This is a genomic window from Ruegeria sp. Ofav3-42, from assembly GCF_022347725.1.
Lineage (GTDB): Bacteria > Pseudomonadota > Alphaproteobacteria > Rhodobacterales > Rhodobacteraceae > Ruegeria.
In genome coordinates this window covers 173015-230685 of record NZ_JAKRGB010000005.1, presented here as the reverse complement: position 1 = coordinate 230685, position 57671 = coordinate 173015, and the positions used below count along the sequence as shown (strand labels likewise).

The 57671-nt window shown below is 56.6% G+C and carries 53 protein-coding genes, 1 pseudogene and 1 riboswitch (2 of these 55 running past the window's edge); of the genes and pseudogenes, 33 read left to right on the top strand and 21 right to left on the bottom strand.

The window, feature by feature from the left end:
• From MHN28_RS10095 to MHN28_RS10065, 7 genes are all read right to left on the bottom strand, one after another.
• On the bottom strand, positions 1–556 hold the 5' portion of the coding sequence (locus MHN28_RS10095; RefSeq protein WP_239338607.1) for a LacI family DNA-binding transcriptional regulator. Its footprint begins 491 nt before the window's first position; 556 of the gene's 1047 nt are visible here — the first part of the coding sequence; its start codon is at positions 554–556; the stop codon falls past the left edge of the window.
• A complete protein-coding gene (locus MHN28_RS10090) occupies positions 556–1308 on the bottom strand; it encodes a sugar phosphate isomerase/epimerase (protein WP_239338604.1) in 753 nt (250 codons plus the stop codon). The genes MHN28_RS10095 and MHN28_RS10090 overlap by 1 nt, the downstream gene beginning before the upstream one ends.
• Positions 1309–1391: 83 nt before the next feature.
• Positions 1392–2474 carry an ABC transporter ATP-binding protein gene (locus MHN28_RS10085; protein WP_239338602.1) on the bottom strand — a complete coding sequence of 361 codons (1083 nt, stop codon included), beginning with the start codon at positions 2472–2474 and terminating at the stop codon, positions 1392–1394.
• Between the two features lie 3 nt (positions 2475–2477).
• Positions 2478–4133, bottom strand: coding sequence for an alpha-amylase family glycosyl hydrolase (locus MHN28_RS10080; protein WP_239338600.1), 1656 nt, complete (start codon positions 4131–4133; stop codon positions 2478–2480).
• 9 nt (positions 4134–4142) lie between these two features.
• Positions 4143–5291, bottom strand: coding sequence for a carbohydrate ABC transporter permease (locus tag MHN28_RS10075; RefSeq protein ID WP_239338598.1), 1149 nt, complete (start codon positions 5289–5291; stop codon positions 4143–4145).
• Positions 5292–5295: 4 nt separating this feature from the next.
• Positions 5296–6303, bottom strand: coding sequence for a carbohydrate ABC transporter permease (locus tag MHN28_RS10070; RefSeq protein WP_239338596.1), 1008 nt, complete (start codon positions 6301–6303; stop codon positions 5296–5298).
• 66 nt (positions 6304–6369) lie between these two features.
• A complete protein-coding gene (locus MHN28_RS10065; protein ID WP_239338594.1) occupies positions 6370–7638 on the bottom strand; it encodes an ABC transporter substrate-binding protein in 1269 nt (422 codons plus the stop codon).
• A gap of 218 nt (positions 7639–7856) precedes the next feature.
• Here MHN28_RS10065 and MHN28_RS10060 point away from each other — a divergent pair, with 218 nt between their 5' ends.
• The 5 genes and pseudogenes from MHN28_RS10060 to MHN28_RS10040 all read left to right on the top strand — a co-directional run bounded on the left by MHN28_RS10060 (position 7857) and on the right by MHN28_RS10040 (position 12862).
• On the top strand, positions 7857–8888 hold the full coding sequence (locus MHN28_RS10060) for a LacI family DNA-binding transcriptional regulator (RefSeq protein WP_239338592.1): 1032 nt from the start codon (positions 7857–7859) through the stop codon (positions 8886–8888).
• A 2-nt stretch (positions 8889–8890) separates the two neighbouring features.
• Positions 8891–10192: pseudogene (locus MHN28_RS10055) on the top strand (GH1 family beta-glucosidase); the annotation flags it as partial.
• A gap of 21 nt (positions 10193–10213) precedes the next feature.
• The gene (locus tag MHN28_RS10050; protein WP_370645682.1) at positions 10214–11215 is read left to right on the top strand and encodes an ROK family protein; all 1002 of its coding nucleotides are present in this window, start codon (positions 10214–10216) and stop codon (positions 11213–11215) included.
• A 37-nt stretch (positions 11216–11252) separates the two neighbouring features.
• Positions 11253–12179 carry a carbohydrate kinase gene (locus tag MHN28_RS10045; RefSeq protein ID WP_239338590.1) on the top strand — a complete coding sequence of 309 codons (927 nt, stop codon included), beginning with the start codon at positions 11253–11255 and terminating at the stop codon, positions 12177–12179.
• A gap of 17 nt (positions 12180–12196) precedes the next feature.
• On the top strand, positions 12197–12862 hold the full coding sequence (locus MHN28_RS10040) for a D-lyxose/D-mannose family sugar isomerase (protein WP_239338588.1): 666 nt from the start codon (positions 12197–12199) through the stop codon (positions 12860–12862).
• A gap of 7 nt (positions 12863–12869) precedes the next feature.
• Here MHN28_RS10040 and MHN28_RS10035 read toward each other — a convergent pair whose 3' ends face one another.
• Entirely contained in the window at positions 12870–13883 is a 1014-nt protein-coding gene (locus MHN28_RS10035; RefSeq protein WP_239338586.1) for a LacI family DNA-binding transcriptional regulator, read from the bottom strand.
• A 218-nt stretch (positions 13884–14101) separates the two neighbouring features.
• Between MHN28_RS10035 and MHN28_RS10030 the strand changes: the two genes are divergently transcribed.
• From MHN28_RS10030 to MHN28_RS10000, 7 genes are all read left to right on the top strand, one after another.
• Positions 14102–15406: an extracellular solute-binding protein gene (locus MHN28_RS10030; RefSeq protein ID WP_239338584.1), complete on the top strand. Its 1305-nt coding sequence runs from the start codon at positions 14102–14104 to the stop codon at positions 15404–15406.
• 72 nt (positions 15407–15478) lie between these two features.
• A complete protein-coding gene (locus MHN28_RS10025; RefSeq protein WP_239338582.1) occupies positions 15479–16360 on the top strand; it encodes an ABC transporter permease subunit in 882 nt (293 codons plus the stop codon).
• A gap of 11 nt (positions 16361–16371) precedes the next feature.
• Positions 16372–17265 carry a sn-glycerol-3-phosphate ABC transporter permease UgpE gene (ugpE, locus tag MHN28_RS10020; protein ID WP_239338580.1) on the top strand — a complete coding sequence of 298 codons (894 nt, stop codon included), beginning with the start codon at positions 16372–16374 and terminating at the stop codon, positions 17263–17265.
• 11 nt (positions 17266–17276) lie between these two features.
• Positions 17277–18323, top strand: a complete 1047-nt coding sequence (locus tag MHN28_RS10015; protein ID WP_239338578.1) for an ABC transporter ATP-binding protein — start codon at positions 17277–17279, stop codon at positions 18321–18323.
• 47 nt (positions 18324–18370) lie between these two features.
• Positions 18371–19321, top strand: a complete 951-nt coding sequence (locus MHN28_RS10010; protein WP_239338576.1) for an endonuclease/exonuclease/phosphatase family protein — start codon at positions 18371–18373, stop codon at positions 19319–19321.
• Between the two features lie 114 nt (positions 19322–19435).
• Entirely contained in the window at positions 19436–19711 is a 276-nt protein-coding gene (locus MHN28_RS10005) for a hypothetical protein (protein ID WP_239338574.1), read from the top strand.
• 10 nt (positions 19712–19721) lie between these two features.
• Positions 19722–20195 (top strand): phage holin family protein, encoded by a 474-nt coding sequence (locus tag MHN28_RS10000; RefSeq protein ID WP_239338572.1) that lies wholly within the window; start codon positions 19722–19724, stop codon positions 20193–20195.
• 3 nt (positions 20196–20198) lie between these two features.
• Here MHN28_RS10000 and MHN28_RS09995 read toward each other — a convergent pair whose 3' ends face one another.
• Entirely contained in the window at positions 20199–21368 is a 1170-nt protein-coding gene (locus MHN28_RS09995) for an acetate/propionate family kinase (protein ID WP_239338570.1), read from the bottom strand.
• Positions 21361–22755, bottom strand: a complete 1395-nt coding sequence (locus MHN28_RS09990) for a bifunctional enoyl-CoA hydratase/phosphate acetyltransferase (protein WP_239338567.1) — start codon at positions 22753–22755, stop codon at positions 21361–21363. The genes MHN28_RS09995 and MHN28_RS09990 overlap by 8 nt, the downstream gene beginning before the upstream one ends.
• Positions 22756–23044: 289 nt before the next feature.
• Positions 23045–23253: riboswitch (cobalamin riboswitch) on the top strand.
• A gap of 276 nt (positions 23254–23529) precedes the next feature.
• Between MHN28_RS09990 and MHN28_RS09985 the strand changes: the two genes are divergently transcribed.
• The 12 genes from MHN28_RS09985 to MHN28_RS09930 all read left to right on the top strand — a co-directional run bounded on the left by MHN28_RS09985 (position 23530) and on the right by MHN28_RS09930 (position 34644).
• Positions 23530–24315 carry an ABC transporter ATP-binding protein gene (locus MHN28_RS09985; protein ID WP_239338563.1) on the top strand — a complete coding sequence of 262 codons (786 nt, stop codon included), beginning with the start codon at positions 23530–23532 and terminating at the stop codon, positions 24313–24315.
• Positions 24316–24326: 11 nt separating this feature from the next.
• Positions 24327–25277 (top strand): ABC transporter substrate-binding protein, encoded by a 951-nt coding sequence (locus tag MHN28_RS09980; protein ID WP_239338560.1) that lies wholly within the window; start codon positions 24327–24329, stop codon positions 25275–25277.
• A gap of 1 nt (position 25278) precedes the next feature.
• Positions 25279–26292: an iron ABC transporter permease gene (locus tag MHN28_RS09975; RefSeq protein ID WP_239338558.1), complete on the top strand. Its 1014-nt coding sequence runs from the start codon at positions 25279–25281 to the stop codon at positions 26290–26292.
• A 171-nt stretch (positions 26293–26463) separates the two neighbouring features.
• Complete coding sequence (locus MHN28_RS09970) at positions 26464–26970, top strand: ferredoxin-type protein NapF (RefSeq protein ID WP_239338557.1); 507 nt, start codon at positions 26464–26466, stop codon at positions 26968–26970.
• Complete coding sequence (locus MHN28_RS09965; protein WP_239338556.1) at positions 26967–27260, top strand: chaperone NapD; 294 nt, start codon at positions 26967–26969, stop codon at positions 27258–27260. The genes MHN28_RS09970 and MHN28_RS09965 overlap by 4 nt, the downstream gene beginning before the upstream one ends.
• The gene (gene napA, locus MHN28_RS09960) at positions 27257–29749 is read left to right on the top strand and encodes a nitrate reductase catalytic subunit NapA (protein WP_239338555.1); all 2493 of its coding nucleotides are present in this window, start codon (positions 27257–27259) and stop codon (positions 29747–29749) included. The genes MHN28_RS09965 and napA overlap by 4 nt, the downstream gene beginning before the upstream one ends.
• A gap of 27 nt (positions 29750–29776) precedes the next feature.
• On the top strand, positions 29777–30595 hold the full coding sequence (napG, locus tag MHN28_RS09955; RefSeq protein WP_239338554.1) for a ferredoxin-type protein NapG: 819 nt from the start codon (positions 29777–29779) through the stop codon (positions 30593–30595).
• The gene (napH, locus tag MHN28_RS09950; protein WP_239338553.1) at positions 30592–31509 is read left to right on the top strand and encodes a quinol dehydrogenase ferredoxin subunit NapH; all 918 of its coding nucleotides are present in this window, start codon (positions 30592–30594) and stop codon (positions 31507–31509) included. Before napG ends, napH begins: the two co-directional genes overlap by 4 nt.
• A gap of 12 nt (positions 31510–31521) precedes the next feature.
• On the top strand, positions 31522–31959 hold the full coding sequence (locus MHN28_RS09945; RefSeq protein ID WP_239338552.1) for a nitrate reductase cytochrome c-type subunit: 438 nt from the start codon (positions 31522–31524) through the stop codon (positions 31957–31959).
• Between the two features lie 29 nt (positions 31960–31988).
• Positions 31989–32690: a NapC/NirT family cytochrome c gene (locus tag MHN28_RS09940; RefSeq protein WP_239338551.1), complete on the top strand. Its 702-nt coding sequence runs from the start codon at positions 31989–31991 to the stop codon at positions 32688–32690.
• A gap of 14 nt (positions 32691–32704) precedes the next feature.
• Positions 32705–32962 (top strand): hypothetical protein, encoded by a 258-nt coding sequence (locus tag MHN28_RS09935; RefSeq protein ID WP_239338550.1) that lies wholly within the window; start codon positions 32705–32707, stop codon positions 32960–32962.
• 1337 nt (positions 32963–34299) lie between these two features.
• Complete coding sequence (locus MHN28_RS09930; RefSeq protein ID WP_239338548.1) at positions 34300–34644, top strand: hypothetical protein; 345 nt, start codon at positions 34300–34302, stop codon at positions 34642–34644.
• A 41-nt stretch (positions 34645–34685) separates the two neighbouring features.
• Here MHN28_RS09930 and MHN28_RS09925 read toward each other — a convergent pair whose 3' ends face one another.
• The gene (locus MHN28_RS09925) at positions 34686–36101 is read right to left on the bottom strand and encodes an RtcB family protein (protein WP_239338545.1); all 1416 of its coding nucleotides are present in this window, start codon (positions 36099–36101) and stop codon (positions 34686–34688) included.
• A gap of 567 nt (positions 36102–36668) precedes the next feature.
• Positions 36669–38225: an RNA-binding protein gene (locus MHN28_RS09920; protein WP_239338542.1), complete on the bottom strand. Its 1557-nt coding sequence runs from the start codon at positions 38223–38225 to the stop codon at positions 36669–36671.
• A 172-nt stretch (positions 38226–38397) separates the two neighbouring features.
• Between MHN28_RS09920 and rtcR the strand changes: the two genes are divergently transcribed.
• Positions 38398–39978, top strand: coding sequence for an RNA repair transcriptional activator RtcR (gene rtcR / locus MHN28_RS09915; RefSeq protein ID WP_239338539.1), 1581 nt, complete (start codon positions 38398–38400; stop codon positions 39976–39978).
• A gap of 3 nt (positions 39979–39981) precedes the next feature.
• On the opposite strand, the gene MHN28_RS09910 is transcribed toward rtcR, so the two are convergent.
• The 7 genes from MHN28_RS09910 to MHN28_RS09880 form a co-directional block, all read right to left on the bottom strand.
• Positions 39982–41742, bottom strand: a complete 1761-nt coding sequence (locus MHN28_RS09910) for a SulP family inorganic anion transporter (RefSeq protein WP_239338537.1) — start codon at positions 41740–41742, stop codon at positions 39982–39984.
• Complete coding sequence (locus tag MHN28_RS09905) at positions 41739–43424, bottom strand: bifunctional protein tyrosine phosphatase family protein/NAD(P)/FAD-dependent oxidoreductase (protein ID WP_239338535.1); 1686 nt, start codon at positions 43422–43424, stop codon at positions 41739–41741. Before MHN28_RS09905 ends, MHN28_RS09910 begins: the two co-directional genes overlap by 4 nt.
• A gap of 17 nt (positions 43425–43441) precedes the next feature.
• Entirely contained in the window at positions 43442–44326 is an 885-nt protein-coding gene (locus MHN28_RS09900; protein WP_239338533.1) for an MBL fold metallo-hydrolase, read from the bottom strand.
• 25 nt (positions 44327–44351) lie between these two features.
• Positions 44352–44789 carry a DUF6691 family protein gene (locus tag MHN28_RS09895; RefSeq protein WP_239338531.1) on the bottom strand — a complete coding sequence of 146 codons (438 nt, stop codon included), beginning with the start codon at positions 44787–44789 and terminating at the stop codon, positions 44352–44354.
• 3 nt (positions 44790–44792) lie between these two features.
• Positions 44793–45227 carry a YeeE/YedE family protein gene (locus MHN28_RS09890; protein WP_239338529.1) on the bottom strand — a complete coding sequence of 145 codons (435 nt, stop codon included), beginning with the start codon at positions 45225–45227 and terminating at the stop codon, positions 44793–44795.
• On the bottom strand, positions 45224–45436 hold the full coding sequence (locus MHN28_RS09885; protein ID WP_239338527.1) for a DUF2892 domain-containing protein: 213 nt from the start codon (positions 45434–45436) through the stop codon (positions 45224–45226). The genes MHN28_RS09890 and MHN28_RS09885 overlap by 4 nt, the downstream gene beginning before the upstream one ends.
• Before the next feature lie 95 nt (positions 45437–45531).
• Positions 45532–46206 carry a Crp/Fnr family transcriptional regulator gene (locus tag MHN28_RS09880; RefSeq protein ID WP_239338525.1) on the bottom strand — a complete coding sequence of 225 codons (675 nt, stop codon included), beginning with the start codon at positions 46204–46206 and terminating at the stop codon, positions 45532–45534.
• Positions 46207–46425: 219 nt separating this feature from the next.
• On the opposite strand from MHN28_RS09880, the gene MHN28_RS09875 reads away from it, so the two are divergent.
• Positions 46426–48801 carry a fatty acid cis/trans isomerase gene (locus MHN28_RS09875; protein ID WP_239338523.1) on the top strand — a complete coding sequence of 792 codons (2376 nt, stop codon included), beginning with the start codon at positions 46426–46428 and terminating at the stop codon, positions 48799–48801.
• An 84-nt stretch (positions 48802–48885) separates the two neighbouring features.
• Positions 48886–49899, top strand: coding sequence for an NADP-dependent oxidoreductase (locus tag MHN28_RS09870; protein ID WP_239338520.1), 1014 nt, complete (start codon positions 48886–48888; stop codon positions 49897–49899).
• 94 nt (positions 49900–49993) lie between these two features.
• Here the strand turns inward: MHN28_RS09870 and MHN28_RS09865 are convergent, their stop codons facing one another.
• On the bottom strand, positions 49994–50500 hold the full coding sequence (locus tag MHN28_RS09865; RefSeq protein WP_239338518.1) for a hypothetical protein: 507 nt from the start codon (positions 50498–50500) through the stop codon (positions 49994–49996).
• 167 nt (positions 50501–50667) lie between these two features.
• Positions 50668–51288, bottom strand: coding sequence for a TetR/AcrR family transcriptional regulator (locus MHN28_RS09860; RefSeq protein ID WP_239338516.1), 621 nt, complete (start codon positions 51286–51288; stop codon positions 50668–50670).
• 772 nt (positions 51289–52060) lie between these two features.
• Here MHN28_RS09860 and MHN28_RS09855 point away from each other — a divergent pair.
• The 6 genes from MHN28_RS09855 to MHN28_RS09830 all read left to right on the top strand — a co-directional run.
• Positions 52061–53125 (top strand): hypothetical protein, encoded by a 1065-nt coding sequence (locus tag MHN28_RS09855; protein ID WP_239338514.1) that lies wholly within the window; start codon positions 52061–52063, stop codon positions 53123–53125.
• A gap of 210 nt (positions 53126–53335) precedes the next feature.
• Complete coding sequence (locus MHN28_RS09850; protein ID WP_239338512.1) at positions 53336–54754, top strand: MFS transporter; 1419 nt, start codon at positions 53336–53338, stop codon at positions 54752–54754.
• A gap of 182 nt (positions 54755–54936) precedes the next feature.
• Positions 54937–55209, top strand: a complete 273-nt coding sequence (locus tag MHN28_RS09845; RefSeq protein WP_239338510.1) for a hypothetical protein — start codon at positions 54937–54939, stop codon at positions 55207–55209.
• Between the two features lie 18 nt (positions 55210–55227).
• Positions 55228–55659 carry a DUF2141 domain-containing protein gene (locus MHN28_RS09840; protein WP_239338508.1) on the top strand — a complete coding sequence of 144 codons (432 nt, stop codon included), beginning with the start codon at positions 55228–55230 and terminating at the stop codon, positions 55657–55659.
• Between the two features lie 164 nt (positions 55660–55823).
• A complete protein-coding gene (locus MHN28_RS09835) occupies positions 55824–57596 on the top strand; it encodes a DUF1800 family protein (RefSeq protein ID WP_239338506.1) in 1773 nt (590 codons plus the stop codon).
• A 4-nt stretch (positions 57597–57600) separates the two neighbouring features.
• Positions 57601–57671, top strand: the beginning of a protein-coding gene (locus MHN28_RS09830) for a DUF1501 domain-containing protein (protein WP_239338505.1). The gene runs 1312 nt beyond the window's last position; the window shows 71 of its 1383 coding nt (coding positions 1–71); the start codon lies at positions 57601–57603; its stop codon lies off the right edge, out of view.

The window sequence follows — 57671 nt, the reverse complement described above, 5'->3', positions numbered from 1 at the left end:
GATGCCCCAATCGCAGCAACCGTTCAGTCGCATCGTAAGCGGCTGCCTGGCTGTCGATATCTACATAGGCATGAGGGGTTTCGCCGTCGCTCATACCCATTGTGACAAACGGAAACCCGTTTTGCTGAAGAAACGCGATGCGGGGATCGTGATGCAGTGTTCCCGAAAAAATGACACCATCAGCAAGTCCGTGATGAACGATCTTCTTTAATGCCTCCATCGCGTCTTCCAAGTCGGCCACATTGAAAACGCTCAGCTCATACTGAGAGCCTTTCAGAGCAGTTGAAATCCCCGCCAGAATTCGGGTGAATTCCACACCTTCCCACTCTTCTTCCGCATCGGCGGACACACTGACCAGAACCGCAACGCGATAGGATTTATTGGTGCGCAGTTTCAGTCCGTCCATGTTCACGCGATAGCCAAGTCGGGCGGCTGCGGCTTGAATTTCCTTTCGCGTTTCCTCCCTGACTGACTCTGACCCTCGCAACGCGTTCGACACTGTCCCAACCGAATAACCGGTTTCTTTGGAGATCGATTTGATCGTCGCACGGGCCATTACCCTGCCCCTGCCAGCAAATGATGCGACAAAAATTTGTGCCCGGTTCGCAAAGTCCTGAGTGCATTCGGCGTTTCGTCATGTTCGACAAACAGATCGGAGCAATTGCTGGCGGCCAAAACATCCAGAACCGAAGCCCAGTTGACCACCCCGTGACCCAAGTTGCGCCAACGTTCATCGCCCTGCCCGCCTGACGGGTCGACGTCCTTGGCATGAACTGAAACGATCTTGTCGGAATACCTGCGCAGCAACTCCACCGGGTTTGGATCAGTAAGAACCAGCCATCCCAGATCGGGCTGCCAGTGCAGGTTCTGATGCGACAGGATGATGTCCAACGGTGTTTCGCCAGTTCGCCCCAACAGGTCAAAATCATGGTTGTGATAGGCTAGGCGAACCCCATGATGCGACAACCCGGCGGCCCATTCGGACAGTTGCCGCGCCATCCTGACCCAGCCTTCAGATGTGTTGGGTCTTTCTTCGGGCGCCAACCAGGGCATGACGGCCACAGGGCAACCCAACAGCTGTAGAAGGTCCACTATTTCTTCAAAGCGGGTTTCGAATTCGATCCAATCAAAATGTGCGGACCGAACTGTAAGTCCCGCCTGCTGAGCCAGCTGCGCGACCTTCATTGGTGAGCTGCCGTGGAACCCGATGGTTTCAATATCGGTAAACCCGCAGTCACCAACCAATGCAAGCTGGGTCTCTAAATCCCCAGCTTTCCGCACGGTGTAAAGCTGCGCCGAAACTCGCATAGACGGGTGCCATAGCCAATTGAAACGTTTCAAACAGCTTGAAACGGCAAAGATGCACTTGTCAAGCTTGGCTTAGGCCGGGGTTATTGCCGCATGGAAATCCCCTGATGAAACAGGTGAACCTTATCCGGCTCTGCTGATACGGAAACCGTTTGCCCCCGCATATTCTTCTGAACGCCCGGCAATTTGGCGATTGTGGCGTCCTCGCCGTCTTTCGCCGCGAAATATAACAGTGTGACCTCACCCAAAGCTTCGGTGAAATCCACGACGCCTTCCAGAATCGCGTCGGCGTCAACAGGGTGAAAATCCTCGGGGCGAACCCCGATGTTCACTTGCTTTCCCTCGTCTGCCTCAGTTGTAGAGATGGTGGAAACCGCAGTTCCGCCGCCATCAAGCTTGACGACGGTTCGCTCTCCGGTCTGCGTGATGACGCCGGGCAAAAGGTTCATTGCGGGTGAGCCTATGAATTGCGCGACAAACTCGTTGTCAGGCGTTTCGTACAACTCCAGCGGCGTACCGACCTGAGCAATCCCCTGATTGGCAAGGACCACGATCCGACTTGCCAAAGTCATCGCCTCGACCTGATCGTGGGTGACATAGATCATCGTGCTGTCCGGCATCGCCTCTTTAAGACGCGCGATCTCGATCCGCGTGGCGACCCGCAAAGCGGCGTCGAGGTTAGAAAGGGGTTCATCAAACAGATACACCTTCGGATCACGCACGATGGCGCGACCAATGGCAACCCGCTGGCGCTGACCACCGGAAAGCGCTTTGGGCAGGCGATCCAGAAACGGTTCCAGCTGCAGAATACGGGCAGCGCGCTCGACGGCTGCGTCAACCTCGTCCGACGGCATTTTGGCGATCTTCAGAGCAAATGCCATATTCTCGCGCACCGTCATGTGCGGGTACAGCGCGTAGCTCTGGAACACCATTGCAATGCCCCTTTGGGCCGGGGGCACGTCATTCATGACCTGCCCTTCGATCTCCAGCGTCCCGCCGGTAATCTTTTCGAGCCCCGCAATCATGCGCAGCAGAGTAGATTTACCGCAGCCGGAGGGGCCGACAAATACAATTAATTCACCGCGTTCTATGTCGAGGTTAATGTTCTGAAGGATGTCAACATTGCCGTAGGCCTTCGCCACATCCGTGAGATTGAGTTCCGACATAGCTTACCCCTGCACTCGCTGCATCAGACAGAATTGGGCCGCGCCGAGGGTCACTGTACCCGCCCCTACGACGCTGCCCAATTCCTCCCCGATAACCTGCCATTCGCCGTCCGGCAGAGTGGCCTCTGCTGATTCAGATCCCAGATTAAACGCGCAGAACACCTGTTCGGCGCTGTCCTCGCGCATAAACGTCAGGATTGGACCGGACTGCTTCATGTCGTTCTGCTGGCCAGACATCAGCGCGGAATGCGCGTGGCGCAGTGCGATGGCGCGGCGGTAGTGATGCAACATCGAGCTCGCCTCCTGCTCCAACCGGTCGACTGCTTGGTCAGCCTGCGTCTGGCTAACCGGCAGCCATGGCGTTCCTGAGGTGAAACCGGATTGCTCGTCCTGCGCGGCCCAAACCATCGGCGTTCGGCAGCCATCGCGTCCTTTAAATTCTGGCCAGAATTCAATGCCATAGGGGTCTTGCAGATGCTCAAAAGGAACGTCAGCCTCGGGCAGGCCCAGTTCCTCGCCCTGATACAGGCAAGCTGAACCTCGAAGGCACATCATCAGAACTGCATGCTGGCGGAGCGCCGCGTCGTCCAGTTCCCAGCGGGACGCATGGCGCTGTACATCGTGGTTCGAGAAAGCCCAGCACGGCCACGCGTCGCCAGCCTTCTCTTCCAGCTGGTCGAAAACCTGTTTGGCGTAAGTCGCCGTCAATGCGCGCTTTTCCAGGAACTCGAACGCATAACACATGTGCATGCGCTTATCACCGCTGGTGTATTCGCCCATGATTTCAAGCCCGCGCTGCGCGTCACCGACCTCGCCCAGACAGGCGCGGCCATCATACTCGTCGGTCAGCGCTCGTAACCGTTCAAGGAAGGCAATGTTCTCAGGCCGGCTCTTGGAATAGAGGTGATCCTGGTGATTGTACGGATTAACCATCGGCGCGATTGAGGCGTTGCGCTGATCCATAGGCAGGCCGGGATTGTCGCGCAGCTGCACGTCGTGGAAATAGAAGTTGATGGTATCCAGTCGGAATCCATCGACGCCCAGATCCAACCAGAACCGCGCTACATCCAACAAGGCATCCTGCACATCCTGACAATGAAAATTCAGGTCAGGCTGCGACGTCAGGAAATTGTGCAGGTAGTACTGCAGACGCCGCGAGTCCCACTGCCAGGCAGAACCGCCAAAGATCGACAGCCAATTGTTTGGCGGTGTGCCATCAGGTTTGGGATCAGCCCAGACGTACCAATCGGACTTGGAATTCTCGCGATTTGATCGGCTTTCTTTGAACCACGGGTGTTGATCCGATGTGTGCGACAGCACCAGATCGATCATAACCTTCAGACCGTGCCCATGCGCGTGGTCCAGCAGCTCTTTAAAGTCCTCCATGGTTCCGAACATTGGATCGACATCGCGATAGTCGCTGACGTCATACCCGAAATCCTTCATCGGCGACTTAAAGAACGGAGAAATCCAGATGGCGTCAACGCCCAGCGAGGCGATGTATTCCAAGCGCTGGGTGATACCTTTCAAGTCTCCGATTCCATCACCATTGCTGTCCTGAAAGCTGCGCGGATAGATCTGATAGATCACGCCGCCGCGCCACCAGTCGGCGAGTGCTTTGGTTGCGTTTTTGAGTTCCACGGTGTTCTGCACGTTCATCAGACGCCTCTATTTGACGGACCCGGCCAACAGGCCACGGACCAGGTATTTTTGCATTGCGAAGAAGACAGCCAGCGGTACGGCGATCGAAACAAAAGCCGCCGTGGCGAGGATTTCCCAGTTACCACCGCGTGTACCCAAAAGCTCGACGATGCGGTTGGTCATAACAGTGGTTTGACCCGATGCGTCGATCAGGAAGACCTTGGCGACGAGCAAGTCATTCCACGTCCAGAGGAACTGGAAGATCGCGAATGATGCCAGTGCCGGAAAGCTAAGCGGCAGGATCAGCTTGGTGAAGATTTGAAACTCGGTCGCGCCATCGACCCGCGCGTTTTCGATGAGGTCTCGGGGCAGTCCTGCCATGTAGTTGCGCAACAGGTAGATCGCCAGCGGCATCCCGAAACCGGTATGGGCAAGCCAAACCCCCAGATACCCTTTGCCAATGCCGATATTGAGGTGAAATTTCAAAAGCGGGATCAAGGCTAACTGCAGTGGGACGACCAGCAGCCCCACGACGGCGGCAATCAGCAGCGCTCGTCCGGGAAAATCCATCCACGCCAAGGCATATGCCGCAAAAGCTGCTACGAGGATCGGGATAATGGTGGCCGGAATTGTTACAGTCAGCGTATTGAAGAATGCTCGCCCCATGCTGTCAGTGCTGTCCTCGGCCAGCAAAACCTTGTGGTAATTGTCCAAGGTAAACTCAGGGGGCAATTCAGCCGTTACAAAGACACGCGACCCACGGCTACCGGTGAACTCTTCCGAGTTCTGCATCCGATAGTTTCCGTTGGCATCGACAGTGATTGTCCCACCTTTGCGCAATTCCGCAGTATCTCCGGGGGTGAACGCATCAACGGCCCTGGAACTGACACCCCATTTCGAAATCGTGGCTTTGGTTTCGTCACCAAAGACGTTGCCCTCGATCACGTACATTCCGTTTTCCTGCACCTGTGTATCAGGGGCCGCGCTTCGCAGAGTCAGGTTCTGTTCGGACGGAAACAACGACCGCCACCAACCGCTGGTCGCAATCTGGTCAGCTGTGCGGAAGGATGAGATCAACAGCCCAAGAGTTGGCACGACCCACAGAACCACAAGGAAGATGACCGAGGCGTGGACAACCCATCTGAGGGCAGGTTTGGTTCCAGCAATATCGTTCACGGCCCTACTCCATCTCTTTGCGCGCATTGCGCACGTTCCAAACGAGGATCGGGGCGACCAGCAACATGATCACCATGGCCGAGGCTGAGCCAACGCCCCAGTCATTGGCCCGAAACAGCTTGTCATACATGTAGTTGGCCAGAACCTGCGTCTCCCATTGGCCGTTGGTCATGGCGAAGACGATGTCGAAGACCTTCAGTACGGTAATCGTGATCGTGGTCCAAACGACCAATATTGTTGTCTTGATCTGAGGAACCTTGATCCGGAAAAAAATCTGAAACGGGTTCGCGCCGTCCAGAATAGCCGCTTCGATGGTCTCTTCGGGAATGCTACGCAGGGCAGCTGACAGAATGACCATGGCAAAACCGGTTTGAATCCAGATCAGGACCACCATCAGAAAGAAACTGTTCCAGAATGGGATCGTCAACCAGGTCTGAGGCTCGGCACCGCCAAAAAACAAATACAGCGCGTTGAGCATACCGATCTGATTCTGCTCGGCCGGGCGGGTGTCGTAAACAAGTTTCCAGATGACCGACGCCCCCACGAAAGAGATCGCCATGGGCATAAAGATCAGTGACTTGGCGACGTTCCCCCACCGGATGCGGTCGGTCAGTTGCGCAACAAGCAGGCCAAAGGCCGTCGACATAGCTGGCACAATGATCAGCCAGAACATGTTGTTGCGCATCGCTTCCCAGAACTTAGGCTCGTTGGTCATCTGGACATAGTTGTCCAGGCCGACCCATTCATACCCCCCGCCGGGCACCCGATCTGTCAGGGAAAGGCGTAGTGTTTCGACGACCGGATAGGCCAGATACAGCCCCAACGCAGCCAACGCCGGAAACAGAAACAACCAGGGCCGGATCATGTTCGCCCGATTGATGTTACGGCCAGCATTCGGCCCGCGCGGCGGAAACAGAATTTTGTCCAAAAACTGATTGGATAGGTAGAAATAGCCTACGCAACCTGACACGCCGATGGCGATGGTCAGCAGGCCCTGAAATGCCGGATGCATGCCGCTCTCCCTTGCGACGGAGGGGGGCGGGCGATCCGGTTTTGCGGGTCGCCCGGTTTTAATCGATTAGTCCAGTGCATCCCAGGAAGACTGGATTTCATCGGCAACCTCTTGCGCCGGAGTGCCTCCGGTATAGTCAACCATGCCGGTCCAGAACGTGCCCGCACCCACGCCGCCCGGCATCAGGTCGGACCCGTCAAACCGGAAGGTTGTCGCCCCCAGAAGAATGTCGTTCATCTTCTTCAAAGTCGGGTCCGAGAATACCGAGGTATCGACGCCCTTATGCGGTGTCAGGAAACCGGTCAACGCCATCCATGTTTCGTGCGCTTCGGGCGTTTGCAGATACTCTATCAGCGCATGCGCGCCGGGGCTGTCGTTTGTGATCGCCCAAACCGTGCCTGCACCCAGCACCGGGCTGCCAAGATCCTTGCTTTCGTACGCCGGGAAATAGAAAAAATCAGCATCCTCGCCTACAACCGTGCCTTCCGGGAAGAAGGCTGGAATGAACGAGGCCTGACGGTGCATGTAACACTGCGGAGGCGAGCTGAACATGCCTTTCGGGCTGTCGCGAAAATCAGTCGTCGCAACCGCACCGGCACCACCCGCCACATAATCATCATTGCGGGCAAACGCGCCGAATTCTTCGATCGCAGCAACGACTTTTGGATCGTTGAACTTCAATTCGTTTGCGACCCAGGCATCATAATCCTCGGGCGATTGCGTGCGCAGCATCATATCCTCGACCCAGTCGGTCGCCGGCCAGCCAGTCGCGCCGCCAGAGCCCAAACCGATACACCATGGCGTTTCGCCATCAGCAACGATCTGGTCGGTTAGCGCCTTCAGTTCCTCCATGGTGGTGGGAACTTCGTACCCGGCATCCTCAAAGTTCTCGGGCACAAACCAGACAAGCGACTTCACGTCGACCTTGTAGAAGAAGCCGTACAGATGATCCTGACCGTCCGGGCCCGCATAGGTGCCCAGATCAACCCACGACTGCCCGGCGGCATAGTTGTCACGAATCCAGTCTGCAGTCCCATCGCCAAGCGGCGTCAGAAACCCCGCCTTGGCCATATCCGATGCCAACCCGGGCTGGGGGAACACCGCCACATTCGGCGCCGACCCTGCCTCGGCATCGATTCTGATTTGCTGTTCGAAGCTGTCCGACCCGACATAGGCGTATTCATGCCCGGTTGCGGCGGCAAAGCCATCCAGCACCTTTTCGACATTCTCCTGATCCGGCCCCAGCCATGGGCCGAACACAGTAACCTTGTCGGCTTGCGCCGCGCCCGCCATCAGGGCGAACGTCGCCGCTCCTGCATAAAGCGAGTGTTTCATGAAGCTTCCTCCCAACATTACTAAGCGCTTGCAAGACTCATTTTCAAAGCGCTTTGGATGATGGGCTTTATCCGCTAACATTCAAAATATGTCAATATTCTGTTTACTGTGGCCCAAATTATTAATATTGAAAACCAAATCAGGGAAAAACGTGTCTAAGCTAGAAAACCAACCACAATACACGAAACAGAAAAATTTGAAGGCGCTTTGAAGCGACCATGAACCTAAAGCAGCTCTCAGAAATCCTCGGCCTGTCCCAGACCACGGTCAGCCGCGCGCTGAATGGCTATCCCGAGGTGAATGAGGATACGCGCATTCGTGTTCAGGCCGCCGCAGCCAAGCACGGATACCGGCCAAACAGCCGGGCCAAGGGTTTGGCGACCGGAAGATCCATGGTGATTGGCCACGTGATCCCAAGTTCATCGCAGCACGAAATGGTGAACCCCATTTTCGGAGACTTCGTCGCTGGTGCCGCCCGCAAGTATGGAGATCATGGATATGACATGATGTTCACCAACGCAGACGACACCTCGATCGAGGAAGCATATCGCAGTCTGTTTCAACGCGGTGCAGTCGATGGTGTGGTTTTGCAAGGCCCTAAGGTCAATGAACACAGAATCGAGGTTCTGAACCGGATGGGTGTGCCGTTCATCGTGCACGGCAGGTCGACCGGCGTGGACGTGCCCTATGACTGGATTGACGTGAACAACAAAAGCTCTTTCCTGCGCGCGACCCGGTTTCTGATCGACCTTGGGCATCGTCGAATCGCCCTGATCAACGGGCTTGAGGATATGGATTTCGCCCAACGCCGCCGCGCAGGATATCTTGAGGCATTGGACGATGCTGATTTGTCGCCTGACCCCGATCTGATGCGCAGCGCCGAGATGACCGAGGTCTACGGACATCACGAAACACGCGACATGCTGCGCCTGGATGATCCGCCAACCGCCATTCTGACGTCATCCATGATTTCCGCCATTGGCGTGCGGCGCGCGCTGAATGAGGCCGGGTTGAAAATGGGAAAAGATGTCTCGGTCATTGCCCATGATGACGACCTCTCGTACCTCAAGAACGGTCAGGATGTGCCGATTTTTACAGCCACCCGATCCTCGGTTCGTCAGGCGGGTGAAATGGCGGCAGAGATGTTGATCGAGCGCATCAAGTCTCCGGAAGATCCCGTAAAAACTAGATTGCTGGAAGCCGAACTGGTAGTTGGCGGCTCAACCGGCCCCGCCCCCAACAGGTTCTGACAATGAAATACACACGATCGGATTTCCCCAAAGACTTCCTCTTTGGCGTTGCAACTTCCGCCTATCAGATCGAAGGGCACGCTCAGGGCGGTGCTGGGCAGACGCATTGGGATACGTTTGCAGCCTCACCGGGCAATGTGGTGCGCAATGAAAATGGCGATCTGGCTTGTGACCACCTGCACCACTATCCGCAGGATTTCGACCTCGTGCGTGATGCCGGTTTTGACTGCTATCGCTTCTCAACCAGTTGGGCACGAGTTTTGCCCGAAGGGCGTGGCACGGTGAACCAAGCTGGCTTGGACTATTATGACCGCCTCGCCGACGCGCTTCTGGAACGCGGCATTCGCCCCTGTGCGACCCTGTACCATTGGGAGCTGCCCTCACCCATCGCCGATCTTGGTGGGTGGCGAAATCGCGATATCGCAAATTGGTTCGCCGATTTCACCGAGATCATAATGGGCAGGATCGGGGACCGTATGTACAGCGTAGCACCGATCAATGAACCCTGGTGCGTAAGCTGGCTGAGTCATTTTGAAGGGCATCACGCACCGGGCCTGCGCGACATTCGCGCCACAGCTCGTGCAATGCATCATGTCTTGCTTGCCCATGGTAGCGCTATTGAGGCGATGCGTGGTTTGGGAATGTCGAACCTGGGTGCCGTGTTCAATCTGGAATGGGCTGAACCCGCCGATGACAGCCCCGGAGCGCGCAAGGCTGCTGATCTTTATGACGGAATTTATAACCGCTTTTTCCTGAGTGGGGTGTTCAATAAAGCCTATCCGCAAAACGTGCTGGACGGGTTGGAACCTCACCTACCCTCTGGCTGGCAGGACGATTTCGACACAATCGGCACACCTGTCGACTGGTGCGGATTGAACTACTACACCCGCAAACTGATCGCGCCCGCCGAAACTGCGTGGCCTAGCCTGAAAGAAATTCCCGGCCGGCTGCCCAAGACCCAGATGGGGTGGGAGATTGAGCCTGACGCCCTGACCCGGTTTCTTACGCGAACCATGCGCGATTACACTGGGAATCTGCCGATCTACGTCACCGAAAACGGTATGGCGAGCCCCGAGCGTCGGCAGGATGACGATCGTATAGACTACCTGAACCGACATTTGACTGCAGTCCAAAGCGCACTTGAGCAAGACGTACCGATCAAGGGCTACTTCATCTGGTCGTTGCTGGACAATTACGAGTGGTCCTTTGGCTATGAAAAGCGGTTCGGGCTGGTTGACGTCGATTTCGATACGCTGGAGCGCACCCAGAAGGCGTCTTACAAAGCGCTGAAAACCGCTCTGGCCGGAGGGTCCGTTTCACTTCCGATGGCCCAACCTGCAGGCGCAATGCACGAACATTGGAACCTTGTTGCGGATATTGGCGGAACCAACACCCGGCTGGGCGTCGTTTCAAACGGAGAGCTGACAGGCCTTCGCAAATACCCGACCGGCTCGCTGTCCGAATTGCTGCACGCCTTTCACAGCCTGCGCGACGAGCTTGGCACCGATCCCCGCGCTGTTGTTGCGGCCGGTGCCGGACCAGTCAAAGACGGGACGATCCGACTAACGAATGCGCATCTCGATCTGTCAGAGCGGGATATAGGCAAGGCCACCGGCGCGCAGCATACGTTTGTTATCAACGACTTTACTGCCGCCGCGTGGTCCGTTGCCGAAATCACCGACAAGGACGTCGAAGTTTTGCAGGGAGCAGAAACGCCACCCGCTGGAACGCGACTGGTGGTAGGCCCAGGCACCGGGCTCGGCGTTGGTGCTCTGCTATATTCCGAAGGGCGATACCACACCGCGTCCGGTGAAGGCGGACATGTGGGGCTGTCGCCTCGCCATGAGGATGAGGTGGAAATATTCAAAGCAGCGCGCCACGTCGCCCCCGACTGTTTCTTTGACGACAGCCTGGTATTGGAAGCGGAGATGTTCTTGAGCGGTACGGGTCTGCCAATCCTTTACAAAGCTGCTAGCTTGGCTGCTGGCCAGACTGATGTACCAACGCGCACCGCCAAAGATATCCTACAAGACGCACAATCAAATACCGATCCGGTAGCCGTCAAAGCATCTCACATGTTTACAACTCATCTTGGGGCGCTGATGGGTGATTTGGCAGTTGCATTCATGCCGACAGGCGGTGTCTTTCTTGTTGGCGGGGTGGCCGAAAAGAACCGATGGTTGTTTAAGGATGCGTTCCGGGATGCCTTCAATGCAGGCGGACGGTTCAGTGAACTACGTCGCTCCATGAACTTGTATGTGTCAGAACAAGATGAATTTGGCATTGTTGGCGCTAACAATTTCTGTAAGAGTGCGCTCGCGCGGTAAACTGGCCGCGTGACCCCATTACAGAAAGGACCTCGGCATGATCCTGTGCTGCGGTGAAGCCCTGATCGACATGATCGCCGAACCGACCGTCTCTGGCGCGCAAGGGTTTGTGCCTCATTCGGGAGGTGCCATTTTCAATACCGCTATCGCGCTTGGGCGTCTGGGTGCACCGGTCGGGCTGTTGACCGGTCTGTCTTCCGACATGTTTGGTCAGCAACTGGCGAATGCACTACAAGACAGCCACGTGGACGCAAGCCATGTAATCCATTCGGACCGCCCCACAACACTAGCCTTTGTCCAACTTCAGGATAGACATGCAACATACAGCTTTGTCGACGAAAACTCGGCTGGCCGAATGCTGATGCCCGAGGATATGCCCACCCAGTTGCCCTCCGTTTCGGCCTTGTATTTTGGCGGCATCAGCCTCGCCTGCGAACCCTGCGCCGACGCTTACGCCGCGCTGCTGGATCGGCACGGATCGGATCGGGCTGTCATGCTGGACCCGAATATTCGGCCCGGCTTCATCAGTGATCAAACCCGATATCGCACCCGGCTGAATCGTATGATTGCGCAGTCCGATATCGTGAAGGTTTCAGATGAAGATCTGGACTGGATCATCCCAGGGCCTGAAACACTGTCAGAAAAAGTTCCTTTGCTACTGCAGGCAGGGCCCGCAGTGGTAATCGTCACCCGCGGTCGCGAAGGGGCTTCCGGATATCTGGCGGACGGCTCAGAAACCGCAGTGCCAGTCCAATCAGTCGAAGTGGTCGACACGGTCGGTGCTGGGGACACATTCAACGCCGGAGTTCTGGCTGAACTGGATCGGTTAGGCCGACTGACCAAAGCCGATCTGAAAACATTGAGCACCGTCGACTTGCGGGCCGCCCTTTTGAAAGGCGCAAAAGTGGCTGCCATCACCGTCTCCCGCGCCGGGGCGAACCCGCCCTGGGCGCATGAACTTTGACCCCACGAGGGACGCAGATGAAAAGATCAGAAATCAACGAAATTAAGTCTGAGGCGCAGGCGTTCATCCACTCTTTCGGGGCGGTTCTGCCGCCCTTTGCAAACTGGTCGCCGGAACAGATACGCAGCGCGCAAGCCCGGAGCATTCGTGAGCGTGGGCTTGGGTGGGATATCACCGACTATGGCCAGGGCCGGTTCGATGAACTTGGCCTGTTTCTGTTCACACTTCGCAACGGGGATGTCGGTGACCTGAACAAAGGCCGGGGGATGCTCTATGCGGAAAAGCTGCTCGTTTCCCGGGAAAAACAGCTTTCCCCGATGCATCGCCACATCGTCAAAGCCGAAGACATCATCAACAGGGGCGGTGGCGATCTGGTGATGGAGATCTATGCCTCGGACCCCGATGGCGGTATCGACCGTGACAACCCGGTGGTTGTTCCCAGCGACAGCTGCCCGGTAACGGTTCAGCCCGGCGAGTTGCTGCGCTTGAAACCTGGCCAAAGCGTCACCTTGATGCCCGGCATCTGGCACGCGTTCTGGGCGGAAAAGGGCGATTGCCTGATCGGCGAGGTCTCAACCGTGAACGACGACCGAACCGACAACGTGTTTGAAGACCCCATCCCACGCTTTGCAACGATAGAAGAAGACGCAGAGCCGGACTTCCTGCTTGTATCCGACTATTAAAAAACGGTCAGTGAGTCCCGCGGGGCACGAAATACGGGTCGATCAGAATCGTCTCGCTTGGTTTCGCGGGGTTTGCCAACCGTCGTTCCAACAGCCAAATGACACGTTCGACCGTCTCATATATCGGATTGCACACGGTCGACAGATCAAAAGTCGGCCATCGCGCCATGTCGATGTCGTCGAACCCTACAATTGACAACGCCCCGGGAACCGCAACGCCTAGCTCACGTGCTGCAGTTAACGCACCGATTGCAGTTGCGTCATTCGCGCAAACCAGCGCATCCAGTGTGTTTTCCTGAAGCAGAGTCGTCGCCGCACGAAACCCGGCCTCCACTGTGAATTCACCGGTCGCTTCGGCGATCAGTGGCAGTCCCGCATGTGTCAAAACATCAACGACCCCCTGCCTGCGATCCGCAGAGGACGAAAATTGCTCAGGGCCCCCGATGTATCCGAATCGTCTGCGCCCCGCGTCGACCAGAACTTCGGCGGCAAGACGTGTTCCTTTTGCATTCCGGCAACAAACGTTGTCGACACCCTTGGCCTCGACAATTCGCCCGGATGATATCATCGGAATTCCAATCTTACTGCTTTGGGTCACAAGCTCATTTTGCATGCTGCCGCCGCGGAGAATCAACGCGTCCAGCGGGTATCGCAAAACTTGCTGTATCGCCTGTTTGGTAGACCCATCCCCACCGTCAATCAGAATCGGCCACTTGTTCAGAGCGTTCAGCCTGCCCACCAGAACCATGACAAACTCGGTGTCATAAGCGCTGCGCATATTGCCAACGAAAACAGCCACAAGATGTGATCGGCCGTCTTTCAAACCTGCGGCAAGGGCGTTTGGTTGGTACCCCATGCTGGCCGCAATTTCGTGGATCTTTTTGCGTTTGCCTGCATCCAGATAAGCGCCCGGCGTAAAAGCCCGCGACACCGCAGATCGCGAAACGCCTGCGGCCTCAGCCACAGTTTGCGCCGTTACCCGGCGCGGCCTTTGTGCGGTTCTTTTTCGCTCATCACTCACGCACAAGCTGTCCTCTGTTTCGCAACAATTTGTCAATATTACTACAAATCTTTCATCGAACTGTCACACGATCCCCGTATGTGCCCACGTGTGCACACTCTGTGCACCGCATGCGGTCACACTCCCGCCTGCGACCGACTTTTATGCTGCAAGGGGCGCTGCCCCGCAACCTGACGCGACAGCTCCCAGCCGGGCCGTTGCTGAACCGGAGTAATGAAATGACCAACCTGAAGTTCTGCGCAACCGCTGTAGCTGTCGCATTCAGCGCGACCGCAGCTTTTGCCGAAACAGAAATCACCTGGTGGCACGCGATGGGCGGCCAGTTGGGTGAAACCGTTAACAAAATTGCCGAGGATTTCAACGCCTCGCAGGACGAGTACAAGATCACTCCGGTCTACAAAGGCAGCTATGAAGAGACTCTGACCGCTGGTATCGCCGCCTTCCGTGCGGGCGAGCAGCCTAACGTGATGCAGGTTTTTGACGCCGGTGCCGCAACTGTAATCGGTGCCAAGGGTGCAACCATCCCGGTTCAGGATCTTTTGGCCAACAATGGCGTTGACTTCGACATCAATGACTACATCGCTGGCGTTCGTTACTTCTATGCCGACAGCGACGGCAAGATGATCGGCATGCCATTCAACTCGTCGACCCCGATCCTGTACTACAATGTCGACGCACTGGAAAAGGCAGGCGTCACGCCGCCGAAGACATGGGAAGAGTTCCAGTCAACCACTGCCCCTGCCCTGAAAGACGCAGGTTATATCGCCCTCAGCCAGTCGCACCTGCCCTGGATCTTCACCGAGAACTTCATGTCGCGCCACGATCTGCCGTTCGCTACCAACAACAACGGCTATGACGGCAACGACACCCAGATCCTGGTCAACAACGACGCGATAAAAGCGCACTTCACCGCTGTAACCGACTGGAAAGAAAACGGCCTTTTCGAATGGTACGGCACCGGCTGGGGCGACAACGCCAAGCCATTCGAAGAAGGCAAGGTTGCCATGTGGCTGGGTTCGTCGGGCTCTTTCGGTGGCCTGCTGCAGAAAGATCTGCCGTTTGAGTTCAGCGCGACCGAGCTGCCCTACTGGGAAGCTGTCGTCGCAGAGCCAACCCAGACCTTCATCGGTGGTGCTGCTCTGTTCGCGATGTCCGGCAAATCGGACGAAGAAAACAAGGCAGCCGCCGAATTCTTCCGTTTCCTGACCTCGCCTGAGACTCAGTATTTCTGGCACCAGGAAACCGGCTACGTGCCGATCACCGAAGCCGCTTACGAAGTTGCCAAGAAAGACGGCCATTATGACCGCTTCCCGGCCGCCGAAGTTGGTGTGAACCAGCTGCAGGCAAAAGCCGGTGACAACACCAAGGGGTACCGCATGGGCTTCTATGTCCAGATCCGCGACATCATGAACCGCGAATATGGCCGTATCCTGACCGGTGAAACTGACGTGGAAACCGCGTTCAAGACCATCGAAGAAGAAGCCAACGAACTGCTGGCCCGCTTTTCCAAGACCCAGAGCTAAACTCTGGATCACCCCCAGGATGGTCACGCTGTCACGGCGTGGCCATCTCTCTTTTTTCGCAATGGACCACTCATGAAACGCGCGGGCTTCGACAATACTTGGCTTCCTGTGGCGCTGCTGCTGCCGCAGCTGATGATCATCGCCATCTTCTTTTACTGGCCCGCAGGTTGGGCACTACAATCCTCATTCTTCCTGCAGGACCCGTTCGGGTTCGGATCGACCTTCGTCGGCGCGGACAACTACACGTCGCTGCTGGGCAACGATCAGTACAAGCGCGTTGCGGGGTTCACGATCATCTACTCGGTGCTGGTCACCTTTTTCTCGCTGGCAATCGCACTGCTGCTGGCGGTCAAGGCTGACAAGGTGATCCGAGGGGCCAAAACCTATCGCACCTTGCTGATGTGGGTTTACGCCATCGCGCCGCCGGTCGCCGGATTTCTGGGCATTCTGTTCTTTGACCAAAGCACCGGCCCGATGACCAAGTTCTTTCAGATGTTCGGCTGGGATTTCAAACTGGGCGTGGATTACAACGCTACTGCGACGGCAATGATCATTGTTGCGGTTTGGAAGCAAATCCCCGTGAACTTCATCTTCTTCCTGTCAGGCCTGCAATCGATTCCGCGTTCGGTACGCGAGGCGGCGATGATCGACAACCGCTCGGCCACTGGACGGTTTTGGCAAGTGACGTTCCCGCTGCTGGCCCCCACCGCGTTTTTCCTGCTGATCATCAACATCACCTACGCGTTGTTCGACACGTTCGGCATCATCGACGCGTTGATGAAGGGTGAGCCGGGCAACAACCCGATGACACTGGTTTACAAGGTCTATCTGGACGGGTTCCGCGGCAACGATCTGGGCGGATCATCGGCCCAATCGGTTGTTCTGATGGTTCTGGTCCTGATCCTGACCGTCTTTCAGTTCCGGCTGGTTGAACGCCGGATTCACTATACCTGAGGGCTTTGGCAATGGCTGAGACAACACTCGACACCCCGATTGAAGCCCACCGCCCACGCCGGATCAAATGGGAAGCGATTGGCGATCATACCGTCCTTATCCTCGGCTCGCTGCTGATGATGTTGCCCCCCCTTCTGGCGCTGACCACGGCCAGCCATGATGCGGTGACGATCCATCGCGAAGGGCTGCAACTGACGCTGGGCGACGATCTGGGCAAGAACTTCAACGCTGCCATGTTCGAAAAGGGCGGCTTTACCCAGACTGTAGACGGGACGCTGATGCTGATGAACTCGTTCATTCTTGGCATCGGCTTTGCGGTGGGCAAGATCGTGATCTCGATGATGGCCGCCTACGCCATCGTCTATTTCCGCCTGCGGTTTGCGACGCTGGCCTTTTGGGTGATCTTCACGACGCTATTGTTGCCACTCGAAGTTCGCATCCTACCCTCCTATGAAGCAATCCAAAAGCTGGGGCTTACCAATACCTATACTGGCCTGATCGTGCCGTTGATTGCGTCTGCTACAGGCACGTTCTTCTTCCGGCAGTTCTTCATGTCCGTCCCCGAGGAACTGGCCGAAGCGGCCCGGATCGACGGGGCAGGACCATGGAAGTTTTTCATCGACATCCTGGTGCCCCTCAGCCGGACTATGATCGCGGCGATCTTCATCATCATGTTCGTCTTTGGCTGGAACCAGTACCTGTGGCCAACGCTGATAACCACGGATGAAAGCTTCTTCACTCTGGTTCGCGGCATCAAGCAAATCGTGCTGACTTACACTGACGCAACGATCCCTGAACACGGGCAGGCTTTGGCCTTGGCCATCGTCGCGATGATCCCACCTGTGGCGATCGTTGTCTTCTTCCAGAATTGGTTCGTCAAGGGCCTCACAGAATCCGACAAATAAGGAATACGCGCATGGCTCAGGTTTCATTAGAGGGCGTCCGCAAGGTTTATCCCAACGGCTTTCAGGCGGTTGAGACCACCAGCTTTACCATTCAGGACGGCGAGTTTGTCGTTCTGGTCGGCCCCTCGGGCTGTGGTAAATCCACTTTGCTGCGGATGATCGCTGGCTTGGAGGATATTTCCGAAGGGACACTGAAAATCGGTGACCGGGTGGTCAACGACGTGGACCCCGCAGATCGGGACATTGCAATGGTTTTCCAGAACTACGCTTTGTATCCGCATATGACGGTCCGCAAGAACATCGGTTACGGGTTGAAGAACCGCGGCACCCTTGCCGCTGAGATCGCGGCCAAGGTGGAAGACGCCGCCAAGATGCTGAACCTAACCGAGTATCTGGACCGTAAACCGGCGCAGTTGTCCGGTGGTCAGCGTCAACGCGTCGCCATGGGTCGCGCTGTAGTACGTGACCCGGCACTGTTCCTGTTTGATGAGCCTTTGTCCAACCTCGACGCCAAGCTGCGCAACCAGATGCGGATCGAGATCAAGGCTCTGCAACGCCGTCTTGGAACCACGGCCGTCTACGTTACCCACGATCAGGTCGAGGCCATGACCATGGCCGACCGCATCATCGTTCTGAACGCAGGTAAGATCGAACAGATCGGCACCCCGTCCGAAATCTATCACAACCCGGCTTCGACCTTCGTCGCCTCGTTCATGGGCGCGCCGCCCATGAACCTAATCGAAGCCGAAATGGGCCAAGGGCAGGTTCGCGTAAACGGATTTGAGGGGCTGTTGCCTGTTCCAGAGGCTCACTCTGGATCGGTTACCATGGGCATTCGCCCAGAGGACGTGGTTCTGGACGCTCACGGCAGTATCTCGTTCCGCGTTGACATCCTTGAAGAACTTGGTGCCCACCGCCTGTTGCATGGTGCAATTGCCGATCAACCCTTCACTGTTATGGTGGGTAAGGACCACGTTGCGAATATTGGCGAAACACGCATCAGCCTGAAGCCGGACGCGCTGCAACTATTTGATAAGACATCAGGGCAAAGACTGTGATTACCCAGACACTTGCTGACCTCCCAGCGGTCACGGACGAGCAGAGAATGCGCATTCTCTCAGCGCCTCGCACAGCCGAAGCTCATAGGGCATTGTTGTCCGCCCTGCCCGCCATGAACGCAGTGCAATTGGGTGGTGTGGCGCAGTCAGAATTTTTGCCTGCAGAGTTCACCATTGCCGCTTGGAACGTAGAGCGCTGCCTGTTTCCCGAAGCAACAGCAGACCATCTGGGCAAACTGTCGCCAGATATCGTCCTGCTGTCCGAAGTTGATCACGGCATGGCACGAACAGCGCAGCGCCACACAACCGAGGTCATGGCCGCGAAGCTGGGCATGGCCTACGCTTTTGGCGTCGAATTTCACGAACTGGATCTTGGCGGCCCGACAGAGCGCGGTTTTTGTCAGGACGACTTCAATACGCTGGGGTGGCATGGAAACGCCGTTTTGTCGTCGGTTCCGTTTGAGCGCACCGCGCTGATCAGGTTGGACGATCACGGGCACTGGTTTGCCGCAGACGAAGGTGCTGGCGACCCGAACCAACCGCGCGTTGGCGGGCGCAATGCAATCGCCGCTGTTGTGCCGACAGTTAATGGCCCAATCTGCGTCGTCTCCACCCATCTGGAAAGCAACGCGAACGCCGCCCACCGCCGTCAGCAATTTGAACGGCTGCTCAACGCCATTGACGGTTTCGCACCCGGTTTGCCCGTCATGATTGGCGGTGACCTGAACACAGGAAACCACCTGCCGCCCGATTTCGACTGGCAACGCGAAACGCTTTTCAAACTGGCTGAGACACATGGCTACAACTGGTCTTTCACGGCACAGGGAACGACGACCCGTCCCAGCCTGATCACACCCCACCCGGATCGGGTAATGAAACTGGATTGGCTTGCTGGCCGCAATTTGTCCTGCCGTGGCAGCGGGGTTTTGTCGTCGATATCTGACGAGGGAACGCCTTTATCCGATCATGATTGCGTCTGGTGCCGCGCGGGCTTCTAAAGCTCGATTTGGTACAACACCCTTTCCCGAATTCAAAAAATCGAATTAACATGGCTTGGGATAAAGAAAAAAGTCGCGAGCCTGATTTTGCGCGGCCGTTTAAGGACCTGACTGATGGTAACCAAAGCACAGCTTGAAGCTGAAGTCGCAGAGCTGCGTCGCCAGCTGGCCGAACAAAGCAGCGCGCAGACCGCGGCATCGACCCCAAAAGAAGATGTGACGTCTGATGCAGGCAAATCGACACCGGAGGGAATTGCCGACAGTCTTGAAGCATGGTCCACGCAGATCGAAGAAGTGATGACCGAACTTGAGGAATTTCCGCACAAAAGGCCGGTCCTCTTTGCGCTGGGCATCTTCACGCTTGGCTATCTTCTAGGCCGTTCCCGGTAGGAGCCCGATCATGAGCCGCATTTCACGCAATATCTCGATCATTCTGCGCGCCGAAAGGCTGATCGCCCAAAGGCAATTGGCCGTCGCGGCAAAGCGCACGGGTTTTTATGCCGCCGCTGGGTTGGCCGTTGGCCTGGCGGTCATTATGCTAAACGTCGCCGGGTTCTTCTGGTTGTCCGAAACGATGTCAAAGTCGCTGGCGGCTGTCATTGTGGCCGGGGTGAACCTTGTTCTGGCCGTTCTCCTTGCGTTGGTGGCAAATTCCATGACCGCCGAAAGCGACACCTCTGCAGCAGTAGAATTGCGGGACATGGCACTTCACGACATCGAGGAAGAAGTCACTGACAGCCTCGCCGAGGCGCGTAACACAATTGTCGGCCTCAGGCGTGACCCGATCGGTATGTTGTCGCCCGACATTATCAGTTCGCTTCTAGGCATCCTGCTGAGATACGCGCGGCGCAGAAAGAACAATCCTGATCAGTAGCGATCAGGCCAATCTGGCAGCGGCCCGCGCGATGACCATCTCTTCGTTCGTGGGAATGGCCAGAATGCGTACCCGGCTGAAATCTGTCGACAAAACAGTGCCGTTATCCGCATTTCGGTTCGGGTCCATCTCAATCCCGATCCAGCGCATGCCTTCGCAGACCATCTGACGGATACGCGCAGCATTTTCACCGATGCCTCCGGTGAAGACCAAGGCGTCGATGCCTTCCAACGCGGCAGACAACGCACCGAGTTCTCTGCGGATGCGAAAGACGTAGTATTCAATCGCCTTGCGTGCGTCCGGGGTATCAGCGGCCAGCAGCGTGCGCATGTCCGAAGACATGCCTGACAGCCCCAACAGTCCAGATTTACGATAAAGGGTTTCGGCGATTTCCTCGGCCGTCATCCCCTCCTGCTGCATCATGTACAGCACGACCCCCGGATCCAACTGTCCGCTGCGGGTTCCCATGGGCAAACCATCCAGCGCCGAAAACCCCATGGTCGAGGCAACGGCCCGCCCGCCTGAGACCGCACACATCGACGCACCATTCCCCAGATGAGCGATGACGACGCGACCATCATAAAGCCCCGGCGCAATGTCCTTCAGCTTTTGCGAGACGTAATCGTAGCTCAGCCCGTGAAATCCGTATCGCCGTACACCCTTGTCATAGAAGTTCTGCGGCAGGGCAAAGGTGTCATTCACCCACGGGTGCGTTCGGTGAAACGCGGTATCGAAGCAAGCGACCTGAGTTGTGCCCGGAAACGCAGCATTGGCAGCCCGGATTCCGGCAAGGCTGTAGGGTTGATGAAGCGGTGCAAACGGAATGAACCCGCTCAGCGTGTCAATGACATCCTCATCCACCACGACCGGTTCCGAATAGACCGGCCCTCCGTGAACGACACGGTGGCCGATGGCCCGAACCTGAATGTCCGGCAGGTATTCGCGGGTAAGTTCGAGGAACGCATTGATGGCCTCGTCATGCGTTTTGGCCCCTGAAAGCTGGCGGTCAACAGACCGCCCTCCGGCGGACTGCGCCAACAGGCGCGGCGCATCCCCCAGCCGTTCGATCTGACCGCGCCAGCGCATCCTGGGCCGACGGTCCTCGGTCAGTTCATAAAGCGCGAATTTTAACGAGGACGACCCGGCGTTCAGTGCCAAAACATGTTCAACCATGGATTTTGCCTTTGTTCGCAATTGCATGCAGCGCCGCGACAGCGCAAGAGGCCAGCCGCGAGGCGTCGTCATCCGCCCGAGAGGTCAGGATGATTGGTGCCGCAGCACCGATCACAATGCCTGCGGCCTCGGCATGAGAGATATATGTCAGTTGCTTGGCCACCATGTTTCCTGCCTCAATGTTCGGAACGACCAAAATGTCCGCGGCCCCGGCGACCTGCGAAGTGATGCCTTTGGTCCGCGCGGCGTTCAGATCGACGGCGTTATCCATGGCCAACGGGCCATCGACCAATCCGCCCCTGATCTGCCCGCGTTCCGCCATTTTGGACAACAATGCAGCGTCGACCGAAGACGGCATATGCGGATTGATCGTCTCTACCGCCGAAAGAACGCCAACCTTTGGCACTTCGATGCCGATGGAATGCGCCAGATGAATGGCGTTTTGAACGATGTCGGCTTTGGTCTCGAGATCGGGTGAAATGTTCACGGCGGCGTCGGTGACCATGATGGGTCGTGACATGCCCGGAACATCCATTACGAACACATGCGACAAACGCCGCCCTGTTCTTAAGCCTTTCTCGCGGCGCAAAACTGCTCGTAAAAGTACATCCGTGTGCAGATGCCCTTTCATAAGCATCCGAGCCTTGCCATCCACCACAAGATCGACAGCACGATGCGCCGCCATCTCGTGGCTGTGGGCCTCGATGATTTCGGTTCCGGACAAGTCAGCCCCAAGTTCGGCCGCAGCGGCAGCAATTTTTTCGGGATCGCCCACGAGTATTGGAGTGATGATGCTGTTTGATTTCGCCGATAATGCGCCGCCCAGCGAATTCGGCTCTTCCGGTGCGACGACGACTGTTGGCATAGGGTCCAAAGGACGCGCCTTTTCCAGCAGGGCGTCAAAATGCCGGTGCCTCTGAACGATCAGCCCCGGAACTTCGACCGAGTCAAAGTTCAAATGCCGAGCGGGTGGCGTGACCTGCACCGTACCGCTTAGAATCAACGCGTTGTCTCCGACGCGACGCACTTCGGCGGCGCAGGTCAAATCGCCATCTTCGCGCTTTTCCGTGACCGAAACAAAGGCGGTCAGTTCTTCGCCCGCCAGAACCGGTGCATGGAATCTGAGATCCGCCCGGCGTGTCTGAGTGCCTGCCCCCGGCAGGACGTTCCCCAGTACCGCCGCAACGAGGCCAGCGGGCCACAATGCGGGCGCAACAGCTTCGGGGCGCCCATCACCGTCGCCATCATAGGCGGCTAGGTGCAACGGATTATGGTCTCCGGAAGCCGAGGCAAACGCGTACAGATCGTCCACGGTGCAAAGCCTTGTAACCTGGGCCTTATCGCCGACTTTCAGTTGTGAAAACGTTCGGTTTTCTTGAATTTTCATCTCGTCAGGCTTTGTTTCTGCAAATGATCGCATCTGAAACCGACGATTGGCTCTTTCATCCCACTCAACTGGAACTTGTCGCCGATTCCTCTGCCTTTCTGCACTGCAGCGTAATCAAAAGAACTGCTGATCACAAATGATTAAACCCCTAGACGTCAATCTGACGAGCAGCGCCCTATGCCGCCTGCCAGCCCCAACGCTGTCGAGCCCTTCGATGCGTTTGAGCTGTCTTTAGCACGCCACAACAAGGGCTATGCGGATTTACGCTTGACCCAAAATGCGAACTCGGGCACTCCTCATCGTCGATGGTTCCCGATGGTGCGCCCAAGGGATGAAAAGGGAATACGGTGAGGTTGCCGAACGGCGCCAATTCCGTGACTGCCCCCGCAACTGTAAGCGGTGAGCGACGCCAACAGACCACTGGCCCAAACGGGCCGGGAAGGACGGCTAAGCCACGACCCGCAAGTCAGGAGACCTGCCATCTGAAGTTCAACCAACCCGGGGCGGGGCGTCCTGGAAGGAGGCTATATGGCACGTCTGACGCGTGTTTACATAACCGGCACCTTCTGTCCGCGCTTTACAACAAGCGGAGCGGGCAATGCTGAGAAAACCTGATCACTTCATTCCAATTTGCGAGACGGGCACGGATGTCGCGTGCGCGACCCGAGGCGAGTTGCCGGACAGACTTCCTCGCGCGTTTTCCGCCGGTAGTCCGCGCGCATTGTTTTCAAAGACTCATTCGTACGCACCTCAGATCGAGCAGGAGGATCGCACATGAGCTGCAGGCCATTTCTTGAAGCTCGCGAGTTAGAATACTACGCCCTGAATGGCGACGTCCTGCTAAAAGACGTCAAGTTCGATCTGGATGAAGGGGCAATATTGGCGATTGCCGGGCCGAATGGCGCGGGCAAGACTACGCTCCTAAACCTCCTGTGCGGTGCAGAAGAGATCGTGCTGGGGGACGTTCTGATCAAAGGGCGCAGCCTTCGGCAGCTTACGGCAATGGATCGCGCCCGTATGATCGCAGTTGTCAGTCAGCAAGAGGCGCCCGACGGACGGTTGTTTCTGCGTGATTATGTGGCCCTTGGGCAAATTCCGATCCGCGCGGACCGTTCCGCCAACGAACATACCGACGAACTGAACCGCATCTTGAATCTAACCGGTCTGGACGCCCTAGCTGATAAGCGTATGGCCGTCCTGTCCGGCGGCGAACGCCAACGGGCCCATATCGCGCGAGCGTTAGCGCAGAACCCGTCGCTGTTGTTTCTGGACGAGCCAACCAACCATCTGGACCCAGACGCCAAGGGCCGCATGCTGTCTCTGGTGGCGGAACTGGGCATCACGGTTGTGATGATCGTCCACGATCTGGTCATGATCCCCGAATTCGCCACCCACGTCGCACTGATGAAGTCCGCCCGACTGACCGGCTTTGGGCTGGTGCACGAGGTGCTGACACCCGAACGCGTCCGCGAAACCTTTGGCGTCGATTACCTATGCTTTCAACACGAAGGCCGCGTGATCCCGGCGCTGGATATCCGAAGAACCACAATCTCAAAATGAGGGACAAAACCATGAAACAGACACTCTGGCCCGTGGCGCTGATCATCGGCCTGGCAACCAACGCGGCCGCGCATGAGATCACAGTCGACAATTGCGGTGAACCTTTGGTGTTCGAAAACCAGCCCGAGCGGCTGGTCGTGCACGACATGAACATGACCGACATGGCCTTTGCGCTGGGCTTGCAGGATAAGATCGTTGGCCTGACCGGCATCACTGGCTGGTATAAGACTAGCCCGGAATTCGACACTCTGCGCGGCGATATCCCCGAGCTGGCGCCGAAATACCCGACAGTGGAAAACCTTGTTGCGGTGGAACCCGACTTGTTCTTTGCAGGCTGGTACTATGGCATGAAGCCCGGCGGCGACGTGACCCCGGACACTCTGGAACCCTTCGGAATCAAAACAATGATCCTGACCGAAAGTTGCGTGCATCTGGACAAGGATCGCCCCGAAGCAAGCATGGACTTGCTGTTTGATGACGTCTTGCGTCTGGGCAAGGTGATGCATGTCGAAGACAAGGCCGAAGAGCTGGTCGATGGCTGGAAGTCGGAACTATCTGCGATCGAGGCCCAAACTGCCGACCTGCCCAAACCCCGCGTCTTCCTGCTGGACGGCCCCGCCGACGCGCCGTTCACCGCTGGCAAGTTCGCTATTCCTGACGCCATGATTGCGGCAGCGGGCGGTGAGAATGTCACACACGACATGGGCACCAGTTGGGGTCGCTCCTCGTGGGAGGCTGTTGCTGCATCCAACCCGGAATTTCTGGTTCTGCTGGACTATCAAACCGGCAATGGCGCCGCGGATACGTTCAAGTTCCTGCAGGAACACCCCGTGATGTCTCAGACGGACGCGGTCAAGAACGAACGTTGGATTGGTCTGCGGTACGAAGAGTTGACCCCCGGACCGGCAAACATTGAGGCGATCTCGAAAATGGCGCAAGCCATGCATCCGGGTCTGAACTGATATGGGCCGACTGGGCCTGACACTTTTGCTGGGGGCGGTCGTTCTGGCCGCCCTCTTGCTGATTTCGACCGTCTATGGAACGACCTCCATTCCCGCCTCTGACGCACTGGCCGGTGTTCTTTTGGGTACTGGGTTAGTGGAAGGCGAGATGTCGCCGCTGCACCGCATCGTGTTTGACTTGCGCCTGCCGCGCGCCCTTTTTGCTGCGGTGATCGGAGCGGGTCTGGGCATCGTCGGTGTTGTCCTGCAAACAACCACCCGAAACGATCTGGCCGACCCGTTCCTGTTTGGCCTGTCTTCGGGCGCAGCCGCAGGGGCGGTTTTTGTCATCACTGTGACCGGAGATGTACTCGGCTTTTGGACGCTGCCGCTGGCGGCGTTTTGCGGCGGTCTAGTGGCTTCGGGCATCGTGCTAGCCCTCGTTCACGGGTTGCGTACCAGCGCGCCCGAAAAGCTGATCCTCGCAGGTTTAGCCGTGTCGTTCCTGTTCTCGGCCATCACCAACTACCTGATTTTCGCAGGCGACAGCCGCGCGGCTCACTCGGTCATTTTTTGGATGCTGGGCGGTCTGGGTCTTGCCCGGTGGGAAACGTTTCCACTAGTCTGCGCCGGCTTGCTGTTGATCCTCGCTTATGCATCGTATCGCAGCCGCTGGCTTGATGCGCTGCTGACCGGCGATCTGACAGCCGCCACATTGGGCGTGCCGGTTCAGGGCCTGAGGTTCAAAATGTTCTTTGTGGCTGCTCTTGCCACAGCAGTTTTCGTTTCGGTTGCCGGCGTTATTGGATTTGTCGGCTTGATGGTGCCGCATATCGCCCGCGGAATCGCTGGCCCTTTGCATAGTCATCTTATTCCTACGGCGGCTGTTGTCGGTGCCGCCTTGCTGACGGGTTCGGATATTCTCAGCCGGTTGCTGCTTGCACCGCAGGAACTGCCGGTGGGCATTGTTACAACCTCTCTTGGGTCGATTTTCGTCTTTCTTCTTCTGATCCGAACCGCCCGGCCGCGCCGCTGATCGCCACCCCAACGACAAAACGGCGGAGCAGGACGCGGCAGGAGATTTCCGAACTTTCAGAATTTAATCGCAACTAAATGACCTAGATCAAAAAAAGTCCGCACCGCGCACGGTATGCGATACACTCGATCACAGGAATCGAGTGCAGCCAGGTCGCATAGAATGCAACAAATGACCAGCCGACGCGCGTTTCTAAGCGCCAATATCCGACGCGAGGATGGCAAGACAGCCAGACCTCCGGGTTCTGTCATGCAAGGTTTTACCGATTTGTGCACCAAATGTGGTGCGTGCTCCGACGCCTGCCCCGAGGATGTGGTGGCCGTCGATCCGGATGGTTATCCAGTGTTTCGACCCGGCGACAATGCCTGCACGTTCTGCGGTGACTGCGCGCAGAGCTGCCCCACCCCAGCGCTCGATATCGGACGTCTGGCCGACTGGCCCTGGCGCGCCACGATGAAAACGGAAAGCTGCCTTTCCATGAATGGGATCAGCTGTCGCGTTTGTCAGGACAATTGCGAACAAAACGCCATCCGCTTCAAACTTAAGACCGGCGGCCGCGCTGAACCTACGCTGGACGCCGAGTCCTGCAATGGCTGCGGAATCTGCCCGACTCTTTGCCCGGCCGATGCCATCGCTCTTGAACGCCAATCACAACCCCAAACGGAAGCCATTCAATGAACATCTGCGGCTGTCTTGCCCATGTCGTACCCGAACACGCCAGCGCTGCGGCGCAGGTGATGAAGGACACTCCGGGTGTCGAAGTGCACGCCGAAACGGAAGACGGCCGTTTTGTCGTCGTTGTCGAGGACACCCCTTCACGCCTTGCATCCGAGATCATCATGGATCTGCACCAAATCCAGGGCGTGATCTCACTAACCCTGACTTATCACCATTTCGAGGATCTCGCGGACGCCCATCCGCAGCCCGATGCCCCAAGCCAATCCACCAGCCGGAGGCCCACGCTATGACACACTCTGAATCTCGCCGGACTTTTCTCAAGACCTCAGCGGCCGCAGCCACGGCATCTGCCGCAGGCATTCCCATGGCCGCTGGACAAGCCAACGCACAGACCGGAGCACCCGATATCCGCTGGGACAAGGCAGCGTGCCGGTTCTGTGGCACAGGTTGCTCTGTTCTGGTCGGCACCAAAGACGGTCGCGTCGTTGCGACCCAAGGCGACCCTGACGCGCCGGTAAACCGGGGCCTGAACTGCATCAAAGGCTATTTCCTGTCCAAGATCATGTATGGCAGGGACCGCCTGACCACACCGCTGCTGCGGAAAACCAATGGCGAATATGACAAGAATGGCGAGTTCGAGCCGGTCAGCTGGGACGAAGCTTTCGACGTCATGGCCGCCAAATGGAAAGAGGCGTTGGCCAAGAAAGGCCCAACCAGTGTCGGCATGTTCGGCTCGGGCCAGTGGACAGTGTGGGAAGGCTATGCAGCTTCCAAACTGATGAAAGCTGGCTTCCGCTCCAACAACATCGACCCCAATGCGCGTCACTGCATGGCCTCGGCTGTTGTGGGCTTTATCCGAACCTTCGGCATCGATGAGCCTATGGGCTGCTATGACGACCTTGAGCACGCAGATACGTTCGTGCTGTGGGGCTCGAACATGGCCGAAATGCACCCGATCCTGTGGTCGCGCCTGACCGATACGCGCCTGACCAAGCCGGGATGCGAGGTTCACGTGCTGTCGACGTTCGAGCATCGCTCGTTCGAATTGGCGGACAATGATATTGTTTTTGCACCGCAAACCGATCTGGCGATCCTGAACTACATCGCCAACTACATCATCCAGAATGGCGCGGTGAACGAAGAGTTCGTCAAGAACCACGTCAACATCACCAAGACCGACACTGATATCGGCTATGGCCTGCGGGACAATAATCCGCTGCAACAAGAAGCGGCGAACCCGAACTCGGGCAAGCTGGAGGCTATCAGCTTTGAAGAATACGCCGAAGCCGTTGCCCCCTATACGCTCGAATACACCTCCGAACTATCGGGCGTTCCTGCTGACAAGCTGGAAAAGCTGGCGCAGCAATATGCCGACCCGAACCGCAAAGTCATGAGCTTGTGGACCATGGGCTTCAACCAGCATACCCGCGGGTCCTGGGTGAACTCGCTGATGTACAACGTGCACCTGCTGGTCGGTAAGATTTCGGAACCGGGCAACTCGCCCTTCTCGCTGACTGGCCAGCCCTCGGCCTGCGGCACCGCGCGTGAGGTCGGCACCTTTGCCCACCGTCTGCCTGCCGACATGGTGGTGGCAAACGACAAGCATCGCGAAATCTGCGAAACCGCTTGGAATATTCCCGCAGGCACCATTCCGGCAAAGCCTGGGTTCCACGCTGTGCTGCAACACCGAAAGCTGAAGGATGGTGATCTGAACGCCTATTGGGTGCAGTGCAACAACAACATGCAGGCCGCACCGAATATCAACGAAGAAGGATATCCGGGATACCGCAACCCTGAGAACTTCATCGCGGTTTCGGACCCCTACCCGACGGTCACGGCCGTTTCCGCCGACCTGATCCTGCCCACTGCCATGTGGGTTGAGAAGGAAGGTGCCTACGGCAACGCCGAGCGCCGCACCCAGTTCTGGCGCCAGCAAGTGAAAGCGCCGGGGGAGGCCAAGTCCGACCTGTGGCAACTGATGGAATTCTCGAAGCGCTTCACCGTCGAGGAAGTCTGGGACGAAGAACTGCTGGCCAAAATGCCCGAGCATCGCGGCAAGACCATGTATGACGTTCTTTTTGCAAACGGGCAGGTCGACAAATTCCCGCTGTCCGAGACCGCAGAAGGTTTCGACAACGACGATGCCGAGCACTTTGGCTACTATGTCCAGAAAGGTCTGTTTGAAGAATACGCCGAGTTCGGCCGTGGCCACGCGCACGATCTTGCCCCGTTCGAGATGTATCACGAGGCCCGAGGTATGCGCTGGCCGGTCGTTGACGGCAAGGAAACGCTCTATCGCTTCCGCGAAGGATATGACCCGTATGTGCCTGAAGGTGCTGACGTAAAATTCTACGGGCACAAGGACGGCAAAGCCAAAATCATCTTTGCGCCTTACGAACCCGCTCCCGAAGAACCCGATGCGGAATACGATCTGTGGCTGTGCACCGGTCGGGTACTGGAACACTGGCATTCCGGTTCGATGACACGCCGCGTGCCTGAACTGCACCGCGCCTATCCGGCCGCCGTCGTCTACATGCACCCTCAGGACGCAAAGGACCGCGGTGTGCGCCGTGGCCAGGAGATCGTTCTGTCCACCCGTCGTGGCGAAGTTGTCAGCCGGGTCGAAACTCGGGGACGCAACAAAGTACCACGTGGGTTGGTCTTCATGCCGTGGTTCGACGAGGGTCAGCTGACAAACAAGCTGACGCTGGACGCCACTTGCCCGTTGTCCAAAGAGACGGACTTCAAAAAGTGCGCCTGCAAGGTTGAGCGCGCGTAACGGACAAGCGAGGCAAAGGTCGTCCCCATGCCCCTTGGAGGTAAACCCCTTTCGCCGCAGCGGCGCCGCTTCCTGCAGGATGCGGCCCGCGCGTCGGGCGGCTGTGTGGTCGCCGGGTCTTTGCTGGCCTGGCTGGCCCGCGATGCCCGTGCCCTGCCGGCCGAGGCTTTGCGCCCCCCCGGCGCGCTGCCGGAAAAGGAGTTCCTTTCTGCCTGCATCCGCTGTGGGCTCTGCGTGCGGGATTGCCCCTATGACACATTGAAACTGGCCGAGCTGGGTGTGGATGCCGTGGCAACCGGAACGCCGTACTTCACTGCGCGGGATATTCCTTGCGAAATGTGTGATGATATCCCGTGCGTTGCCGCCTGCCCGACCGGTGCGCTGGATCCGAAACTGGACAACATCGACGACGCTAAGATGGGCATCGCCGTATTGGTCGATCAGGAAAACTGCCTGAACTTCCTCGGTTTGCGATGCGATGTCTGTTATCGCGTCTGCCCCGTCATTGACGAAGCCATCACGCTGGAAGCCGCTCACAACACGCGGTCAGGCCATCATGCGTTGTTCATTCCGACGGTTCACGCAGAACACTGCACAGGTTGTGGAATGTGCGAAAAAAGCTGCGTACTGCCCGAGGCGGCGATCAAAATTCTGCCGGCCCGCCTGGCGCGCGGCAGCAGCGCAGATCACTACCGAAAAGGCTGGGAAGAAAAAGAAGCCAAAGGAGGTCCTCTGGTCGAGGGGATCATTGATCTGCCTGACCGCCTACCCGGCCCCGGCACCGACAATCTGGCAACCCCCGGCGGGTTTGCCCCCGGATACAATCTACCGGGAGCCGGACAATGAGCGCACGTACACAAATGGTGGTGGGCCAAGAGGCTACCCAAGTCAAAGGGTGGGTCCGCGCCCACAAATACCTTCTTCTGCGGCGCTCAAGTCAGCTGTTTTTTCTGGCGCTGTTTCTTTTGGGGCCGTGGTTCGGGATTTGGATCGTGCAAGGTACGTTAGCAGGATCGCTGACGCTTGGCGTGCTGCCTCTGACGGATCCGTTTATCCTGTTGCAAAGCGTGATCGCCGGACATTGGCCCGAATTGACGGCCCTTGTCGGTGGCCTGATCGTCCTGACCGCGTACGCGCTGATCGGTGGACGAGTGTATTGTTCCTGGGTGTGCCCAATAAACCCGGTCACCGATGCTGCCAACTGGCTGCACAGACGTTTGGATTTGCCCAAAGGCTGGCAACCAAAACGCGGTACGCGCCTTTGGATACTGGCAACAGTTCTGATCGTCTCGGGCCTGACCGGCGTGATCGCGTGGGAACTGATCAACCCGATCACCATGCTGCATCGCGGCCTGATTTTTGGCGCAGGGTTCGTTTGGGCCATGATCCTCGCCATCTTCGTTTTCGACCTGTTCGTATCCCGGCACGGCTGGTGTGGTCACATCTGCCCGGTTGGTGCGTTCTACGGCCTGATTGGCCAAAAAAGCCTGTTGCGGGTCAGTGCCGCGAACCGGGCCGCCTGCGATAACTGCATGGATTGCTATGCCGTATGCCCCGAAAACCAGATCATCTCGCCAGCCCTGAAAGGCAAGCCGGGCTCAACGCCGCTGATCCTTTCCCCCGACTGCACCAATTGCGGTCGTTGCATCGATGTCTGCGCAGTCGATGTCTTCAACTTTACTCACCGGTTCGACGACCACGTCGTCGTACCTTCCGATCCAGTTCCCGCGCCCGATCCGCGCGCAGCCAGACCTATTTGAGGGAGTGCCAAAATGAACAAGCCAATCCGAACAGGCGTTGCCGCCCTAATCCCCGTTTTACTCCTGAGCGGGTTCGCTCTGGCGCAATCTGCCCAGGTGGAAGCACTGCGCGGGGCAGACGTAGATGAACCCGTTGTGCTGGATCAGGTCCATCGCAACGTCGAGGGTCGGATGCAGCGAAACTATCGCCAGCAACCGCCGCTGATCCCGCATTCGATCGAGCAATACCAGATTGACCTTCGCACCAACCAGTGCCTGTCATGCCACGACTGGACCAAAGCCGGCGAACGAAATGCACCCACCCTGTCGATGACACACTATCTGGACCGCGAAGGGCGCGAGTTGGATCGCGTGGCGGGCACCCGGTATTTCTGCAATCAGTGCCACGTGCCACAGGCAGACGCCCCTGCGTTGGTTGACAACGTGTTCGAACCCTCATCCGGCAATTAATCCAACGCTTGTCTGAAAGGAGCACCAAAATGGCGGACTCTCCTGAAAATCGCGGTTGGATCGGCCGCATCTGGAATGCAATCTGGACACCTGCGGTCATGTTCAGCTCAGGGTTCCTGCTGTTAGCAGGCTTTCTGGCCGGGATCCTGTTCTGGGGCGGGTTTCACTGGACGCTCGAACTGACCAACACCGAGGAATTCTGCGTTTCCTGCCACACGATGGAAACCAACCTGGGCGAATATCGCGAGACGATTCACTACAACAACCACTCTGGTGTGCGTGCGATCTGTTCCGATTGCCACGTGCCGCATGAATGGAACCACAAGATCAAAGCCAAGATCATGGCGGTCAAGGACGTCTATCACGAGCTTGCCGGTACCATCAGTACACCCGAAAAATACGAAGAACATCGCCTGAGTATGGCGACTGCCGTCTGGAAGAAAATGAAGGCATCCGACAGCCGCGAATGCCGAAACTGCCATAACTTCGACTACATGGATTTCACGCTGCAGGAAACGCGAGCCGCCTCGGAACACCAGCGCGCCATTGACGAAAACATGACCTGCATCGACTGCCATCAGGGCATCGCGCACAGCTTGCCGCCGGGATATCAAGAGCGGTATCAGGAAGTTACCGAGACCTTGGCCAGCAAATCCTCCGGCACGCTGCAACAACAGACCGCCTCCAACGGCGACGACATCCGGTCATTCCTGACCACTCGGGCAGACTGAAAGAGGGACAAGAAATGCTGGAAATTCTGGGAACAATCGGAGCCAACGTCATCAGCCTGCCGGGCATCCTTGGACTGGCGCTGGGAATGATGACACGCCGCGTCTGGCTGGGCGCCCTGATGGGCGGATTGGTTGGAGTTGCCGAAACTTTGATCTTTGCCCATGGGTCTTTTACCAACGTGCAAACAATCGAATTGTTGATAGCAGTCGTTGTCGGCCTGTGTGCCGGCAGCCTTGGATCGGCAATCCGCATCAAGGGCGCGACGGTCTGAATCCAAAACAAGACGTTGTTCTCAGGCGGACGGAAAACCGTCCGCCAAAACACCCCAATCATTACATTTGAACGCGATTAACTTCTTCCTGGAAGCAGTTTTCCAGCGGAACAAGCGGATTCACACATCTGCTTTAATTGCAGCCGGGTTGTTTGATGGCCAACCATTTGCCGATCGTTAACGAGTTACTTTTTGGGAGGGTGCAACATGAAAGGTTGCGCAAAACAGCGTGCGATGTAGCGTGACGTGTCGAGCAGTCGTATTGTAAAGCTGGTTGGTAACAAGGCAGACGTCGCAAAACACGCCTGCCGTGTTCGCGAGTGACGAAGACAACGCCATCAAAAGTACAGGCGCTATAAACCTTGCCACAAGCAGTGGTCCCTCCGTGGCCATTTCCCCTGACTATTTCAGCACTTTTACAAATGATGGCGCGATTACGAGTCCGATGTACGGGGCTTCGGATGGGATCCAGCGGCACTTGGGCGGTCGGCTTGAACAAATCGGCCGGGTCGTAAACAACTGAGCGATCAGCATCAATTCGAACTCCACGCCAGCGGGACCATTAGCACCACAGGTATCGTGTTTGACGACGTCGTCGCTTTCATGTCGACCATCAGAGACTCCGGCTAGGTTTCCGCTCAGGCTACGGCCCGCAATTTCACCCACTCTGGTGCCACCAAAGCTGACGCTTAGGCAATCTACTTTAAGCAAACATTTTCCGGCGATGTCACAGATGACGGCATGCTTACTGCATCAGCCACGGCAATGTAGACCACCGCGGGGGCAAACACAGCGGGAATTTAGAATGGCTACAGGCAGGGTGCGTATGCAAGTAGCGATACGATCACCGCCACCGCTTTCGGCACATCGAAGTTTACCGCCTATGGCTTGTTTTTTAGAATTTCGATGGCGTAACTACCGAAGTCGGACAGTTGTTTAAGACGGCCAGAACGGGAACGCTTACGTAATTTATCAGGGCACTGGCACCGGGGTTCTGAACAGCAAGAGCGTTGCGCGCGGCTTGATCCGCGTCCAAGAAGCACCAGATCAACCTTGATGCCCGCAGTGGAGGGTCAGTTTTCAAGTTCGAGAACGCCGCACCGGCTCTGGCAGCTACAAATCGATCGATTCCGACGGATGCTCGCTCTGATTTGCAGGGGAAGCAAAAAAAAGCGGCTCGCCGATCTACGCCTGCATCGATCCCGTCTGGGTTTTGACCTCACCCGACCTTGTAGCGTCGTATGGCAGCATTTTCGGCCGCTCGAACCGTACGTTGCGACATAATACTGAACTTGTTTCGCAAAGTTCAGACAACAGTAGTGGATCAGGTTGGAGCCTTGGCAGTTTCCGCCCCTATGCACCCAATGATGGAGCATCGCGACGGTTCGAAAACCGAAACAGATGTAATCCTCTATGACGGCCGTGCAGGGCTTACTGGCCAACTGGATAACGGTCTTGCTCTGGCATTGAGTTTGGGTGTTTTCCGATCAGATGGGAATCCAGACACCAAGGAGTTCTACTCGATCGGCCTTTGTCTCGACGCCTCGTTGGGGCAGGAATTTGCCACCGACAGTCAGGCCCAATTTTCAATTGGGCCTGACCTGGACATTTTGATGCGGATCATACGGCTATATGCGCAATATTGCAGAGCTACACCGTCGCAACACGTGGACCCCGTATAGCTGGAGACTATGTAATCGGCTGAATTCTGGCCGATTACACCCTATCGCCGACCCTTCTTTCTGTTCTTCCAGAAGGGCGGGACGTCACCAGCCATGATGCAGCCGTAAGGATCGATATAGTCCTCGATCTCGGCCAGATCGTAAGACTTAATCTGCGCTACGACGCTGTCGGCGCTTTTGTAGCTGGACGGAAGTTCGGACGCATCCACGCCTCCAGCATGGAACCGGATATCCAGCCCGTCGGTTTCCGCCTGCAGCATCTGCTGGGGCGTCACCGATCCCATACGCCGTTTGTGCTCCGAGCGGGAAAAGTTCCGCCCCGCGCCATGCGGACTGAACCCCAGGCCGTGACCCGCATCCTTGCCGCGCACGACCAGCACGGGTTCGGACATGTTCAGCGGGATCAGCGTCAGCCCCGTGGCATCAGCGGCATAGTCACCCCAAGCAGGCGTCGCGCCCTTACCGTGGAAGTACAGATCGCCCCGTTTGAACACAAAGTTATGCTCATTCCAGAACCGCGCTCCAACATCCCCAACGCGCGCCGCCTCGACCGTTGCGTGATGAATCGCGTTATGATTGGCCTTGGTCCACTTACGGATCAGCTGCAGCGCGTCCCAGTAGTCACGGCCTTCTTCGGTGTCCGCAGGAATCCAGGCGTTCTGCTTAGCAGTTTTCGGCGACAGTTCTTTCCGGAAGCGCTCGGCCACAGCCATGCCATTCTTGTACAGAAGTGCCCCCGGGCCTCGCGATCCGTGATGAGTCACGATGGTCGTCCGTCCGGTCTTGCGCGAGCGACCCACGAAAAGGAAATGATTCCCGTCGCCTTGCGTACCCATATGCTCCTGCGCCATGCGCAGGGATTTCGGGTTGTTCAAAAACGGGTTCTCGCGGAACGCATCCAGCAGTTTCAGCGAGGTTGTGAACCGTTGCCCCTGCGGGCGCCCGCCCGGCCCGAAATGCGTCACCGACTGCGCGGCATCCAGAACCGCCTTGGGATCAGCATCCCCCAGATCGGTCATCATCACCGAACAACAGATATCGGCCGAGTGCATCCCCGGATGGATCGCGTTGCGCGCGGCGGCCACACCGCCCACCGGGATCGTGCCGACCGGCCCTGCAGGGCAGGCATCGGGCATGATCGCGCCGGCCTCAACCGTCGGTGTTCTCATCAGAGCCGTCATCGTCTCGCGAACTTTTGCGACGTTGTCCTCTTCATCCGGGTCAGCGGCCTCGATGTTTTCGTGAAATGCCATCTCTCCGGGTGCGCGCAAATCCATCGTTGGCGGGATCGGAGGGATTTCACACTCCAGTTCCTGCCGGATGCGCACCAGCCCAAATCCCTCGGCCCGCATTTCATTTGCGCGCGCCAGCAGCGCCGGAAATTGCTTGACTGGACGATGCCCCCAGTCTTTCAGATGTTCCCCGGTCACGGGGTCGAATGTCTTTTCTTCCATCATCATTACTCACTTACATTCCCAACCTGGTCGGGCGACAAGGTGTTCGCAAACCAATTTTTCCGCCACCGGATCGCTCCGGGCTGGATTTGAACCAGCACGACATGGTTGCCCATGCCACCCTCTTGGGTGCGTCTACCTGTAGGTCTGCGGGCATTCGCCCTGTGGGTTTAAATGGCCCCGGCGACAAAGGGTGAAGAAACAGTTGGGAGGCCCGCCCCGCATCTGAATGGGCAGATGCGTTTGCCGTCTGGGCGCCGGCACGGAGGGGAGTTGAACCCGCTCGACCTATCCCGGTTTTGAGAGCCATGTAGTTCCTTCTGCATTCGCCGGGGTTTTCCTTTCGTTTCGGGTCTCGGCGACAAGGTTTGGGTGAAACATCCTGCTCTACTAAACTGAGCTACATCGCGATTGCGATGGCAGGATTCGAACCCGCGACCTGGAGATGAACAATCTGTAGTTCCACCGGCATTCGCCGAGAATTGGTTGTTGGGTCAGGCGGACAAGATGTGTGAGACATCTGACAGAGTTCAAAGCTGTAGTCCCACAGGCATTCCGCCTGACCCGTTTTCATACTTCGATCTTCTCGATCTCGCGGACCCAGTGATCCGGGCCGGTTTGATCGGCGGCAAAGGCCGCGATCTGGTCAAAGACCGCGTCCGAGAACCCGCCCACATTCAACACGTCGGAACGGGTCTGTGCCTGCGTGGTCCCGTACGCGGCAATGTCGATGCAGACCAGTTTGGCCTTCGGGTTGCGGCGCTTGATAGCCTCCCGCTCTTTCAACATCGCCGTGCCCTGCCCACCGTTCCGGGCATCAACCCAAGATTGGTTATCGGACACGAACACGACCAGATCCGGCGCGCGGCCGCGTTTGTTCAACCAGGCCAATGGAGCGGAACAGTTCGTCCCGCCTCCGGCCAACGCAGCCAAACGCTCGGCGTTGGTCAGGATCGTGTCGCGCGGCTCCAGACGTACATCACGCACATCGAAGTCGAACGGCAGAACCTGACACCCGCGGTTCACGCGTTGGAAGGACGCTGCGACCAGCGCCGTCACATCCACGTGCCGCACAGCCGAGGTCGCCCCCGGGCGATACCCGGTCACGGCCCATGTCATCGAATCCGAAACGTCCGGGCACACGACAACCTGACCAGAGACCTGCGGCACGTTCTGCACCGCAATTTCCATCGCGTCGTGCAGCGCGTCCATGATCTCGCGCGGCATATCGGCCGTCACGTTTTGCGCCGCCACCATCAGTTGGTACGGAAACGCGCGTGCTTTGGCGATCGCCTTCGGTTCGCGCAGCAGAGCGGCAACATGATCCATGTTCTTTGCCACGTCAAAAACGCCGTGACGCTGGAACGTATTCAGGTTCTGCCGCACCATCTGCCAAGAGCCCTTGCGCGCGATCCGCGCCCAGTGTTCCGGTGACAGTTCCAGTTGCGTCAGCATCTGGAACGGCACATCCGGCACTGGACCGTTGCCAGTTTCACGAAACGCGATCCAGTCCTGCAGGGCCCGTGGCAGCCGTGCCATATTGCACGGCCGCCCGACGATCCAGGCAAACAGAGCCTCCCGCTCGGCCGAGGCCGGTTTCGGGTGCACCATCTTGATCACGTCCGCCAATGACGGGTCGTTCCCGATATTGGCGTTCAGCAGCGCCCGGTCAGTCACGGTGTTCAACCAGTTCTGCACCATCGCTTTCGGTGCCGATCCCAGAGACTTGCGCCCCGTTTGACCCGACCGGATGACCTGCACAAAGGTGCGCAGCATCTTACCGTTATCCACCACCCGACCAAACGCCTTGCGGAACAGAACCGGATCACGCCGCGCCAGAATGGCCAGCAACACGGCGGGCATATCTTTCATGTACCCGGACTGACGGGCATAGATTGCCGCCTGCGCCAGAAATTGCGGGTCGACCGCCTCAGCAACATCCAGAACGTATTCCAGCTCTTCCTGCGGCGACTGATAGAACATGCCCCCAAAAGTGCCGGTCACGGCGACCTGTGCCAGAGTATGGGCATCGGAATAAGCGTAGGCCGGCGCGCCGTGCGCGTTTTTTGCCATTGCCTTCGGCAGCAACCGGCCTTTGATCGATGCAAACACGGATTTGTTCGCCATTTTCTTGTCCTCGTTTTGTATAAGGACTTTTTGGCATGGCTGGAGGTTAATGCCGAGGGATATCCAAATTTCGCATAAGGCTATGTTTTAAATATGGAAATCCCGTTATTGAGTTTTATGTGCGTTCATTTTACGATACAGCTGTATCGTAACTTATAAGAATAGATACACTATGAATAATATTATCATCGGATTCCTCGGCACACAGTTGGACATGGGCAAGAAGCGGCGTTGGAAACCGACGCTAAGCCTGACGATGCACGACCATTTCGACGTCCATCGGTTGGAGCTTCTGTATGACCACAAGTTCAACCGCCTCGCGCATCAGGTCAAAAATGAGATTGCCGAGGCATCACCCGAAACCGAAGTTCTGCTGCATCGTATGGACTTGGACGACCCCTGGGACTTTCAGGAAGTCTACGGCAAGCTGTTCGATTTTGCCCGTGGTTACGGCTTTGATGAAGAGCGCGAGCAGTATCACGTCCATCTCACGACAGGAACGCATGTGGCACAGATCTGCTGGTTCCTGCTGACTGAAAGCCGCCATGTCCCCGCGCGCCTGATCCAGACCGGCCCGCCCGGACCAGATGACCGCACACCCAAATTCGATATCATCGACCTGGATCTGAGCCGCTATAACGCATTGCAGCAACGGTTTGACCAGCTGTCGCGCGAGTACAGCGATCAATTGAAAGGCGGGATCCAAACCCGCAATCCACAGTACAATGCGCTGATAGATCGGATCGAACTGGTTGCCAGCAACTCGGACGAGCCGATCCTGTTGTTGGGCGAAACCGGCACGGGGAAGACCGAACTGGCCGAGAGGATTTACAATCTCAAACTGGATCGGCGCCGCGTCAAGGGCCGTCTGGTCCACGTCAATTGTGCCACTTTGAACGGCCCGGATGCGCTCGCCTCATTGTTTGGCCAAAGACGCAGCTATTTGGGTCAGGCCGGAACCGAACGCAGTGGCCTGTTGCGTGAAGCCGACGGCGGCGTTCTGTTTTTGGATGAAGTGGATGAACTGGGCTGGTCCGAGCAATCTCTATTGCTGCATGCTATTGAAACCGGGCGGTTTTACCCGCTTGGCTCAGACCATGAAACCACCAGCCGTTTCCAGATCATAGCCGGGGCCAACCGTGACCTTCAAACTTTGGCGGCCGAGGGACAATTTCGTCAGGACCTTCTGGCCCGTCTGAGCATGTGGCAGTTTCGGCTACCTGCCCTGCGCAATCGCCGCGAGGACATCGAGGCCAATCTTCTGTTTGAACTTGCAAAGTCCGAGCGGGTGCTGGGCACGCAGGTCGGTTTCAACGCCGACGCACGTGAAATGTTCCTGAAATTCGCGACCAGTCCGGCGACGCTCTGGCCCGGAAACTTTCGCGATTTCAGCGGTCTGGTGAAACGCTTATGCACCCTTGCACCGAGGGGGCGGATCACGCGCGCGATGATCGACGAAGAAATCGTAGCCCTTCAGTCGAATTGGCAATCGGCATCTTCGGACAAAGATTTCCTGCTAGTGAAAGATCACTTGGGATCTGCCGCCAGCGATATTGATCCCTTTGGCATGGTTCAGCTCGCCAAGGTCATACGAACTTGTCAAACCGCACCCAGTCTCAGCGCTGCGGGTCGTTCGTTGTTCGCTGTTTCGCGGGAAAAACGCTCAACCCAGAACGATGCGGATCGCTTGCGCAAATATCTTCAGAAATTCGACCTTGATTGGAATGCCGTATCGGATGGAACGAGCAGCTGAAATCTATGCCGCAACATGCGGTGCAGGTGATGGTACTAGACTGCTCCATGCATCGTACTGCGACAGGAATACACGCCCATTCAACTGGTCAACAAAATGCGACCGCTTCAACCTGTCCATCACCGGCCCTTTCACCTCAGACAGATGCAGGCCCACGTCCATATCAGAGAGCCGGCGATTGATAGCCTCAAGGCTTTCCAGCGCGGAGTAGTCAACCTCGTTCACAGCCGAGAACATCAGAACAACATGACGCACGTCGCTGCCTTCCGCCACGCGGCTTTGGATCAGATCCTCAAGAAACCGCGTGTTCACAAAGTACAGGCTTTCATCGACACGCAGGGTCACGACTGTCGGGTCAGTCAGAACCTGATGCCGGTGGATGTTTCGAAAATGCTGTGTGTCCGGCACCAGACCTACCTCGGCCACATGTGGGCGGGATGTTTTGTAAAGATGCAGCAGGATGGACAGCGCCACGCCAGACGCGACGCCCACCTCGACCCCCAATCCGAGGGTCAGCACGATGGTCGCTGTAACTGCTACGAAATCAGCACGCGAGTAGTTCCATGTCTTTTTCAGGATCGACAGATCGACCAGGCCAAGGACTGCCACAATGATTGTCGCCGCAAGCGTCGCGTTAGGCAGGTAGAATACCAACGGCGTCAGTGCCAGGGCCGCGACAGCCAAACCGATTGCCGTGAACGCTCCCGCGGCGGGTGTTTCGGCTCCGGCATCGAAATTGACTACAGAGCGCGCAAAGCCACCCGTGACCGGATACCCACCGGTGAAGGCCGCACCCAGATTGGCGGCCCCGAGGCCGATCAATTCCTGATCCGGGTCAATCCTCTGACGTTTTTTTGCCGCCAGGGTTTGCGCCACGGACACGCTTTCGACAAATCCAATCACCGAGATGAGGACGGACGGAACCAACAGCGCACCCAGCAAGTCCATAGAAAACCCTGGCACCGTCAGGGGCGGCAGGCTTTGGGGAACCGCTCCGACGATTTTGACGCCCTTTTCGGCAAGATCAAACGCCCAAACGGAAACTGTGGTCGCGATAACGGCAGCAACTGGTCCCGCCTTGGTGAGGATATCGGTAAGCAACGAGGGTGTTCGCAACCGCCTTAACGTCGGCTTCAAAGAGGTTCGTACCCAGAACAGAAAAGCCGTGGCGGACACTCCGATCGCGAAGGTAATCCAGTTGATCTGTGGCAGGTGGAAAATGACGTCCGTTAGCATCTCGGGCAAGGTGTGCCCGTGGGCGCTGATGCCGAGAATATGCTTAAGCTGACTGGTCGCGATCAGGATGCCAGAGGCTGTGATGAACCCCGCAATCACCGGATGGCTGAGGAAATTCGCGAGCATTCCCAAGCGCAGGACCCCCATGAGCACAAGAAACCCGCCTGACAACAAGGCCAAGGTCAAGGCGGCAACCGCATAGCCGGCTGTTCCCTGTTCGGCCACCTGCCCGATTGCCGATGCGGTCAAAAGCGAGACCACCGCCACAGGTCCCACGGCCAATGACCGGCTGGTACCAAAGACAGCATAGAGCAGGATCGGGACAATCGACGCATAAAGGCCCGCTTCGGGCGGCAAACCTGCCAACAGCGCATAGGCCAGCGATTGCGGGATCAACATAATCGTCACGATCACGGCCGCGATCAGGTCGTTCGACAGCGCTGACCGTGTATAGGTGCGCCCCCAATCAAGGATGGGGAGATAGCGGCGTAAAGCCTCGGCCCGACGGGCATTCATTGTAGCCTTCATGACTTGTCCGCAGCCACCTTCAGCTTCTCAGGCTTGGCCAGCCACTCCTTGCCACGCAGCATTGCCTTCCAATAGATCGGAGGCAGCAGCCTCTCTTTCAGGAACCACGCCATTCGCGACGGTTTGGTGCCGTTGATCAGAAAGGACGGAAAGCTGGGCTTGAGAGCGCCACCGTAGCCGAACTCTGCCAACACGATCTTGCCCCGCTCGACCGTCAAGGGGCAAGAGCCATAGCCGTCATACTGCGCCACGGCGGAACGCCCGTCGATGTCGGCCACAATATTGTCCGCCACTGTGGGTGCCTGTTTGCGCGCTGCCGCAGCGGTTTTGGCATTCGGAGCGTTCATAACATCGCCAAGCGACCAAATGTTGTCGTAGCTTTTATGGCGAAGAGTCGCCTGATCCACGTCGACCCATCCTGATGGGTCAGACAATGGTGACACCCGGATAAAGTCCGGTGCCGTCTGAGGCGGACAGACATGGATCATGTCAAACTCCATGTCGACGAATTCCGGCTCGGCATCCGGCTTTTTCACCTCGAACCGTGCCGTTTTGGCAGGACCATCAACCGAAACCAGATTGTGGAAGAAATTCAGTGCAGCTCCGTATTTCTGAACATAGCTTTCCAGCGCCGGGACGTAATCCTTAACCCCGAACAACACGCCCCCGGCATTCATGAATTGGATATCGATATCCTTGAGAACGCCGCTGCGGAACCACGCATCGCCCGACAGATACATCGCCTTTTGAGGCGCGCCCGCGCACTTGATCGGCATCGGAGGCTGGGTGAACACCGCCCTGCCGCATCGCATCTGCTGCACCAATTGCCAAGTGTAAGGCGCGAGGTCGTAACGGTAGTTCGAGGTGACGCCATTACGGCCCAAGGTCTCCTCCAACCCTTCGATGCCACCCCAATCCAGTTTTAGACCCGGGCACACAACAAGCCGGTCATATTTCACCACTCGGCATCCATCCAGGATCACCGCATTATTCCCCGGCTCAAATGCCGCAACTGCGGATTTCAGCCAGTGCACCCCTTTGGGGATCAGGCTGCCCATGGTCCGCGCCGTGGTTTGGGCATCAAAGATGCCGCCTCCGACCATCGTCCATCCGGGTTGATAGTAGTGAATGTCAGCCGGATCGATGACCGCGATATTCAGATCGGATTTGCGAGACTTGAGGCTTGCGGCGACCGAAATCCCGCCCGCGCCCCCTCCGACGATGACCACGTCGAAATGTGCATCGCCGGTGTCCGTGGGTGTTTTACCTCCATTGGCAATCCGGCGCGCAACACCGTTCATGTCATAGCCCGCAGCGCCGGTCGCCGCCAGAATTTCAGCCATAGGGCGGGTTGGCGCTTCGTTAAAGGACCATAAAGTCACCGATCGTGTACCGGTGCGGCAATAGGCCAGTACCGGCTTTGGCAGATCCTGCAAGGCCACCCCGAACGCTGCCACATCCTCATCCCGCACCATGCCGCTTTGGATCGGAGCGTAGCGGGCCTCGATCCCGGCTGCCTTGGCGGCCGCCTCGATTTCTTCGAACGAAGGTTGGTCGGCGGCCTCTCCATCGGGGCGGTTGCAGAGGATGGCGCGGTATCCGTTGGCGGCAGCCACAGCGACATCTTCGATCGAGATTTGCGGGCTCGCAGTGAACTGCGGGGTGATTTTTCTAAGTTCCATGTGTCTTCCCCCACCAATCAAAGGCTGTTCACGGGAACCTTGAGCATCGGATTTCCGTCGCTGTCGGTCGGCACCTCACCAGCGCGCATATTGACCTGAAGCGATGGAATGATGAGTTTCGGCATGTCCAGCACCGCGTCGCGCTCGTTCCGGAATTTGACGAATTCGTCTTTCGTCTTCCCGCCTCCGACATGGATATTCGAAGCTTTTTCCTCGGCCACGGTGGTTTCCCAAGCAATATCGCGGCCGTTTGGTCCGTAGTCATGACACATGAACAAGCGGGTTTCAGCCGGCAGGGCCAAAACCTTTTGAATCGAGTCATACAAAACCCCGGCATCGCCACCGGGGAAATCAGCCCGGGCCGACCCGCCGTCCGGCATGAACAACGTATCACCTACAAAAGCGGCATCGCCCATAACATGCACCATGCAAGCCGGGGTATGGCCCGGCGTGTACATTGCGAATGCCTGCATGTTGCCGACCATGTAAGTGTCGCCATCTTCGAACAGGGCATCAAATTGCGATCCATCACGCTGGAATTCGGTGCCTTCATTGAAGACTTTGCCAAAGGTGTCCTGCACCACCAGAATGTTCGAACCGATCCCGATCTTGCCCCCCAGCTTTTCCTGAATATAGGGTGCAGCCGAAAGATGGTCCGCATGGACATGGGTTTCAATGATCCACTCAAGCTTCAGACCCTGATCCTGAATCTGCCGGATCAGTTCGTCCGCGTGATCGTAGGTGATCCGACCGGCCGAGTAATCAATATCCATAACGCTGTCGACAATCGCGCAGGCCAGTGATGTCGGATCTTTCACGATGTAGCTTATGGTGTTGGTGGCCTCATCAAAAAAGGCCTGAACGGTCGGCTTCGTGTCGAGATTAACGGGATAGTTGGTCATTTCGAGTTTCTCCTCCGGTTATCGGTCAGATCTTGGCCCGGGCGCGGCCCGCCGCAACAGATTGAATGAATTTGGCCAGAAAGATCCCAGCGATCAGGGCCGCCAGGAAGGCAAACACATGCCAGTTTCCCGTTCCAAGCGCGGGTATTGCCCCGCCGGGGCAGAACCCGGACAGCCCCCACCCGACGCCGAACAGCGCGGCCCCACCGACAAGTTTTGTGTCTATGTCGCGTGAGGTGGGCAGGCTGAAATTGTTCGCGTACAGCGGTGCCGCTCTCCCGAACACCAGTATGTAACCGAAGAACGTTGTGACCAGCGCTCCGCCCATCACAAAGATTAGGGATGGGTCCCATGTTCCGGCAAGGTCAAAGAAATTTAACACCTTAGCTGGGTTAACCATGCCAGAAACAGAAATCCCAACACCAAAAATCAAGCCGATCAGATAAGTGACTATCAGTTTCATGGATCAGGCTCCGATCACGTGTCGAACCACGAAAACAGTGGCGAAGGTGAAGACCATAAAAGTGAGCGTTGCGACGATGGAACGCGGGCTGAGCCGGGCCATTCCGCACACGCCGTGACCCGAGGTGCAACCCGCTCCGAAGGTCACACCGACGCCGACGATCAGCCCTCCGATCAGCAAAGCAGCAGTTGATACGGGCACGTCGACCGCGGGCATGTCGCCCGTAGCCAGCCAAACGACCACAGGACCCGAAACCATCCCTGCGACCAATGCTGCACGCCAGCCGAATTCCTGACCTGACGCTGGTTGGATCAACCCCGCCAAAATGCCAGTGGCGCCCATAACGCGCCCCAGATTAAGCATCAACAGGGTCGAGGCGACGCCGATCAGGATGCCACCAGCCAGCGAAGCGAAGGGGGTAAACTCTGTCCCGGTCATCCGCAATTCCGGCAAGTTTTCAGGCCAATGACGCTGTAGATGGGGCAATTGCCCATCAGTGCGGTCACTGAAAAAACGGCCGCGAAGATCAATGCGCCCCAGAACAGAACGCCCGATCCCGCCAACGTCGTACCGAAGGCCAAAAACAGCAGAACCCCTGCAGCGGTAACACGTACCGCTCTGTCAAATTTCCCCATATTGGTCGTCACGATTTAACTCCATCATGATTTGATGAAGCCTAACTGGCATAGCCAAACCCAGACTGTTGGTGACATGGTCACAAAGTTTGCATTTTTCTTCGGAATCAGAAGTGCACGCTGGACGATCTGACGAGTTGCTCAAGCCCGGCGCGCTCTGTCAGAAGAACCTCGCCCCGCGACTGTTCGATCCAGCCCCGGCGGTGGAATTCGGACAGCGTTCGAGATACGACCTCTCTTGCCGTACCAAGTTCGGTGCCAAGCACGGCATGGGTGGCGTGTACGATATTGTTCTCATCGGAAAGCTCCAGCAGGCGCGATGCGAGTCTGACGTCCATACGGCGAAACACAATGTCATCAATCAACGAAAAAAGGTCGGAAATTCGCCGCGAATAGGCTGTGAACACGAAGGCACGAAACACTGGTGACTTTGCCACAAGCTCATCAAATGTCGATCTGGGAATAGCGACTGCGCGCACGTCCGTTTCAGCGATGCCATCGGCTGAGTAGTCTTCGAAGGCAAGCATGCATGCAGTTGTCAGCACACAGCTTTCGCCCGCGTGCACGCGATACAAAAAGACCTCTCGCCCGGTGTCGGACTTCTGCTGGACGCGGATTGTACCCTCCAGCAACAAAAGCAGGTTGTCCGCGGTCTGACCGGGCGCAAACATCTGCGTACCCGCCGGAACACTGACGATCTGGCTTCCCTTTTTAAGCTCATCGCGGATGTCAGAGGGCAACTGGCTTAGCCCTTTAAATTTATCAATCCATGACATGTCCATATCCAGAGTTCCCGCGTTCAAGGTTCAATAGGATAGTATGCGCCCTGAATACATCTTCTTTACCGCATATGTAACTGCGTCAAACAACCTCTGCGACGTCAAAACGAAAAAGCTCAGAAAGAACGACAAGTGACATAAAAATCAGTAGTGTAACAATTCAAAGGCTTGGGCCTGGCGCGCTGGTCCGCGCGGTTCATCCGCTCAGATTGGGAGGCATCGATGCTGCAAGCGCTATGGAACAGACATTTACCTTTCTATGCCTTGACGGCAGCGATTTTGTTTTTCTCTGCCGAATTTGCGGGTGCTCAAACAAGCACAACCGCTGGTGCTCAGTCGCCGCAGGTCAGTGACTGGACCGATGTAGAAACGATCCTCAATCACCGCTGCGTAGTGTGCCACAGTTGTTATGACGCGCCCTGCCAGTTGAAGCTTACGTCTCCTGCCGGGCTATTGCGTGGGGCCAGTAAGGAGGCCGTTTACCATACCGAGCGGCTGACAGATGCGCAGCCGACGCGACTTGGCATTGATGCCCAGACAGTTCCGGAGTGGCGGAAATTAGGATTCTTTCCTGTCGTGCAGTCTTCCGGTCAATCCGACAATGCCGGGACCGTGCTGGAACGCTATCTTGAACTCGGCAGACAAGCCCAGTTGCCGACCAACGCGCCTGTTCCGGCAGAACTTGGTCTTGAAATTGATCGCCCTCTGGTTTGCCCGACGGCGCAGGAGTTTGATGCCTTTCGCAATGCACATCCGCTGGCAGGAATGCCCTATGCGACCGCCCCCCTGGGCAACGACGAATATCAAGTACTGATGTCTTGGGCGCGCAGCGGTGCCCCAATGCCGTCTGCATTACCGGAAGTACCTGAGGATATTCAGGCTCAAATTGCAGATTGGGAGGCGTTTCTGAACCACCCCGACCCAAGAAACCAATTGATGAGCAGGTATGTGTACGAACACCTGTTTCTCGCCCGGCTTCACTTTCCAGCCGACGACACACGGCTTTTCTTCCAACTTGTGCGTTCGACGACTGCACCCGGCTCAGAGATAGATATCATCGCAACTCGGCGACCGTTCGATGATCCCGGCTCCGGTTTATTTTACTACCGGCTACAACCGATCGTTGAAACAATCGTGCACAAAGATCATCTGGTTTATAAATTCGGGCCGGACCGGATGGCGAGATACCAGCAGTTGTTTCTCGACCCCGCTTGGTCAGTGTCAGAACTGCCCGCGTATGGCGATGCAGAGGGCGGAAATCCGTTTAGCACATTTGCAGGGATACCCGCGCGCAGCCGCTATCAGTTTCTTCTGGACGACGCGCTGTTTTTCGTACGTAGCTTCATCCGTGGACCCGTGTGCCATGGCGAAACGGCAGTCGACGTGATCGAAGACAGGTTCTGGGTCAGCTTCTTAGATCCGGATGCCGACCTGTCCGTCACAGATCCAAGCTTTTTGGCGGATGGGGCGGCCTTCCTCGAACTTCCCGTAGCCGACCTGGATGGCAGGGTATTGGGAGACCTTCAGGGGTTGTCACATGAAAATCAGGTCAAATACCTGGAATTTCGGGATGACCGGTATCGCAACAGCGCGGCTCACTTATCCGGATTTGGATATGACGCTATCTGGGACGGGGATGGCACCAATCGCCAAGCCCTGATCACCGTCTTTCGGCACTTCGACAATGCCTCTGCCATGACCGGATTCCACGGTGGCATTCCCGAAACCGCCTGGGTTATCGACTTTCCGGTTTTTGAACGCATCTACTACGATCTCGTGGCGGGTTACGATGTGTTCGGGCGCGTCGAGCACCAGCTTTCGACGCGATTGTACATGGATGAACTGCGTATGGAGAGCGAGGACACTTTTCTGAACTTTATGCCCAGAGGCATCAGACAAAAGATGCACGAAACCTGGTACGATGGTGCGCTTGCTGAATTCCACACGTATTGGCACCGGCGTCGCGTCGATGACAGCTTTCCAACGGGCATCGATTTTGCCACGAGCACACCCAAGCAAGAGTTTCTTCTGGAATTGCTAAACCGCGGACACGGCCTTTGGGCGGTCGAGGACACCATCAACAGGTGTGCGGAAGCTGACTGTTCGAATGATGACACAGGTATCCTTTTCGACCTGCGTGCGTTGGCAAATCAAACGGGCGACTGGGTCAGATATCTGCCAGATGTTTCTCTGCTTTTGGTCGAAACGGATGACGGGTCTTCAGCGCTGTATTCGCTGCTGCATGACAAAGCACACTACAACGTGGCGTTCCTGTTCGACGAAAAGGACCGGCGCAATCCACAAACCGACGTGCTGACAATCCTTCCGGGTGTGATCGGAAGCTATCCGAATTTCTTTTTTAGCATCCGGCAGGATCAATTGGCCTCATTTGTTTCAGCCGTGAAATCCGTGCGTTCGCAAGAAGAGTGGGTGGAATTTGTCGCAACTTACGGTCTGCGCCGCACTAGCCCCGATTTCTGGGAAACAAGCGATCAGGTGTCAGCGATGTTCTTGCAGCAAGCCCCCATTGAGGCGGGCGTGCTGGATTTGAACCGTTACAAAGACCCCCGATCAAGCGGCAATCCCGAAAACAACTGAATCTGCTTTCTGCAAGATGGACGCCGGAGCTTGCGCGCTCTATCACTTCAATGAAACCCGGCATGTCCTTTGGGAGAAACGGCAATGACCTCGAACCTGACCAACCGCAGTGTGATCCTGTCGAACCGGCCGAAAGGCATACCGCAAGCCGAGCATTTCGCGGTCCAAGAAAGCCCGGTTCCCGATTTGCCCGACGGGTGCATTCTGGTCAAAACGTCCTATTGGTCGGCGGATCCGGCACAGCGGGGCTGGGCCAATGATGCTCCCAATTACCTGCCACCCGTCGAGATCGGCGCTGCGATGCGCGGATTTGCCGTAGGCGAGGTCGTCGCATCCCGAAACCCCAATTATGCAGAAGGCGACCTTGTGTCAGGAATGCTGGGATGGAGCCGCTATGCTGTTTCGGACGGATCAAATGTCGATCGCAAAGTGACTGAAACGGACCTGTCGCCATCTATGTCCTTGGGCATTCTGGGTTTGAACGGAGTGACAGCTTATTTCGGCCTTCTGGAAGTATGTGGCGCAAAGGAAGGCGATACCGTCGTTGTTTCCACAGCCGCCGGGGCGGTTGGCTCTGCGGTCGGTCAAATTGCCAAAATCAAGGGGTGCCGAACGGTTGGCATTACATCCAGCGCCGAAAAGATGGCCCTCTGCACGGACAAATTCGGTTACGACGAGACCATCAACTACAGGGAACAGGACGTGGCCGAGGCCATTCGCGTCGCCTGCCCCGATGGCGTGGATTGCTATTTCGACAACACCTGCGGCCCAATCTCGGATGCTGTGATGACACAGCTAGCGCATGGCGCGCGTGTCGCGATCTGTGGCACAGCCGCACTGTCTGATTGGGATCCGATCCCTCTTGGCCCGCGCGTCCATCGCCAGCTACTGGTGGCCCGAGCGCGGATGCAGGGCTTTATCGCCTTTGATTATCAAGCGCGCTTTCCCGAGGCTGTTGCGCAGCTTTCTGAATGGGTCCGTTCTGGCAAACTGTCTGCCAATGAACACGTCCTGGAAGGAGCAGAAGCTGCCCGAGATGCGATTGCGATGCTCTATCGCGGAGAAAACACCGGAAAACTGCTTATCCGCGTGGACTGAGACCGCCCACCGTTACAGCTGCCCAAAACTATAAGCGCCGGCAGGAAAAAGTCGGAGTGCGCTGACCTGTTCCTGCCATGCGATTTCGCATGGATTACTTGTATGTCGTTACGCCGTGGTAACGGCTGAAGGCCGGGTTGCCTTCGGATGGGAACGTTACAGTGAAGGTGTCGTTCTGGAATATCTTTCCCTTGTATCCGCTCATTTCGTAGTCGGTGGTCAGGCGACCGGTCACGGTTACGTTCTCACCTGCCCTTTGGGCCCCTAGAACTTCAAAGGACTGTGCGGTCTCTTTATAGCCCTCAAAATACTGCTGATATTCCTCTGGAATTTCGGCTTCGATATACTGTTTCAGGTCCTTGGGGCTGTAGGTAATCGTTTCTTCGGGGTACGCCTTTCCAAAATTGTAAACGCTTGTCGCGTTGGCGTTGGGCTGAAACATATCTATCGCCGCTTCATATTTCTCATCAATCAGACTGGTGTAAAAACTTTCAACCAGAGATTGGGCACGGGCCACATCATCTGCCCAAACCGCAGTTGTGGCCAGCATTACGCCCGCAGCTGCGCCTGCGGTCATCGCAGTCAGTTTTGCGAAAGCCATTATCGTCTCCTAATCTGTTTATTTTCTCTTATGACAGCTTACCGCATATATGTACTGGCCAGAGGTATGGAACCTGCGATTTTCCATACCTAAGCCCAGACCTTGGTTAGCAGGCCCTCGATTGTGTAAATCTACAAGGAAGAAACCCCACTCTTGGGGTCAGATTCCTATGCGTCAGTTGCCTGGTTGCGGGTCAGGTATCCGATAAGACGTTCAACGCTGTGCGTAATGTCATCAACGCTAACAGACAAGCCTGCAACAGATTGCTGGATGAAATAGCGATAAGCCCCGTCCAGCATCAAATAGATCTCTAGACCGCGCACATCGTTGAGGGCGAATTTCTTTCCCAGTTCGTCACAAACGGAAACAAATCTGGCTTCGACATCCGCGACCCGTTGCTTGAGCTGGCTATCGAACATGGCCTGGTTTCGAATGTCGTACCACAGCCGGTGCAAATGCGCGTAATTGACAATCGAATGGGCAAACAGCTCGACATAAGCTCCGCGAGCTTCGCGCGGACTAAGCTTCGCACCAACGATTTCGTTTAGCTGGCCGATGAAGCGATTGACCGACAAGTCAATGCAATACAACAGCAATCCTTCCTTCTCGGGGAAATAGTACTGGATCTTTCCCAAAGAAACACCAGTCGAAGACGCTATATCCCGCAGTGTCGTGTTGGCATACCCAGCCTGCGCAATCGTTGTAATCGCGTTCTCTGCAAGCTCGCGCCGTTTCTGTTCTCGGTTCTTGTCGCGCAGCCTGGCGCGATTCTCTGTCAAATTTGGCATCATCGGCCTCTACTAACGTATTTTCCACCAAGATGTGAGGGGCTTCCACGTAATGGCGGGAGTTAGATCAAAGCATTGAAAATACAACATTTGCCACGAAAGAAAATTTCAATGCACCTGTACAATACAAACGTATTGAAAAAGTGCAAATTGTGTGTAACAAAATGACTGTCAGAAAAGACAGTCATGCCAGCAAATAGGCAAGCAACAGGGACAGACCTATGACCAATCCTGGATACGTCCGGATTTTTGGCGGGAATCATGCAGGAAATTTTTCCGATGCACGGTGCTCTTTCAGGAGGAGCGCGCCGATAGCGATTGGGAAAACCACTCAGCAAATTCAACCAAATGACGAGGAGGTGTCAGACCGGTAGCACTCGCATCACATTAACCAGAAAGTAACGGCCTGAGACTGGGCTGCAAAATTAGACAGGGACAATGAAAAATCGCGCAATCGGCATTTTTGCCGACCCATTTAGTATTGCCTGCTTCCATCTGCCCACTCCACGGGCGCAAGAAGCGACGCAATCGGAAATCTTCAATCCGTTTTCGCGTGTTATTGCGACGGCCTCATTCTGCGCATCTCCCTAATGCACTGCACTCAGCTCTACAAGCCAAAAACGCTGCCAATGGAACGCATGTTTTTCAGTTGGCCGTTCAAACACACGCCGTTCGCGGCGTCATCAACTGACCAACGGCCTGAAAGCGCCGGGGTCAATGCAGTCCCCCCGGACAAAACAATGAGCTGACACCGGGGAAAAGGGAGGGAAGTATGAAAAAATTAGCAACGCTGGCATTGGGTGCGGGTCTGGTTTCAGGCCCTGTACTGGCCGGAGGGATCGAGGGGTTCCCGTCGGAAACAAGGTTCCTGTTCGAGCAAGGCCGGTATGTCGAAATTACCGGGGGATGGGCGGATTCAAAAACAGAAGGCACTGAGTTTGGGCAGCCAACAGGTGACGTTACCCCCAGTATCAGCGGTCTGTCTCTGGCCTATAAGCAGGACATCGGCGACAAGTGGGTTTTTGCAATCCGCGGCTTTAACTCGATCAACTACAAGCTGCTTTACCCCACCGGAACGGGCGCGCCGTCGGCAGGCACCAACGTCCGGTATCGTGGTACCGAAGTAAACCTGATGGCACGGTACAAGTTCAACGAGAACATCAGCGCCTATGCGGGTATTCGCTTTGAAAAGCTGAACGATTTCAGCGGTGCATTGATCAACCCCTCTCTCAGCTATTCGCTGGACTCCGAGGGGGATTTCAATCCCGGCTTCCTTGTCGGTGCCGCTTACGAGATCCCGTCACTCGCGTTTCGCGCCGACCTGACCTACTACTCGGAAATCGATCACGATCTGGACGGTGTCGAACAACTCCAGCCTCTTGATCCTGCTGACGTAACGACAAAACTGACTACTCCGCAGACAGTTGCGCTGAATGTTCAAAGTGCGATCAAGGGTCCCTGGGGTGCCTTCGGATCGGTCCGCTGGAGAAATTGGGATGACGTTGCAGTGCAATCCCCGGCACTTGGCGGTCCGCTTGCGGAATTCGCCGAAGATTCAATCGACTACCAAATTGGCGTCGGATACCTGCTGAACCCGAAATGGTACTTCTATGGCATCCTATCCAGATCGCAACCCGAAGGCGGTTTTGAAGGGTTTAACTACGAGGGTGGCGGCCAAGGCATCACACTTGGCGCCGTGCACTCGATTGGTCAGACCCGCATTCTGGTCGATTTCACATACGGCACGCTTGGGGATGTGAATGAACCTGACGCTGGCCTGCAGATCCGGGACGTTTCCGGCACCGCAGTTCGTGTCAGCCTGTCGCACAACTTCTAATCAAGCGCCCGACCGATCTGGCTGTCGGGTTTCAAGCTTCAACCAATGTATGGCCGCCGCTACATGCCCTTTGGACCGGCGGCCATCAACACCCACAACAAAGTTGCCTGGCAAAGTTACCTTTCACCTTTGACAAAAAATGAACCTTGTGATCATCTTATAGTGATCGTTCACTAACCTGATTGCTGCGATGAGATCCGGAGGAAATAAATGAGCACCAGAACCGACAGCCCACCGGTCCGTATGCAGCTGTTTTATGGCGCGGGCGGAATTGCCAACGGCATTCTGTCGAACGGGCTAAGCTTTTTCTTGCTGATCTACTACAATCTGGTGATCGGGCTTCCGGCTGAGACCGTAGGATTTGCTCTTTTTGTCGCTTTGATGTTCGATGCTGTGTCGGACCCCGTCGTCGGATACCTTTCTGACAACACACGCTCGCGGGCAGGCAAGCGCCACCCTTTCATGTATGTGGCCATCATTCCGGTCGCGTTCCTCTTCTGGTTTATCTGGAATCCGCCCGAGTCCCTGACATCGCAAACACAACTGTTCTGGTTTCTGCTGATCACGACGATCCTTTTGCGGACCGCGATGACGCTGTTCGACGTACCACATAATGCGATGGTCCCGGAGCTGACAAAAAATTACAGCGGTCGCACCATGTTGGCCGGCCTCAAGGTCTCGGTCACCTGGATCGCCGGTCAGATCATGGTGATCGCCATGTATGTGATCTGGTTGGTACCGACCGACACCATGCCTTACGGCATCCTTAATCAGGCAGGCTATCAGGAAGCCGGGCTGGTCGGCGCCATCATCATCGCACTGGCCATTGCAATCACCGCAATTGGTACCCGCCGGTGGCAAGACAGGATGTACGACATTTCTCATGTTGCGACATACAGCGCCTCGGGATTCTTCAGCCAGTTTATCGCCGCATTCAAACTGCCCGCTCTTAGGGCGATTTTTATCAGCTCAGCCATCTTTGCCGTGGGCGCAGGGATCGGGGCTGCTCTATGGACCTACCTGACATCATTCTTCTGGGAACTGAACAACGACCAGATCTCACTGATCCTGGTGGCAAACCTGATCGGAGCTTTGATCGCGGGCGCCACCCTGAAGGGCATTGCACGCTTCGGCGACAAAAAGTCGAGCGCCATTTTCCTTTCACTCCTGTCGGCAGTGGTCGGCGTCGCCCCCTATATGCTGCGAGAAATCGGGTTCTTTCCTGCCAATGGTACGGAACTGCTGATCTGGCTGCTGTTCATCCACGGTATCCTGCAAATCATCCTGATCGTCTGGACCTCATCCTTGCTGACGTCCATGACCGCAGATGTTGTCGAACTGGGCATCAAAACAAACGGATACCAGAATGAAGGGATCATCACCTCGGTCATTACCTTTGTGCTAAAGGCTGGCACCGCCGGTGGGTTGGCAACATCCGGACTGTTTCTTGCCTTTGTCGGCTTTCCGGAGGCGCCGGATCAATCCAACCTGACCGCCGAAGTTACACGCTCGCTGGGGTGGAACTATGCCTGCCTGAGCCTGGTAGTCTATCTGGCCTCAGTCGTGGCGCTGATGTTTTATCGACTGGACAAGGCGCAGTTTGACGAATTGGTGGCGATCCGTGACTGAGCAGCAGACACAAAAATCCTTCGGGTGCCGGGCAACCAAGGCAACTTCAGCATCCCGGCAGATGTCAGTACGCTTAACCTGTGTGCTGCCCGCCAAGAAGCACCAATAGAACACCGCACCACACAACGTTACGCGGACACGTCCCAACACGGGCAACGAGCCCAAAGAGAAGAGACTACAGAATGAAATACCTACAATCCCATCCCCTTTCCTGGGTCGTCGTCGTTGTATTGCTTTTGGCAACCTGGTTTCAGGTCTATTCGCTATGGGGTCTTTTGTTCATGTGGTGGGCGATTTCATCATTCATGACTGGTCAGGCCTTCCTGATCGAAACTATCGACAGCCGGGAAAACCCACCCCTTTTCTACGTCATTACGATCATGTGGTTTGGCTTTGGCCTGCTTTACGTCGTGCAGGATCTGGCATGGCGTCTGTTCGGAATTTACATCGGTTAACTGTTCGGGAGGAACCCAATGACCAAGACTGCATTCATCGCTGGCCTTATGGCACTCGCTGCGTCTCAAGCCGTGGCCGGAGACATCCAGGTAGACATTTCCGGTGTTGACGCCGGGCGCGGGGGCGTCATTCATGTTCTGGCATTTGACGACAAGACGGCATTTGACCAAAGCCAAATGGCTAAAATCGTGGGCTATGCGAAAATCCCTGCCTCCGGAAGCTCGGTTTCGGGAACTCTGAAAAACCAGAAATCAGGGCAGCTTGCGATCATGATCCATCATGATCAAAACGACAACGGGCAGTTCGAAATGAAAGGCCCCGTCCCTCAGGAAGGCTGGGCCTATTCCAAAGGCGCGGGCGTAAGGTCCGTGCCGGTATTCGAGGATGCGGCGATCGACTACGATGGCAACAACGCCTCTGTTGGGCTGAAGATGAACTACGCCAACTAGAGCCTCCCAAATTTTTTAACCCCGACTGCCCCGGAAACGGGGCTTTTTTTTTGCCATCTCGAATTTTCGGGTTGAAAGATCACGGTCAGAATTTAAATTGTCCATCATGACAATCTAATATTGTCTCAGCCATCGACTTCAGGTTTGAAGGACCGCTATCCACCATGAAAACACCACTTGAAGATGCCAGCCGTTTTTTGATGCAAGCCACGCTGGGCGCGGATCAGGACCTCCTTCAGCAGGTCAGCAAGATCGGAGTTGAACGCTGGCTGGACGATCAGTTGGGTGCCCCGATCGGAAACAAAGGCCCATTCGAAAAGTCCACGCGCAAGATTTGGAAGAGTTTCCGCAAACGCCTGAAACGCGCGCATGGTGAGTGGGCGATCAACGGCGATGGCAACAACCCCGCCCTGCCCTACAAGTGGTATTTCCACATGGCCTGGTGGAACCATACGCTGACCCAGCACGATGATCTGTTGCGTCAACGTGTTGCGCAGGCACTGTCCGAGATTTTGGTCATCTCGGACGCATCATCGCTAGAGCTGGATGCCATCGGGATGGCCAACTACTACGACCTGCTCTACAAACACGCGTTCGGCAGCTACTCGGACCTTCTGTACGACGTCTCGATGCACCCGATGATGGGTATCTACCTGTCGCACATGACTAATCAGAAGGCGAACAAGGCCAAGAACATCCATCCGGACGAAAACTATGCGCGTGAGATCATGCAGCTGTTTTCGATTGGCCTGTTCGAGCTGAACGCTGATGGCACCGAGAAGCTGGATGCCAATGGGGATCCAATCCCGACCTATGACAACCGGGACATCAAGGAACTGGCCCGCGTTTTCACCGGCTTGCTGCCTGCGGCTTATGAATACGAATGGAACACTTCGTTCTGGGAAAGCAGCTATAACGGTTATCCCGTTCAGTTCGATGACGGAATCGAAAAAGCTTATAAGACGGTGCCCTTCATCGACGCGACAAAACCGATGATCGTGGAAGAGGCCTATCACGACCGCGACGCAAAATCTCTGCTGAATGGCCGTCTGACCCTGCCCGGCAACCAGTCTGGCCCGAAAGAAATCCGCTCGACCGTCAATCAACTGGTGGCCCACCCGACGACCGCACCGTTCATCGCGACCCACTTGATCAACCGGCTGGTCACCTCGAACCCGTCACCCGCTTATGTCGAGGCCGTATCCCGCGCATTTGGCCCGACTGGCGACCTGAAAAGCGCCGTGCGCACGATCCTGACCTACCCGCTGACCAACGAGGTCGCCGCCAAACGCTTGCCCTCGGCCTACAAAACCTCGACCAAGATTGTGCAGTCTCAAAAGCTGAAATCACCTTTGCATCGGGTCACGCAGGTTCTTCTGGCATTCGGAGTACATAATCAGAGCGGCAAGCTGTGGCTGCTGGGCGACGACATTCAGGAGGCGCTGCAGATGCATCCGATGTCCGCGCCCACGGTATTCAATTTCTACAAACCTGACTTTACCCCGCACGGCGACCTGCAAAAGATGGGCTTGCGTGCACCTGAATTCGAACTTCATACGGCAGCGACCTCGGTCGCTTATGTGAACACCATCTACTATTGGTTCTTCGGTGGCTACCTGCCTCTGGTCTCCAATCAGATCGGGTCCGGGCCCGAACAGATGATGGTCATGGAATTTGACCCGGATACACTGTGGGCTAACACCAAAAACGCGTTGCGCTTCGACCTGAGCGAAGAGATCAAGATCGCGCAGAACCGAGGCCGCCATGATGAGTTGATCGACCGGATCTCGGTCCTATTGACCGGTCAGACAAATGCGGCGGCGCGCAAACGGATTAAGCAGGCCTACGTGCAATATGCCGATAATCCCGAGTGGGTGGTGCAGACCATCGCCTTCATGATCGCTGTTTCCCCCGAATTCACCGTGCAGGAGGCCTGAGCCGATGCTGACCAAATCTTTTACCCGCAGGCAGTTTCTGGCGTCGACAGGTGTTGCCGCAACAGGCGCAATGAT

Coding starts and splice junctions, on each gene's coding strand:
- MHN28_RS10090 (WP_239338604.1), bottom strand. CDS start 1,308: ATGCGAGTTTCGGCGCAGCTTTACACCGTGCGGAAAGCTGGGGATTTA.
- MHN28_RS10085 (WP_239338602.1), bottom strand. CDS start 2,474: ATGTCGGAACTCAATCTCACGGATGTGGCGAAGGCCTACGGCAATGTT.
- MHN28_RS10080 (WP_239338600.1), bottom strand. CDS start 4,133: ATGAACGTGCAGAACACCGTGGAACTCAAAAACGCAACCAAAGCACTC.
- MHN28_RS10070 (WP_239338596.1), bottom strand. CDS start 6,303: ATGCATCCGGCATTTCAGGGCCTGCTGACCATCGCCATCGGCGTGTCA.
- MHN28_RS10065 (WP_239338594.1), bottom strand. CDS start 7,638: ATGAAACACTCGCTTTATGCAGGAGCGGCGACGTTCGCCCTGATGGCG.
- MHN28_RS10060 (WP_239338592.1), top strand. CDS start 7,857: ATGAACCTAAAGCAGCTCTCAGAAATCCTCGGCCTGTCCCAGACCACG.
- MHN28_RS10050 (WP_370645682.1), top strand. CDS start 10,214: ATGGCCCAACCTGCAGGCGCAATGCACGAACATTGGAACCTTGTTGCG.
- MHN28_RS10045 (WP_239338590.1), top strand. CDS start 11,253: ATGATCCTGTGCTGCGGTGAAGCCCTGATCGACATGATCGCCGAACCG.
- MHN28_RS10040 (WP_239338588.1), top strand. CDS start 12,197: ATGAAAAGATCAGAAATCAACGAAATTAAGTCTGAGGCGCAGGCGTTC.
- MHN28_RS10030 (WP_239338584.1), top strand. CDS start 14,102: ATGACCAACCTGAAGTTCTGCGCAACCGCTGTAGCTGTCGCATTCAGC.
- MHN28_RS10025 (WP_239338582.1), top strand. CDS start 15,479: ATGAAACGCGCGGGCTTCGACAATACTTGGCTTCCTGTGGCGCTGCTG.
- ugpE (WP_239338580.1), top strand. CDS start 16,372: ATGGCTGAGACAACACTCGACACCCCGATTGAAGCCCACCGCCCACGC.
- MHN28_RS10015 (WP_239338578.1), top strand. CDS start 17,277: ATGGCTCAGGTTTCATTAGAGGGCGTCCGCAAGGTTTATCCCAACGGC.
- MHN28_RS10010 (WP_239338576.1), top strand. CDS start 18,371: ATGCGCATTCTCTCAGCGCCTCGCACAGCCGAAGCTCATAGGGCATTG.
- MHN28_RS10005 (WP_239338574.1), top strand. CDS start 19,436: ATGGTAACCAAAGCACAGCTTGAAGCTGAAGTCGCAGAGCTGCGTCGC.
- MHN28_RS10000 (WP_239338572.1), top strand. CDS start 19,722: ATGAGCCGCATTTCACGCAATATCTCGATCATTCTGCGCGCCGAAAGG.
- MHN28_RS09995 (WP_239338570.1), bottom strand. CDS start 21,368: ATGGTTGAACATGTTTTGGCACTGAACGCCGGGTCGTCCTCGTTAAAA.
- MHN28_RS09990 (WP_239338567.1), bottom strand. CDS start 22,755: ATGAAAATTCAAGAAAACCGAACGTTTTCACAACTGAAAGTCGGCGAT.
- MHN28_RS09985 (WP_239338563.1), top strand. CDS start 23,530: ATGAGCTGCAGGCCATTTCTTGAAGCTCGCGAGTTAGAATACTACGCC.
- MHN28_RS09980 (WP_239338560.1), top strand. CDS start 24,327: ATGAAACAGACACTCTGGCCCGTGGCGCTGATCATCGGCCTGGCAACC.
- MHN28_RS09975 (WP_239338558.1), top strand. CDS start 25,279: ATGGGCCGACTGGGCCTGACACTTTTGCTGGGGGCGGTCGTTCTGGCC.
- MHN28_RS09970 (WP_239338557.1), top strand. CDS start 26,464: ATGACCAGCCGACGCGCGTTTCTAAGCGCCAATATCCGACGCGAGGAT.
- MHN28_RS09965 (WP_239338556.1), top strand. CDS start 26,967: ATGAACATCTGCGGCTGTCTTGCCCATGTCGTACCCGAACACGCCAGC.
- napA (WP_239338555.1), top strand. CDS start 27,257: ATGACACACTCTGAATCTCGCCGGACTTTTCTCAAGACCTCAGCGGCC.
- napG (WP_239338554.1), top strand. CDS start 29,777: ATGCCCCTTGGAGGTAAACCCCTTTCGCCGCAGCGGCGCCGCTTCCTG.
- napH (WP_239338553.1), top strand. CDS start 30,592: ATGAGCGCACGTACACAAATGGTGGTGGGCCAAGAGGCTACCCAAGTC.
- MHN28_RS09945 (WP_239338552.1), top strand. CDS start 31,522: ATGAACAAGCCAATCCGAACAGGCGTTGCCGCCCTAATCCCCGTTTTA.
- MHN28_RS09940 (WP_239338551.1), top strand. CDS start 31,989: ATGGCGGACTCTCCTGAAAATCGCGGTTGGATCGGCCGCATCTGGAAT.
- MHN28_RS09935 (WP_239338550.1), top strand. CDS start 32,705: ATGCTGGAAATTCTGGGAACAATCGGAGCCAACGTCATCAGCCTGCCG.
- MHN28_RS09925 (WP_239338545.1), bottom strand. CDS start 36,101: ATGATGGAAGAAAAGACATTCGACCCCGTGACCGGGGAACATCTGAAA.
- MHN28_RS09920 (WP_239338542.1), bottom strand. CDS start 38,225: ATGGCGAACAAATCCGTGTTTGCATCGATCAAAGGCCGGTTGCTGCCG.
- rtcR (WP_239338539.1), top strand. CDS start 38,398: ATGAATAATATTATCATCGGATTCCTCGGCACACAGTTGGACATGGGC.
- MHN28_RS09910 (WP_239338537.1), bottom strand. CDS start 41,742: ATGAAGGCTACAATGAATGCCCGTCGGGCCGAGGCTTTACGCCGCTAT.
- MHN28_RS09905 (WP_239338535.1), bottom strand. CDS start 43,424: ATGGAACTTAGAAAAATCACCCCGCAGTTCACTGCGAGCCCGCAAATC.
- MHN28_RS09900 (WP_239338533.1), bottom strand. CDS start 44,326: ATGACCAACTATCCCGTTAATCTCGACACGAAGCCGACCGTTCAGGCC.
- MHN28_RS09895 (WP_239338531.1), bottom strand. CDS start 44,789: ATGAAACTGATAGTCACTTATCTGATCGGCTTGATTTTTGGTGTTGGG.
- MHN28_RS09890 (WP_239338529.1), bottom strand. CDS start 45,227: ATGACCGGGACAGAGTTTACCCCCTTCGCTTCGCTGGCTGGTGGCATC.
- MHN28_RS09880 (WP_239338525.1), bottom strand. CDS start 46,206: ATGGACATGTCATGGATTGATAAATTTAAAGGGCTAAGCCAGTTGCCC.
- MHN28_RS09875 (WP_239338523.1), top strand. CDS start 46,426: ATGCTGCAAGCGCTATGGAACAGACATTTACCTTTCTATGCCTTGACG.
- MHN28_RS09870 (WP_239338520.1), top strand. CDS start 48,886: ATGACCTCGAACCTGACCAACCGCAGTGTGATCCTGTCGAACCGGCCG.
- MHN28_RS09865 (WP_239338518.1), bottom strand. CDS start 50,500: ATGGCTTTCGCAAAACTGACTGCGATGACCGCAGGCGCAGCTGCGGGC.
- MHN28_RS09860 (WP_239338516.1), bottom strand. CDS start 51,288: ATGCCAAATTTGACAGAGAATCGCGCCAGGCTGCGCGACAAGAACCGA.
- MHN28_RS09855 (WP_239338514.1), top strand. CDS start 52,061: ATGAAAAAATTAGCAACGCTGGCATTGGGTGCGGGTCTGGTTTCAGGC.
- MHN28_RS09850 (WP_239338512.1), top strand. CDS start 53,336: ATGAGCACCAGAACCGACAGCCCACCGGTCCGTATGCAGCTGTTTTAT.
- MHN28_RS09845 (WP_239338510.1), top strand. CDS start 54,937: ATGAAATACCTACAATCCCATCCCCTTTCCTGGGTCGTCGTCGTTGTA.
- MHN28_RS09840 (WP_239338508.1), top strand. CDS start 55,228: ATGACCAAGACTGCATTCATCGCTGGCCTTATGGCACTCGCTGCGTCT.
- MHN28_RS09835 (WP_239338506.1), top strand. CDS start 55,824: ATGAAAACACCACTTGAAGATGCCAGCCGTTTTTTGATGCAAGCCACG.